General features: G+C 59.6%; 64 protein-coding genes and 1 riboswitch (2 of these 65 running past the window's edge). Of the genes, 38 read left to right on the top strand and 26 right to left on the bottom strand.

The genetic code is table 11. From position 1 onward, the window contains the following. On the top strand, positions 1 to 724 hold the 3' portion of the coding sequence (locus ACQZ45_RS05115) for a L,D-transpeptidase (protein WP_013635657.1). It extends 2 nt beyond the left edge of the window; 724 of the gene's 726 nt are visible here — the last part of the coding sequence; the start codon is cut by the window's left edge — 1 of its three bases falls inside, at position 1; it ends in the stop codon at positions 722 to 724. Positions 725 to 778: 54 nt separating this feature from the next. Here the strand turns inward: ACQZ45_RS05115 and ACQZ45_RS05110 are convergent, their stop codons facing one another. Further along, positions 779 to 1,237, bottom strand: coding sequence for a MarR family winged helix-turn-helix transcriptional regulator (locus ACQZ45_RS05110; protein ID WP_003511901.1), 459 nt, complete (start codon positions 1,235 to 1,237; stop codon positions 779 to 781). A gap of 193 nt (positions 1,238 to 1,430) precedes the next feature. Here ACQZ45_RS05110 and ACQZ45_RS05105 point away from each other — a divergent pair, with 193 nt between their 5' ends. The 3 genes from ACQZ45_RS05105 to ACQZ45_RS05095 all read left to right on the top strand — a co-directional run bounded on the left by ACQZ45_RS05105 (position 1,431) and on the right by ACQZ45_RS05095 (position 3,054). Further along, positions 1,431 to 1,853: an organic hydroperoxide resistance protein gene (locus ACQZ45_RS05105; RefSeq protein WP_003511906.1), complete on the top strand. Its 423-nt coding sequence runs from the start codon at positions 1,431 to 1,433 to the stop codon at positions 1,851 to 1,853. Positions 1,854 to 1,949: 96 nt separating this feature from the next. Beyond that, positions 1,950 to 2,333 carry an MbcA/ParS/Xre antitoxin family protein gene (locus tag ACQZ45_RS05100; protein WP_003511907.1) on the top strand — a complete coding sequence of 128 codons (384 nt, stop codon included), beginning with the start codon at positions 1,950 to 1,952 and terminating at the stop codon, positions 2,331 to 2,333. Continuing rightward, the gene (locus ACQZ45_RS05095) at positions 2,293 to 3,054 is read left to right on the top strand and encodes an RES family NAD+ phosphorylase (protein WP_026330607.1); all 762 of its coding nucleotides are present in this window, start codon (positions 2,293 to 2,295) and stop codon (positions 3,052 to 3,054) included. The genes ACQZ45_RS05100 and ACQZ45_RS05095 overlap by 41 nt, the downstream gene beginning before the upstream one ends. A 42-nt stretch (positions 3,055 to 3,096) precedes the next feature. Here ACQZ45_RS05095 and ACQZ45_RS05090 read toward each other — a convergent pair whose 3' ends face one another. From ACQZ45_RS05090 to ACQZ45_RS05075, 4 genes are all read right to left on the bottom strand, one after another. Next, positions 3,097 to 4,611, bottom strand: a complete 1,515-nt coding sequence (locus ACQZ45_RS05090; protein ID WP_113291406.1) for an ABC-F family ATP-binding cassette domain-containing protein — start codon at positions 4,609 to 4,611, stop codon at positions 3,097 to 3,099. A 159-nt stretch (positions 4,612 to 4,770) separates the two neighbouring features. Next, positions 4,771 to 4,959: a hypothetical protein gene (locus tag ACQZ45_RS05085; RefSeq protein ID WP_019564143.1), complete on the bottom strand. Its 189-nt coding sequence runs from the start codon at positions 4,957 to 4,959 to the stop codon at positions 4,771 to 4,773. A 25-nt stretch (positions 4,960 to 4,984) separates the two neighbouring features. After that, positions 4,985 to 5,407, bottom strand: coding sequence for a YciI family protein (locus tag ACQZ45_RS05080; RefSeq protein ID WP_003511914.1), 423 nt, complete (start codon positions 5,405 to 5,407; stop codon positions 4,985 to 4,987). A gap of 101 nt (positions 5,408 to 5,508) precedes the next feature. Then, positions 5,509 to 5,955: a MarR family winged helix-turn-helix transcriptional regulator gene (locus tag ACQZ45_RS05075; protein ID WP_013635660.1), complete on the bottom strand. Its 447-nt coding sequence runs from the start codon at positions 5,953 to 5,955 to the stop codon at positions 5,509 to 5,511. 150 nt (positions 5,956 to 6,105) lie between these two features. On the opposite strand from ACQZ45_RS05075, the gene ACQZ45_RS05070 reads away from it, so the two are divergent. The 3 genes from ACQZ45_RS05070 to ACQZ45_RS05060 all read left to right on the top strand — a co-directional run bounded on the left by ACQZ45_RS05070 (position 6,106) and on the right by ACQZ45_RS05060 (position 8,232). Next, positions 6,106 to 6,834 (top strand): DUF899 domain-containing protein, encoded by a 729-nt coding sequence (locus ACQZ45_RS05070; protein WP_025592728.1) that lies wholly within the window; start codon positions 6,106 to 6,108, stop codon positions 6,832 to 6,834. A 26-nt stretch (positions 6,835 to 6,860) separates the two neighbouring features. Next, positions 6,861 to 7,349, top strand: a complete 489-nt coding sequence (locus tag ACQZ45_RS05065; protein ID WP_003511919.1) for a DUF1579 domain-containing protein — start codon at positions 6,861 to 6,863, stop codon at positions 7,347 to 7,349. A gap of 100 nt (positions 7,350 to 7,449) precedes the next feature. Next, positions 7,450 to 8,232 carry a VOC family protein gene (locus ACQZ45_RS05060; protein ID WP_113291407.1) on the top strand — a complete coding sequence of 261 codons (783 nt, stop codon included), beginning with the start codon at positions 7,450 to 7,452 and terminating at the stop codon, positions 8,230 to 8,232. Between the two features lie 47 nt (positions 8,233 to 8,279). On the opposite strand, the gene ACQZ45_RS05055 is transcribed toward ACQZ45_RS05060, so the two are convergent. Beyond that, complete coding sequence (locus ACQZ45_RS05055; protein WP_113291408.1) at positions 8,280 to 9,176, bottom strand: LysR family transcriptional regulator; 897 nt, start codon at positions 9,174 to 9,176, stop codon at positions 8,280 to 8,282. Between the two features lie 122 nt (positions 9,177 to 9,298). On the opposite strand from ACQZ45_RS05055, the gene ACQZ45_RS05050 reads away from it, so the two are divergent. Together ACQZ45_RS05050 and ACQZ45_RS05045 are read left to right on the top strand one after the other, a co-directional pair. After that, on the top strand, positions 9,299 to 10,021 hold the full coding sequence (locus ACQZ45_RS05050; protein ID WP_113291409.1) for an SDR family oxidoreductase: 723 nt from the start codon (positions 9,299 to 9,301) through the stop codon (positions 10,019 to 10,021). A 14-nt stretch (positions 10,022 to 10,035) separates the two neighbouring features. Continuing rightward, positions 10,036 to 10,386, top strand: a complete 351-nt coding sequence (locus ACQZ45_RS05045) for an Atu4866 domain-containing protein (RefSeq protein ID WP_162731169.1) — start codon at positions 10,036 to 10,038, stop codon at positions 10,384 to 10,386. A 60-nt stretch (positions 10,387 to 10,446) separates the two neighbouring features. Here ACQZ45_RS05045 and ACQZ45_RS05040 read toward each other — a convergent pair whose 3' ends face one another. Beyond that, positions 10,447 to 12,009, bottom strand: a complete 1,563-nt coding sequence (locus ACQZ45_RS05040) for a helicase HerA-like C-terminal domain-containing protein (RefSeq protein ID WP_025592733.1) — start codon at positions 12,007 to 12,009, stop codon at positions 10,447 to 10,449. Between the two features lie 311 nt (positions 12,010 to 12,320). Here ACQZ45_RS05040 and ACQZ45_RS05035 point away from each other — a divergent pair, with 311 nt between their 5' ends. Continuing rightward, positions 12,321 to 12,713 carry a hypothetical protein gene (locus ACQZ45_RS05035; RefSeq protein ID WP_448742191.1) on the top strand — a complete coding sequence of 131 codons (393 nt, stop codon included), beginning with the start codon at positions 12,321 to 12,323 and terminating at the stop codon, positions 12,711 to 12,713. A gap of 9 nt (positions 12,714 to 12,722) precedes the next feature. On the opposite strand, the gene ACQZ45_RS05030 is transcribed toward ACQZ45_RS05035, so the two are convergent. Beyond that, positions 12,723 to 13,154, bottom strand: a complete 432-nt coding sequence (locus ACQZ45_RS05030) for a winged helix-turn-helix transcriptional regulator (protein ID WP_013635666.1) — start codon at positions 13,152 to 13,154, stop codon at positions 12,723 to 12,725. A 103-nt stretch (positions 13,155 to 13,257) separates the two neighbouring features. Between ACQZ45_RS05030 and ACQZ45_RS05025 the strand changes: the two genes are divergently transcribed. The 3 genes from ACQZ45_RS05025 (at position 13,258) to ACQZ45_RS05015 (ending at position 15,630) form a co-directional block, all read left to right on the top strand. Beyond that, entirely contained in the window at positions 13,258 to 14,016 is a 759-nt protein-coding gene (locus ACQZ45_RS05025; protein ID WP_013635667.1) for an SDR family oxidoreductase, read from the top strand. A 70-nt stretch (positions 14,017 to 14,086) separates the two neighbouring features. Further along, the gene (locus ACQZ45_RS05020) at positions 14,087 to 14,893 is read left to right on the top strand and encodes an AraC family transcriptional regulator (protein WP_113291410.1); all 807 of its coding nucleotides are present in this window, start codon (positions 14,087 to 14,089) and stop codon (positions 14,891 to 14,893) included. A gap of 125 nt (positions 14,894 to 15,018) precedes the next feature. Further along, positions 15,019 to 15,630, top strand: a complete 612-nt coding sequence (locus tag ACQZ45_RS05015) for a LysE family translocator (RefSeq protein WP_111798919.1) — start codon at positions 15,019 to 15,021, stop codon at positions 15,628 to 15,630. A 22-nt stretch (positions 15,631 to 15,652) separates the two neighbouring features. On the opposite strand, the gene ACQZ45_RS05010 is transcribed toward ACQZ45_RS05015, so the two are convergent. Next, positions 15,653 to 16,480, bottom strand: coding sequence for an aldo/keto reductase (locus ACQZ45_RS05010; RefSeq protein WP_013635670.1), 828 nt, complete (start codon positions 16,478 to 16,480; stop codon positions 15,653 to 15,655). 186 nt (positions 16,481 to 16,666) lie between these two features. Between ACQZ45_RS05010 and ACQZ45_RS05005 the strand changes: the two genes are divergently transcribed. Then, entirely contained in the window at positions 16,667 to 17,377 is a 711-nt protein-coding gene (locus ACQZ45_RS05005; protein ID WP_003511941.1) for a helix-turn-helix transcriptional regulator, read from the top strand. Between the two features lie 49 nt (positions 17,378 to 17,426). Further along, positions 17,427 to 17,795 (top strand): VOC family protein, encoded by a 369-nt coding sequence (locus ACQZ45_RS05000; RefSeq protein WP_113291411.1) that lies wholly within the window; start codon positions 17,427 to 17,429, stop codon positions 17,793 to 17,795. A 193-nt stretch (positions 17,796 to 17,988) separates the two neighbouring features. On the opposite strand, the gene tam is transcribed toward ACQZ45_RS05000, so the two are convergent. Then, entirely contained in the window at positions 17,989 to 18,759 is a 771-nt protein-coding gene (gene tam / locus ACQZ45_RS04995) for a trans-aconitate 2-methyltransferase (RefSeq protein WP_448742190.1), read from the bottom strand. Positions 18,760 to 19,152: 393 nt separating this feature from the next. Between tam and ACQZ45_RS04990 the strand changes: the two genes are divergently transcribed. Together ACQZ45_RS04990 and ACQZ45_RS04985 are read left to right on the top strand one after the other, a co-directional pair. Then, positions 19,153 to 20,034: a branched-chain amino acid aminotransferase gene (locus ACQZ45_RS04990; RefSeq protein WP_065688097.1), complete on the top strand. Its 882-nt coding sequence runs from the start codon at positions 19,153 to 19,155 to the stop codon at positions 20,032 to 20,034. Positions 20,035 to 20,294: 260 nt separating this feature from the next. After that, complete coding sequence (locus tag ACQZ45_RS04985; RefSeq protein ID WP_448742189.1) at positions 20,295 to 22,643, top strand: methyl-accepting chemotaxis protein; 2,349 nt, start codon at positions 20,295 to 20,297, stop codon at positions 22,641 to 22,643. 174 nt (positions 22,644 to 22,817) lie between these two features. Here the strand turns inward: ACQZ45_RS04985 and ACQZ45_RS04980 are convergent, their stop codons facing one another. Then, the gene (locus ACQZ45_RS04980) at positions 22,818 to 23,705 is read right to left on the bottom strand and encodes a LysR family transcriptional regulator (protein ID WP_080799134.1); all 888 of its coding nucleotides are present in this window, start codon (positions 23,703 to 23,705) and stop codon (positions 22,818 to 22,820) included. A gap of 95 nt (positions 23,706 to 23,800) precedes the next feature. Between ACQZ45_RS04980 and ACQZ45_RS04975 the strand changes: the two genes are divergently transcribed. After that, positions 23,801 to 24,343 (top strand): GNAT family N-acetyltransferase, encoded by a 543-nt coding sequence (locus ACQZ45_RS04975; RefSeq protein WP_003511952.1) that lies wholly within the window; start codon positions 23,801 to 23,803, stop codon positions 24,341 to 24,343. Positions 24,344 to 24,347: 4 nt separating this feature from the next. Here ACQZ45_RS04975 and ACQZ45_RS04970 read toward each other — a convergent pair whose 3' ends face one another. Then, positions 24,348 to 24,692: a hypothetical protein gene (locus ACQZ45_RS04970; RefSeq protein WP_448742188.1), complete on the bottom strand. Its 345-nt coding sequence runs from the start codon at positions 24,690 to 24,692 to the stop codon at positions 24,348 to 24,350. A 220-nt stretch (positions 24,693 to 24,912) separates the two neighbouring features. Here ACQZ45_RS04970 and ACQZ45_RS04965 point away from each other — a divergent pair, with 220 nt between their 5' ends. Further along, positions 24,913 to 25,515 carry a superoxide dismutase gene (locus tag ACQZ45_RS04965; RefSeq protein ID WP_003511955.1) on the top strand — a complete coding sequence of 201 codons (603 nt, stop codon included), beginning with the start codon at positions 24,913 to 24,915 and terminating at the stop codon, positions 25,513 to 25,515. Between the two features lie 131 nt (positions 25,516 to 25,646). Further along, a complete protein-coding gene (locus tag ACQZ45_RS04960) occupies positions 25,647 to 26,516 on the top strand; it encodes a metallophosphoesterase (RefSeq protein WP_113291413.1) in 870 nt (289 codons plus the stop codon). Between the two features lie 111 nt (positions 26,517 to 26,627). On the opposite strand, the gene ACQZ45_RS04955 is transcribed toward ACQZ45_RS04960, so the two are convergent. After that, complete coding sequence (locus ACQZ45_RS04955; protein WP_038490252.1) at positions 26,628 to 27,353, bottom strand: helix-turn-helix transcriptional regulator; 726 nt, start codon at positions 27,351 to 27,353, stop codon at positions 26,628 to 26,630. Positions 27,354 to 27,486: 133 nt separating this feature from the next. Between ACQZ45_RS04955 and ACQZ45_RS04950 the strand changes: the two genes are divergently transcribed. The 6 genes from ACQZ45_RS04950 to ACQZ45_RS04925 all read left to right on the top strand — a co-directional run bounded on the left by ACQZ45_RS04950 (position 27,487) and on the right by ACQZ45_RS04925 (position 31,384). Then, positions 27,487 to 28,116 carry a LysE family translocator gene (locus ACQZ45_RS04950; protein WP_113291414.1) on the top strand — a complete coding sequence of 210 codons (630 nt, stop codon included), beginning with the start codon at positions 27,487 to 27,489 and terminating at the stop codon, positions 28,114 to 28,116. Positions 28,117 to 28,231: 115 nt separating this feature from the next. Continuing rightward, positions 28,232 to 28,666, top strand: a complete 435-nt coding sequence (locus ACQZ45_RS04945; protein ID WP_025592760.1) for a c-type cytochrome — start codon at positions 28,232 to 28,234, stop codon at positions 28,664 to 28,666. 86 nt (positions 28,667 to 28,752) lie between these two features. Further along, positions 28,753 to 29,673 carry a c-type cytochrome gene (locus ACQZ45_RS04940; protein ID WP_003511962.1) on the top strand — a complete coding sequence of 307 codons (921 nt, stop codon included), beginning with the start codon at positions 28,753 to 28,755 and terminating at the stop codon, positions 29,671 to 29,673. A 91-nt stretch (positions 29,674 to 29,764) separates the two neighbouring features. After that, a riboswitch (cobalamin riboswitch) is annotated at positions 29,765 to 29,989 on the top strand. A 166-nt stretch (positions 29,990 to 30,155) separates the two neighbouring features. Continuing rightward, complete coding sequence (locus tag ACQZ45_RS04935; RefSeq protein WP_003494386.1) at positions 30,156 to 30,338, top strand: CbtB domain-containing protein; 183 nt, start codon at positions 30,156 to 30,158, stop codon at positions 30,336 to 30,338. Between the two features lie 10 nt (positions 30,339 to 30,348). Next, entirely contained in the window at positions 30,349 to 31,065 is a 717-nt protein-coding gene (locus tag ACQZ45_RS04930) for a CbtA family protein (protein ID WP_448742187.1), read from the top strand. Between the two features lie 4 nt (positions 31,066 to 31,069). Next, the gene (locus ACQZ45_RS04925; RefSeq protein WP_003511970.1) at positions 31,070 to 31,384 is read left to right on the top strand and encodes a hypothetical protein; all 315 of its coding nucleotides are present in this window, start codon (positions 31,070 to 31,072) and stop codon (positions 31,382 to 31,384) included. A gap of 103 nt (positions 31,385 to 31,487) precedes the next feature. On the opposite strand, the gene ACQZ45_RS04920 is transcribed toward ACQZ45_RS04925, so the two are convergent. The 4 genes from ACQZ45_RS04920 to ACQZ45_RS04905 form a co-directional block, all read right to left on the bottom strand. Beyond that, on the bottom strand, positions 31,488 to 32,054 hold the full coding sequence (locus tag ACQZ45_RS04920) for a type 1 glutamine amidotransferase family protein (RefSeq protein WP_003511972.1): 567 nt from the start codon (positions 32,052 to 32,054) through the stop codon (positions 31,488 to 31,490). A gap of 21 nt (positions 32,055 to 32,075) precedes the next feature. Continuing rightward, positions 32,076 to 32,564, bottom strand: a complete 489-nt coding sequence (locus ACQZ45_RS04915) for a GNAT family N-acetyltransferase (protein ID WP_003511975.1) — start codon at positions 32,562 to 32,564, stop codon at positions 32,076 to 32,078. Between the two features lie 205 nt (positions 32,565 to 32,769). Beyond that, positions 32,770 to 33,183: a MerR family transcriptional regulator gene (locus ACQZ45_RS04910; protein ID WP_003511977.1), complete on the bottom strand. Its 414-nt coding sequence runs from the start codon at positions 33,181 to 33,183 to the stop codon at positions 32,770 to 32,772. A gap of 96 nt (positions 33,184 to 33,279) precedes the next feature. Beyond that, complete coding sequence (locus ACQZ45_RS04905; RefSeq protein ID WP_003511979.1) at positions 33,280 to 33,633, bottom strand: hypothetical protein; 354 nt, start codon at positions 33,631 to 33,633, stop codon at positions 33,280 to 33,282. A gap of 127 nt (positions 33,634 to 33,760) precedes the next feature. Here ACQZ45_RS04905 and dmeR point away from each other — a divergent pair, with 127 nt between their 5' ends. Together dmeR and dmeF are read left to right on the top strand one after the other, a co-directional pair. Beyond that, the gene (gene dmeR, locus ACQZ45_RS04900; RefSeq protein WP_003494395.1) at positions 33,761 to 34,033 is read left to right on the top strand and encodes a Ni(II)/Co(II)-sensing transcriptional repressor DmeR; all 273 of its coding nucleotides are present in this window, start codon (positions 33,761 to 33,763) and stop codon (positions 34,031 to 34,033) included. A gap of 81 nt (positions 34,034 to 34,114) precedes the next feature. After that, a complete protein-coding gene (dmeF, locus tag ACQZ45_RS04895; RefSeq protein WP_112513406.1) occupies positions 34,115 to 35,119 on the top strand; it encodes a CDF family Co(II)/Ni(II) efflux transporter DmeF in 1,005 nt (334 codons plus the stop codon). A gap of 10 nt (positions 35,120 to 35,129) precedes the next feature. Here the strand turns inward: dmeF and ACQZ45_RS04890 are convergent, their stop codons facing one another. The 5 genes from ACQZ45_RS04890 to ACQZ45_RS04870 all read right to left on the bottom strand — a co-directional run bounded on the left by ACQZ45_RS04890 (position 35,130) and on the right by ACQZ45_RS04870 (position 41,644). After that, positions 35,130 to 35,411, bottom strand: a complete 282-nt coding sequence (locus ACQZ45_RS04890; protein WP_003511987.1) for a hypothetical protein — start codon at positions 35,409 to 35,411, stop codon at positions 35,130 to 35,132. 365 nt (positions 35,412 to 35,776) lie between these two features. Beyond that, entirely contained in the window at positions 35,777 to 36,883 is a 1,107-nt protein-coding gene (locus ACQZ45_RS04885) for a quaternary amine ABC transporter ATP-binding protein (RefSeq protein WP_003511989.1), read from the bottom strand. Beyond that, positions 36,876 to 37,784: an ABC transporter permease gene (locus tag ACQZ45_RS04880; RefSeq protein ID WP_003511991.1), complete on the bottom strand. Its 909-nt coding sequence runs from the start codon at positions 37,782 to 37,784 to the stop codon at positions 36,876 to 36,878. Before ACQZ45_RS04880 ends, ACQZ45_RS04885 begins: the two co-directional genes overlap by 8 nt. Before the next feature lie 254 nt (positions 37,785 to 38,038). Beyond that, complete coding sequence (locus ACQZ45_RS04875; RefSeq protein WP_003511993.1) at positions 38,039 to 39,049, bottom strand: ABC transporter substrate-binding protein; 1,011 nt, start codon at positions 39,047 to 39,049, stop codon at positions 38,039 to 38,041. Positions 39,050 to 39,544: 495 nt separating this feature from the next. Next, positions 39,545 to 41,644, bottom strand: a complete 2,100-nt coding sequence (locus ACQZ45_RS04870) for a S9 family peptidase (protein WP_113291520.1) — start codon at positions 41,642 to 41,644, stop codon at positions 39,545 to 39,547. Between the two features lie 223 nt (positions 41,645 to 41,867). Between ACQZ45_RS04870 and ACQZ45_RS04865 the strand changes: the two genes are divergently transcribed. The 4 genes from ACQZ45_RS04865 to ACQZ45_RS04850 all read left to right on the top strand — a co-directional run bounded on the left by ACQZ45_RS04865 (position 41,868) and on the right by ACQZ45_RS04850 (position 45,254). Next, a complete protein-coding gene (locus ACQZ45_RS04865; RefSeq protein ID WP_003511997.1) occupies positions 41,868 to 42,269 on the top strand; it encodes a DUF930 domain-containing protein in 402 nt (133 codons plus the stop codon). 105 nt (positions 42,270 to 42,374) lie between these two features. Beyond that, positions 42,375 to 43,283, top strand: a complete 909-nt coding sequence (locus ACQZ45_RS04860) for a dihydrodipicolinate synthase family protein (RefSeq protein WP_112152817.1) — start codon at positions 42,375 to 42,377, stop codon at positions 43,281 to 43,283. A gap of 52 nt (positions 43,284 to 43,335) precedes the next feature. Continuing rightward, on the top strand, positions 43,336 to 44,061 hold the full coding sequence (locus ACQZ45_RS04855) for a polysaccharide deacetylase family protein (protein WP_448742186.1): 726 nt from the start codon (positions 43,336 to 43,338) through the stop codon (positions 44,059 to 44,061). A gap of 116 nt (positions 44,062 to 44,177) precedes the next feature. Next, positions 44,178 to 45,254, top strand: coding sequence for a bifunctional transcriptional activator/DNA repair enzyme AdaA (locus ACQZ45_RS04850; protein WP_003512000.1), 1,077 nt, complete (start codon positions 44,178 to 44,180; stop codon positions 45,252 to 45,254). Between the two features lie 7 nt (positions 45,255 to 45,261). Here the strand turns inward: ACQZ45_RS04850 and ACQZ45_RS04845 are convergent, their stop codons facing one another. Next, positions 45,262 to 46,446 carry an AI-2E family transporter gene (locus tag ACQZ45_RS04845; protein ID WP_003512001.1) on the bottom strand — a complete coding sequence of 395 codons (1,185 nt, stop codon included), beginning with the start codon at positions 46,444 to 46,446 and terminating at the stop codon, positions 45,262 to 45,264. An 83-nt stretch (positions 46,447 to 46,529) separates the two neighbouring features. Continuing rightward, a complete protein-coding gene (locus ACQZ45_RS04840; RefSeq protein ID WP_065702645.1) occupies positions 46,530 to 47,390 on the bottom strand; it encodes a VOC family protein in 861 nt (286 codons plus the stop codon). On the opposite strand from ACQZ45_RS04840, the gene ACQZ45_RS04835 reads away from it, so the two are divergent. From ACQZ45_RS04835 to ACQZ45_RS04815, 5 genes are all read left to right on the top strand, one after another. After that, a complete protein-coding gene (locus ACQZ45_RS04835; protein WP_162736159.1) occupies positions 47,373 to 47,621 on the top strand; it encodes a hypothetical protein in 249 nt (82 codons plus the stop codon). The two genes, ACQZ45_RS04840 and ACQZ45_RS04835, sit on opposite strands and share 18 nt — an antisense overlap. Positions 47,622 to 47,662: 41 nt before the next feature. Next, complete coding sequence (locus ACQZ45_RS04830; RefSeq protein ID WP_025592781.1) at positions 47,663 to 48,073, top strand: universal stress protein; 411 nt, start codon at positions 47,663 to 47,665, stop codon at positions 48,071 to 48,073. A gap of 61 nt (positions 48,074 to 48,134) precedes the next feature. Next, a complete protein-coding gene (locus ACQZ45_RS04825) occupies positions 48,135 to 48,455 on the top strand; it encodes a TraR/DksA family transcriptional regulator (protein WP_003512004.1) in 321 nt (106 codons plus the stop codon). A 187-nt stretch (positions 48,456 to 48,642) separates the two neighbouring features. Next, positions 48,643 to 49,311: a PAQR family membrane homeostasis protein TrhA gene (trhA, locus tag ACQZ45_RS04820; protein ID WP_013635699.1), complete on the top strand. Its 669-nt coding sequence runs from the start codon at positions 48,643 to 48,645 to the stop codon at positions 49,309 to 49,311. A 107-nt stretch (positions 49,312 to 49,418) separates the two neighbouring features. Further along, positions 49,419 to 49,916, top strand: coding sequence for a GNAT family N-acetyltransferase (locus ACQZ45_RS04815; RefSeq protein WP_003512007.1), 498 nt, complete (start codon positions 49,419 to 49,421; stop codon positions 49,914 to 49,916). A 20-nt stretch (positions 49,917 to 49,936) separates the two neighbouring features. On the opposite strand, the gene ACQZ45_RS04810 is transcribed toward ACQZ45_RS04815, so the two are convergent. Both ACQZ45_RS04810 and msrB read right to left on the bottom strand, forming a co-directional pair. Beyond that, complete coding sequence (locus ACQZ45_RS04810; RefSeq protein ID WP_065688115.1) at positions 49,937 to 50,563, bottom strand: LysE family translocator; 627 nt, start codon at positions 50,561 to 50,563, stop codon at positions 49,937 to 49,939. 116 nt (positions 50,564 to 50,679) lie between these two features. Continuing rightward, positions 50,680 to 51,087, bottom strand: coding sequence for a peptide-methionine (R)-S-oxide reductase MsrB (gene msrB / locus ACQZ45_RS04805; protein WP_003512009.1), 408 nt, complete (start codon positions 51,085 to 51,087; stop codon positions 50,680 to 50,682). A 205-nt stretch (positions 51,088 to 51,292) separates the two neighbouring features. Between msrB and ACQZ45_RS04800 the strand changes: the two genes are divergently transcribed. Then, positions 51,293 to 52,793: the 5' portion of a putative monovalent cation/H+ antiporter subunit A gene (locus ACQZ45_RS04800; protein WP_003512011.1), read on the top strand. Its footprint extends 869 nt past the window's final position; 1,501 of the gene's 2,370 nt are visible here — the first part of the coding sequence; its start codon is at positions 51,293 to 51,295; the stop codon falls past the right edge of the window.

Raw genomic sequence — 52,793 nt, 5'->3', positions numbered from 1 at the left:
GACAAGCACCGACACAGATCTTTCCAGACGCACTTTCCTTTCCCTTCTGGGTATTTCCTCCGCTTCGTTGCTGGCGGGCTGCGCTTCTTCCGGCACGGGTGAAGCCATTCGCCAGCAGGCGAGCAGCATCGGCAGCGATTTCCGCCAGATGTTCTCGTCGGGCGTTAGCGATGCGGAACTGGCCGTCATGTACGGTTCGGTCGAGGATGGCGGTTACGTCATTCCCGCGGTTCCCTATCAGAAGATCGACCGGCGTTATTATCGTCAGCGCGTAGTCGATCCGACCGGCGAACGCCCCGGCACCGTCGTCGTGGATACGCGCTCGCGTTTCCTCTATGTCGTGGAGCAGGGCGGCAGCGCCATGCGTTACGGCGTCGGCATCGGCCGCGATGGTTTCGCCTGGTCCGGCGAAGGCGTCATCCAGTGGCGCCAGAAATGGCCGAAATGGACCCCGCCGGACGAAATGGTCGCCCGCCAGCCGGAACTGGTCAAATATTCTTCCAAGAACGGCGGCATGCCACCGGGCCTGAAAAACCCGCTCGGTGCCCGCGCGCTCTATATCTTTCAGAACGGCAAGGACACGCTTTACCGCCTGCATGGATCGCCGGAATGGAACTCCATCGGCAAGGCCGTCTCTTCCGGCTGCGTACGGCTGATGAACCAGGACGTCATCGACCTCTATGACCGCGTGCCGCAGAAGGCGCGTGTGGTTGTTTGGCAGTAAGCCAAGCCTGTTCGGATAAAAAGGCGGCCTTGTGCCGCCTTTGTTTTTTCGGGATCACGGCCGGGCGATATTTTCCTTCAGCGCATTCACCTGGTCGCGCAGCTGCACCAGTTCCTCCAGCCCGCAGCCCGTGGCGTCGCCGATTGCCGCCATGATCTTCACGCCCTCCTTTTTGAGATCGGCGCCCTTGGGCGTTACGGCCACCAGCACCTGCCGCTCGTCAACAGTTCCGCGTTTGCGGGTGATCAGCCCGGCATGTTCCAGCCTTTTCAGCAACGGCGAAAGCGTGCCCGAATCGAGGCCCAGCATTTCACCGAGTGCCTTCACGGTGGAGGTTTCCTTTTCCCACAGGGCCATCATGACCAGATATTGCGGATAGGTCAGGCCGATCGGGTCCAGCAGCGGCTTATAGGCGCGGGTGAAAGCGTGCGCCGCGCCGTAAAGGGCAAAGCATATCTGCTGGTCCAGCCTCAACAGGCTTTCCAAATTGGTGTCGTCGCTCTCTGCGCCCATTGTTCTGCTCCAAAAATCAACCGGGAAGGGAACAATCAGCCCTGCCTTTCGGTTCCTGCCACATGGATGCGCGGCGAAATTTCGTGAAATTATCGCAAAAAACAATTTTTTATTCAATGTGCAAAATTATATTGCGCACAATTGAATTGCGCATTATAAGAAACCCAATACCAACCCAACGGGAGTAAATGCCATGCCTATTCTCTACACGACCAAAGCATCCGCCACCGGTGGCCGCGCCGGCAACGCCAAGTCGGAAGACGGCGTACTCGACGTAACGCTGACCGTTCCGAAGGAACTCGGCGGCGATGGCGCCCGCGGCACCAATCCGGAGCAGCTTTTCGCAGCCGGTTATTCCGCCTGCTTCCTCGGCGCATTGAAGGCTGTCGCCGGCAAGCAGAAGGTAAAGATTCCTGAAGACACGACTGTGACGGCAACCGTTGGCATCGGTCCGCGCGAAGACGGCACCGGCTTCGGCATCGAAGTGTCGCTGAAGGTCAACATTCCCGGTCTTGAGCGCGAAAAGGCAGAAGAACTGGTAGCCGCCGCCCACATCGTGTGCCCTTACAGCCACGCCATGCGCACCTCCACGGAAGTGCCGGTCTCTGTGGCCTGACCCAGCAAGTTCCAGCAGCAAGGCCGGGTTAATCCCCGGCCTTCTTGTTTATGGAAATAAAAGTGCTATATTCTTTCTAGGGAAAGGATATATGCCATGAATATTCACGCCAAGACCGCCATGGATCCTGCTTCGCAGGGCAGGGTCGTCACCAAGGCCGTTATGACCGCTGCCGAGCGGCTGGGCCTTAATGCCGCCCGCACCGCGGATATTCTCGGTGTTTCCGCCCCGACGGTGTCGCGTATGAAGCGGCTCGATTTCCTGCTGGAGCCGGGCGCCAAGTCTTTCGAGCTTGCGGTGCTGCTGATCCGGGTTTTCCGTTCGCTGGATGCAATCGCCGGCGGCGATGAGGCGGTAGCCAAAAACTGGCTGCGCAATCACAATACGGCGCTCAACGCCGTGCCTGCCGAGAGGCTCACCACCATTACCGGATTGATCGATGTCCTCTCCTATCTGGACGCCCGACGCGCTCCTGTCTGAAAAGCGCGCCGCATCGGGAAAATACTGGCGGCTGGTGGAAGCGCAGCATCAGGTTTCCACCATGAAGCTGGTGGATACGGTGGAGGAGCAATCGCTGCTGGAAGATATTCTGGAGGCGAGCAAGCGGCCCTTTCCGCCGGAATGCGCCGGGCTCGATTATCTTCTTGCCACGCCCTTCCGGTATGGCGCGGCCTATCCACATGGCTCGCGTTTCCGCCGGGCTGGCTTTACCGAAGGCGTTTATTACGCCGCAGCCAAGGTGGAAACCGCGCTTGCCGAAATGGCCTTCTACCGGCTGCTGTTTTATGCGGAATCTCCCGGCACACCGCTGCCTGCCAATCCCGCTGACTATTCCGCCTTTGCCGCCCGTATCGCCACCGATGCGGCGCTGGACCTGACGCAACCGGAATTGAACCGGGACGAGGCGCTGTGGACCGACCTGCAGAATTACGAGCCATGCCAGGCGCTGGCCGAGCAGGCGCGTCTGGCGAAGATCGAGGCGATCCTCTACCGCTCGGTGCGTGATCCCGCAGGTGGCCTCAATATCGCGGTCCTGTCGCCGAAAGCCTTTGCCGAAAAAATGCCGGTGGAACGGATGAGCTGGCGCATCCGCCTGTCGAAGACCGGGGTGCAGGCACTGTGCGAATTTCCGATGCGCAGAACAGGGTTTGCGGTCGCGGATTTTTCCGGTGATCCACGCCTCGCCAGCCTGCTGGGCTGACGGGCGTTTCGCTTGTTTTACTCTCAGCCCGTTTGACGGGCCTCATGCCGACGCGAAAAACGCTTCGGGATCGTCGACTTCCACCAGCCTGCGCTTGTCGATCAGCCAGAAACGTGTTCCGACCGCCCGCACGAAACTCCTGTCATGCGAGACGAAGACGCAACTGGCCGAACGGTTGATGATTTCCGCCTCAAGCGCTTCCTGCCCGTCTATATCAAGATGGTTGGTGGGCTCGTCCAGCAGGTAGAAATTCGGTTCCGCCAACCGCAGCGCCAGCATGGCGAGCCGCGCCTTCTGGCCGCCGGAAAGCGTTGCGATGCGACGTTTCTGCATTTCCATGTCGATACCGGCACCCGCAAGCAGGCCGTGTATGCGCTGGTCGCCAATGTCGAATCGGCGGGTCATGAGCGCAAATGGCGTGCTGTCGTCGTCGATTTCGGCAAGCGACTGATCGACATATCCGGCCACCAGCGAAGGCGTGGCCTTTATGCCGTCCTGTATTTGGCCTTCATCCATTATCGCCGCTTTCAGAAGTGAGATCAGCCGCGTCTTGCCGACGCCGTTGCGGCCGAGAATGACGATGCGGTCGCCTTGGTGGACAAATTGCCGGCCGGTGCGAAACAGCAATGTCCCGTCCGGCGTCGAGACCGGCACATCCTCCAGAGTGACCAGAACCTTGGCATGCGTACCGCGATTGGCGAGCTGGATCTTGCCGGCGGAGCGCTCGCTATGTGCTGGGCGCGCATTCTCCTCGAGTTTCTCGGCACGCTGGCGCAATTGCTTGGTCTTGACAGTCAGAAGATCGCTGCCCGAATTGATGCCTATATTGTTGAGCTTGGCGGCCTGCCGGCGCAATTGCTGCGCGGTTTTCATGTCGCGCTGGAAACGCCGCTCATCGGCGGCATCCTCCTCTTCGAGTGCCGCACGCGCATGGCCGTAAGGCAGCCGGAACAGTGCCGAATTTTCCGGCCGCAGGAACAGCGTGGTCTTCGTGATATTGTCGAGAAAGGCGCGGTCATGGCTGACGATGACGACCGCCGTGTCGCGCGGCAATTGACCGAGCCAGCTTTCCAGCACGTTGATTTTTTCGAGGTCGAGATGGTTGGTCGGCTCATCGAGCAGGAGAACGTCAGGCTCGGTGATCCACGCCCGCGCCAGCATGGCAAGTCGCTGCCAGCCACCGCTCAGCTCTTTCAAATGGCGATGACGATAGGGTTCCGGCACCAGCATGGCATCAAGAATAATGTCGGCGCGCCAGCTCTCATTGTCGATCTCATCCGCCGGCAGGGCGGAAAGCACGGCGTCCCGCATCGTCTTTTCCAAAAGCGGGGAGGGCAGGTGCTGGTGGACGATGGACTGCGTCAGCCCGCGCAGCCGGGTGATATCACCGCTGGTAGCGTCCAGTTCACCGGCAAGGCAATTCAGTAGGGTGGATTTGCCGTGGCCATTCGCAGCGACGATGCCGATGCGGTCTCCGGCATTCACGGTGAGGCCAAGATTGGAAAAAAGCGGCTTTCCCAGAATGATTCCGAGGTTTCGAAGCGTGATAAGGGTCATGAAATTGTCTCTGGCAAAACGGATCTGTGACGAACCGTGGTCTGCGACAATGCAGTACGGGATATCGGTTCGAGGTGATCCGTCGTGAAAACATGCGCAACGGCAGACAAGCTGCATTCTGCGCGGCCTTTCGGGCAAACCAGAGTTTTGGTGTTCCGGTCAGCCCTGCAAACGCGTCTGCAGGGCAAAAAGGTGGCAGATCTGGCGGTTGCGCCAGAAGCAGGAAATATCCATGCGAAGCCTCCTTTCTTGATACGTGTTCAACCATCCAACAATTAACAGCGGCAGGGGTTCGAGGCAATGGCTTTTGAAGAGGAGGGTGGTGCCGGAGAATATGGCGACCCGCATTCTCCAGCCCTCAAGCGCGGCGTCCTTACTGTTTTGCCACGCGCTCGCGCAGTTTTTCCACATGTTCGGCCATTTCAGGTGTCACCGCGTCGCCGAAATCCTCCATTTCGAACATCGGGCGGATTTCGATTTCGCTGCGCTCCAGCATCGGGTTGGGGCAACGCTTCACCCACTCCACGGCCTCATCCATGTCCTTCACCTTCCAGAGCCAAAAGCCGGCAACCAGCTCGTTGGTGTGCGGGAAGGGGCCGTCGATCACGCTACGGCTGTCACCGTCGAAAACAACTCTCTTGCCTTTGGAGGAAGGGTGGAGGCCATCACCGGAAAGCATGATGCCGGCATTGACCAGTTCCTCGTTGAACTTGCCCATGGCTTCCATCAGTTCGGTGGTCGGCATTATGCCATCCTCGCTGCTGCGGGTGGCCTTTACAAAAACGATAACACGCATGGTTTCCTCCCTTGTTGCGTCTTCCTCGTTAGTTTCACCGTCCGGCACGACGGGTAGATGACATTTTCACGGGTAAAAGTGGCAATATGCCGCTTTTCCCGTCAGCCGAGATCAATGAGGTCGCGGCGCAGCCGGTCGGGGTCGCCGCTGCCGATGCGGGCCTCGATTTCGGCGTGGGTCTGTTGCCAGATGGGGAAGGCGGCGGTGAGTACGGCCATGCCTTCCACCGTCAGCCGCAGCCGCTTGCCGCGCTTGTCCTTTGGGTCCTGCTCGATACTGACCAGCCCACGCCGCTCCAGTGGCTTCAGCGCTGCCGTCAGCGTCGTGCGGTCCATGGCCAGAAGATTGGCAACCGGCCCCATCGGCGGCGGCTCCGGCCGGTTGAGCGACATCAGCAGGGAAAATTGGCCGTTGTTGATGCCCACGGGCTTCAATGCGTTATCGAACAGCCGCGCCAGCGCCCGCGCTGCACGTTGCGCATGCAGGCAAAGACAGGAGTCCCGCACTAAAAGAGTTGCCGAAAAAGGAATCACGCTGGCGTTTGACATGGACTATATATGTTGATATCAACGTAATTAGTCAAGCGGAACCTGTCGCCTTGCTGCTGGTTTTCCTGGCTTTCAATGCAGACACAGGCGGCGCCCACCATGGAAGCGGAGCGGTGCCGTGGTGAAAGACGGATCCAAGGAGGAAAGATCATGTCTCATCCCGTCGTTTCTAATGAGGAGTGGCTTGCGGCCCGCCGCGATCTGCTGGTGAAGGAAAAGGAATTGACCCGCGCGCGCGACAGGCTGAACGAGGCGCGCCGCGCATTGCCATGGGAAGAGGTGACGAAAGATTATATTTTCGACGCGCCTTCAGGCCCGAAATCGCTGAAGGAACTCTTCGGCAATTGCAGCCAGCTCATCGTATACCACTTCATGCTGGCACCCGACTGGGAGGAGGGCTGCACCGGCTGTTCCTTTTTCGCCGACCATGTCGATGGTGCGATGGTTCACCTGAAGCACGGCGATGCGGGTTTCGTTGCGGTCTCGCGCGCACCGCTCGAAAAGATCGAGGCCTATAAAAAACGCATGGGCTGGAAATTCCCTTGGGTCTCGGCCAACGGCAGCGACTTCAACTATGATTATCAGGCCTCCTTCCGTGATGAGGATATCGAGAGCGGGGCGATCACCTACAATTACCGTGAGATCGAGCCGATGGGCGACCTGAAGGACCTGCACGGCGTCAGCATTTTCGCCAAGGGCGAGGACGGCAGGATTTACCATAGCTATTCCGCCTATGCCCGCGGCATGGAAGAGACGCTCGGTACATTGATGCTGCTCGATCTGGTGCCAAAAGGCCGTAATGAAGACGGTGTAATGGATTGGGTGCGCCGGCACGACCAGTACGAGGACGAGCCCAAGGCCGCGTCTTGCTGCCACTGAAATAGGACGAGGAGGAGGAGACGACAATGGAAAATGCCAAGCCGCAGAAGGAACACGCGTTCCTGGGCAGGATCGTTGGCGACTGGGTCATGACCGCCAGTTCCGGCCATGAGGGATACGATCCCGATGATCCCGCCCAGCGGTTCACCGAAACCGTCAGCTCCATCGGCGGGCTGTGGATCATCGGGCACGGCACCGGCAAGATGCCTGACGGGACGGAGATGACGGCTGTCATCACCGTGGGTTTCGACCCTGCCAAGGGCCATTTCGTCGGCACCTGGGTGGGGTCGATGATGACCAATCTCTGGGTCTACAAGGGCTGGCTGGAAGACGACGGCAAGACCCTGACACTCGAAGCGGAAGGACCGGCCTTTGATGGTTCCGGCCGCATCGATACCTATCGCGACGTGCTGGTGCTGCACGACGACAATAACCGCAGCTTTTCCGGCAGCGTCCGGCAGCCGGATGGCAGTTTCAAGACCTTCATGACATCGGAGTTCCAGCGCAAGGCGTGACGCCCCGCCGGAATTTGCCCGATCACGCCGAATAATGCGCCGCCGCGTCCTGCGGCGGCCGATCGCCAGAGAAATGACGCCATAACCCCGGAGAGATTCAATGTCCGATACACACGGAAAATTCATATGGGTTGAACTGATGACGCCTGACATGGAGCAGGGTGCCCGCTTCTATGGTCATGTCGCCGGCTGGCAGACCAAGGATTTCGGTTCGCCGGAAATGCCCTATCTGGTGCTGGAAGCCGATGGCAAAGGCATGGGCGGCATCATGGAACTGACCGAAGAACACAAGGGCCAGGGCATTCCTCCCAACTGGACCGGTTATGTCGGCGTTGACGATGTGGACGCCACGGCAAAACTTTTCGCGGAAAAGGGCGGTTCGGTCAGGCGTCCGCCGCAGGATATCCCGGAGATCGGTCGTTTCGCCGTGGTGGCTGATCCTTCCGGTGCGGTTCTGTGCATCATGACGCCGCTGCCGATGGAAACCGGCGGTTTTCCGCAGGAGACGCAGAACCTGCCGGGTCACGTCGGCTGGTACGAACTCGCCACCAACAATGTCGACGACGCCATAGCCTTTTACGGTGAGGTCTTCGGCTGGACCAAGGACCATGATTTTGACATGGGCGCAGAAATGGGCCCGTATCGCATCTTCGCCCATAACGGCAAGGTCGTCGGCGGCATGATGAAATGCATGGCGGGTGCGCCCACCTGTTATTGGGGTTATTATTTCAACGTCGACGGCATCGATGAAGCCATCACCCGGGTCAGCACCGGTGGCGGCAAGGTCGTCAACGGCCCGATGGAGGTTCCCGGCGAGAGCTGGATCGTCAATTGCCAGGACCCGCAGGGCGCATTCTTCTCGCTCCTGTCGCAGAAGAAGTAAACCTTCTTGGGCTGATATACCGATCTGCCGGAGGCTACTCCGGCAGACTACCGGTTTCTCGGTAGCCGAACGTGATCGATAAAGGCGCGGAGCTTCGGCGCAAGATGACGTCGATTCGGATAATAGAGATAAAAACCCGCAAAAGTCGGAGAATGGTCCTCCAGCATGGAAACAAGCTGGCCGCTCTCCAGGTAGGGACGGAAGGTCTCTTCCATGCCGAATGTGATGCCGGCGCCGGCACAGGCCAGCTTTATCATCAACTGCATGTCGTTGGTGGTGAAGTCCGGCTGCACCGCGACCGCGAATTCCCGGCCGTTTTCGGCAAATTCCCACCGATATGGCGCAACGTCCGGACGAGGGCGCCAGCCGATACATTTGTGATGGATCAGTTCGCGCGGCTGCGTCGGTAAGGTGACGCGATCTCGATATTGCGGGGAACAGACAGCGAGCTGCCGCTGCGGCCCGGAAACCGGAACGGCAATCATATCCTGCGCGATCAGCTCCCCCAGACGCACGCCGGCATCGTAGTGTTCGGCGACGATATCGAATTCCTCGTCCGTCACGACAATATCGAGTTGCACTTCCGGATGGATTTCAGCAAAGCGCGCCAGCAATGGCCCGGACAAGAAGCGCTCCGCTATCGAGGAAACGGCAAGCCGCAATTGCCCCCGAGGCATTCCACTCAGGGAAGAGGCGGCCTGTGTCGCTTGCATGAGGTTGCCGATAGATGGCGAAACATCGGCGTAAAGCTGTTTCCCCGCTTCCGTCAGGCTGACGCTGCGCGTTGTGCGCTGAACGAGCGCTATCCCCATCGTTTCTTCAAGCCTGCGGATGGTCTGGCTGACGGCTGACCGTGTTACGCCGAGCCTGTCCGCCGTAGCCCGAAAATTGCGTTCCTCGGCAACCATGCAGAAGGTGGAAAGCGCGTTGAGATCAACATTCATTGGTTAGTAAATCTATCCATGGAGGTTATCATTGAGGTAATTATCACGACAATGGCAAAGCTTTATCTTTCCTGCAACGGCCTCCTCTCGAAAAAGCGGGCCGTAAAGCCAAGGAGAAAGCCATGACATTGAAAAAAGTTATTCTCATAACAGGTGCGTCGAGCGGGATAGGTGAGGGTATCGCCAGAGAACTTGCCGCTGCAGGCGCGAAACTGGTTCTGGGTGCGCGCCGCATGGACCGTTTGCAGGCTTTGGCCGACGAACTGCGCCAAACGGGCGCTGAGGTTGTCGTCCATCCCCTTAATGTCACGGAAAGGCAGAGTGTCGAGGATTTTGCCGAGGCGGGACGCAAGGCGTTCGGACGGATCGACGTCATCGTCAACAATGCCGGCATCATGCCGCTTTCGTTGATGTCGTCCCTCAAAGTCGATGAATGGGACCGCATGATCGACGTCAACATCAAGGGCGTGCTTTATGGCGTCGCCGCCGTTCTGCCTGAGATGACCGCCCGCGCATCCGGCCACATCATCAACATCGCTTCCATCGGCGCACTGGCCGTTTCGCCCACGGCTGCCGTTTATTGCGCGACGAAATTTGCGGTGCGGGCGATTTCGGACGGGCTGCGACAGGAAAACCGCGACCTGCGTGTCACCTGCATTCACCCCGGCGTGGTGGAAAGCGAACTCGCCCACACCATCACCGATCCGGCCGCTGCGGAGCTGATGCAAAGCTACCGGGCCATAGCATTGAAGCCGGACGCCATTGGCCGCGCAGTCCGCTATGCCATCGAACAACCCGACGACGTGGACGTCAATGAAATCGTCGTCCGCCCGACCGCCGCATAGGGAGGATCGGGCCAATGAAGATTGTTTCGACATCGCTTGCCCTTGTACTCGCAACGGCCGCCGCCGATACCGGCCACCATCAGGAGGAGCGTGCCGTGAAAGGGAATATGGACAAGATGGCCCAGACCGAAAGCCACCCCTATATCGGCATGTGGGTCACCGGCGACGGCCATATCCGTCAGGAGCTTTTGCCTGATGGCCGCTACGACGAGGCGCGCGGCCAACGCAAAAGCGCCTATCAGGGGCGTTACGAGGTGAGGGGCAACCATATCGACTATTGGGATGATACTGGCTTTACCGCCGATGGCGAGTTCATCGATGATGTGCTCTACCACGGCGGCATGATTTTCTATCGCGAGCCGTGAACCGTCACGCTAACAGGAAAAAATCCGTCCGGCTGATCGAGGCCGGGCGGATTATCTGTTTTAACGCTTCAGGCTTCCCAGTATGCCGCGCACGATGGCGCGGCCCACGGATGTGGCAACCGAGCGGGCGGCACTTTTCATTGCCGCCTCGATCACGGTTTCGCGCTGATAACCGCTCGTCTTGCGGGCGCCGGTGGTGGAGGCCTTTGTGGGTTCCTCGTCGCCGAAACCGGGCAGGCGCCAGCGTCCCGAGGCACTGTCGGACTGGCTGGAGGCATTTTCCTCTTCCGCGCGCTTGGCGGCTTCGGCTTCCGCAGCCTTCTGGGCGCGTGCGTTGAGGATTTCAAAGGCCGATTCCCGGTCCACATCCCTGTCGTATTGACCGGCAAGCGGGCCGGTATCCATCAGCAATTTGCGCTCGGCATCGGTGAGCGGCCCGACGCGGCCCGAGGGCGGCCGCACAAGGGTGCGCTCGACGATGGAGGGCGCGCCCTTGTCATGCAGGGTCGAAATCAGAGCCTCGCCCGTACCGAGCGTGGTGATGATGTCGGCTGTGTTGAAGGCGGGGTTCTGGCGGAACGTATCGGCTGCGGTGCGCACAGCCTTCTGCTCGCGCGGCGTATAGGCGCGAAGCGCATGCTGCACGCGGTTGCCCAGCTGGGCAAGAACGGTTTCCGGCACGTCCAGCGGGTTCTGCGTCACGAAGTAGACGCCCACACCCTTGGAGCGGATAAGCCGCACCACCTGCTCCACGCGCTCGACGAGCACCCTTGGCGCATCGTTAAACAGCAGATGCGCCTCATCGAAAAAGAACACCAGACGCGGCTTTTCCGGGTCGCCCACTTCCGGCAGTTCCTCGAAGAGCTCCGAGAGCATCCACAACAGGAAGGTGGCGTAAAGGCGCGGGTTCATCATCAGCTTGTCGGCGGCGAGAACCGAAACCGTGCCACGCCCGTCCGTGCCGACGCGCATGATGTCGGCAATATTCAGCGCCGGCTCGCCGAAGAAGTTTGCGGCACCCTGCTGTTCGAGAACCAGCAGCCCGCGTTGCAGCGAACCGACAGAGGTCTTGGAAATCAGGCCGAACTGGCTGGACAGCGCACTTGCATTCTCGCCCATGTAGTTCAGCAGCGATTGCAGGTCTTTGAGATCGAGCAGCGGCAACCCGCCCTGATCGGCGATCTTGAAGGCAATGTTGAGCACGCCTTCCTGGGCTTCTGAAGCATCCATCAGTCGCGCCAGCAGCAGCGGGCCCATTTCGGCAATGGTGGCGCGCACGCGATGGCCTTTTTCACCGTAGAGATCCCAGAAGATCACCGGCGATTTGCCATAGGAAAAATCCGTGAAACCGATCTGTTCGGCACGTTTCTGTACCCAGTCCTTGGCTTCGCCCTGCGCGGCGATGCCGGAAAGGTCGCCCTTGATATCGGCGCAGAAAACGGGAACGCCGGCTTGCGAGAAACCTTCGGCAAGAACCTGCAGGGTTACGGTCTTGCCCGTGCCCGTTGCGCCGGTGATCAGGCCGTGGCGGTTGCCGAATTTCAGCTCCAGATATTCACCCTTGTTCAGGCTGTCGTCCGGATTGCGGCTGGTCCCGATATAGATCTGTCCGTCCTGCAACATCGACCATTTTCTCCTGCGACTGATGCATGCCCCTTAAATCGCGATCGATTTGAAGATGGTCATGTCCGAATTGAACTTTTACGGCACCCTCTGGCCGCTACTGCCAAAGCGGCCTTTTCATAGTATGGTTGTGATGATCTTATAAGGACAGTTTCAAGGCGCAACAACTGCTTGATGGCGATGAAGAAAAACCGCTTCATGAAAGTTGTCGCACCCGCCCGCCGCCCGCTTGAATGCGGCATGAGATTGTTTTACGTTGACGTTAACGTCAGTTATTCGGTGTTGGCGTCGTTTTTCAACAGGAGGCAAGAATGAACGAAGTCGTTGACCAGATCGCCGCAAAGGCGGGCATAGACCCTGCGCTGGCCGAAAAGGCTGTTGGCATGATTCTGGGTTTTCTCCAGCGCGAGGCGGCAGATGGTCCGATCGCCCGCATGATCGAAGCCATTCCGGGTGCCAGCGATCTCGTGGCACAGTATAATAGCGAGGGCGCTGGTGGCGGCGGTCTGCTGGGCGGATTGATGAGCGCGATCGGCGGCGGCGGCATCATGGGTCTCGGCCAGCAACTGATGAGCCAGGGCATCGGCATGAGCGAAATCACCACGCTCGCCAAGGAAACCATCGCCGTTGCTCGCCAGCACGCGGGCGATGAGACTGTCGATCAGGTGATCGCTTCGGTTCCGGGCCTCAGCCAGTTCGCGTAAGGCGACATTTTATTCGATAGCGGGGCGCGGCGGCTGTTCATTGAACCGGCGCCGCGCCTCTTCTATTTCCGCATGGTGGGTTTCCGCCCATATCCACACGCCGCAAAAGGCGCTGCCAAGGGTCTCTCCGAGAGACGTGAGGCCATAATCCACATGCGGTGGAATGACGGGGTGCACGGTGCGGCGCACCAGTCCGTCGCTTTCCATCTGCCTCAGCGTTTTCGTCAGCATCTTCTGGCTTATGGTGCCGACCAGCCTGCCGATCTGCGTAAAGCGAAGCGTGCCATGCTCTTCCAGCACCTCAAGGATCAGCATCGTCCATTTGTCCGCCACTTTCGCGATGATATCCTCAACCAGCGCCTCGATGACCGGATCGGTTTCCGTGGGCGGCGGAGACTTGCGCCTGTTCTCGATCATGGGATCGGCGGCATACCGTTTCATCTTACACTCTCCTTTGGGTAAGTATAATTCTTTTGGGTGCCTACTTACGAATGGAGAGTATAGCCGCTAATTTCCCGTCATCCAACAGGCAAAGGATTTTTCGATGAAAACGACAGGCAACACCATTCTCATCACCGGTGGCGGCTCCGGCATCGGCCGGGCGCTGGCGGAAGCGTTTCACCGGCTGGGCAACAAGGTCGTCATTTCCGGCCGCCGCCAGAATGTGCTGGATGAGGTAACGGCCGCCAATCCCGGCATGGCCGCGATGGTCATGGACGCGACCGACGCCGAAGGCATCCGCTCTTTCGCCGACAATCTCATCAAGACACATCCGACGCTCAACGCCGTCATCAACAATGCCGGCATCATGCGGCCGGAGGACATCGCCTCGGCCCCGGACTATCTGGACACGGCGGAGGAAACCATCGCCACCAACCTTCTGGCGCCCATTCGCCTGACGGCGGCGTTGCTGCCGCATTTCCTCAAGCAGCCTGAAGCGACAGTGCTGACGGTATCCTCCGGCTTGGCCTTCGTGCCCATGGTGGTCACCCCAACCTACAGCGCCACCAAATCGGCCATCCATGCCTACTCGGTCGCACTTCGCGAACAACTGAAAGAAACCTCGGTTGAGGTTATCGAAATCGTGCCGCCCTATGTGCAGACGACGCTGATGGGGGAAGGCCAGGCAAGCGACGAAAGAGCCATGCCGCTCGAGGCCTTCATTTCGGAAGTGATGGACATTCTCGGCGGTCGCCCGGATGAGAAAGAAGTGGTTGTGGAACGCTGCAAGCCGCTGCGTTTCGCCGCGCAGAACGGCAATTTCGATCAGGTGTTTTCGATGGTCAACGGCATGCATCCGTAAAGGCCCGGCCCTGTCTCGGACGCATCGCGTGTGATAGCGTGGCGCTCTTTAAAGGGAGCGCCAGCTTTTCATGGGCAGCCGTCAATTCCTCATGCCGAAAACCGCCATGCCCGGTATTGCTGCCGTGGTTGCGGATAGCGACCGCTCTTTTCCACGTCACATGCACGACCAGTTCGGCATCGGCCTTGTGGAGCGCGGCGCGCAGAAATCGCTGAGCGGGCGCGGCATGGTGGAGGCTGAAGCCGGCCATGTCATCACCGTCAATCCGGGTGAGGTTCATGACGGTATTCCGCTGGGAGAGGGCGGGCGCGCCTGGCGGATGATCTATCTCGACATCGATATCGTGCAGGCCGCCATTGCCGATATCATCGAAAAGGATCACGGCTTTTTCGAATTCGCCTATCCGGTCGACACCAGGCCTCTGGCGGACCGGTTCCGTGCGCTTTTTTCAGCCGTGACGGCAACTGATCGCCCGGGTGACACCCTTCGCTGCGACGAGACCCTCCTTATGCTGCTCGTGGGTGCAATGGAAACGGTGGCAACACCACGCGAGACGGCAGCGCCCGATAGCATAAGACGGGCGAAAAGCAGGATCGATGACGATCCTGCCCGGCCATTGCGCCTAACCGATCTGGCGCAGGAGGCCGGCATGAGCCAGTTCCGCTTCCTGCGATCCTTCAGCAAGACCACGGGGCTGACGCCGCACAGCTACCTTTTGCAGCGACGCCTGCATCTGGCACGGGGTGCACTGGCCAAAGGCGCACCGCCCGCCGAGGTGGCGTTTTTCGCCGGTTTCTCCGACCAGAGCCATTTGAACAGGTTTTTCGTGCGACAGTTCGGAGTGACGCCTGCGGCGTATAGGGCGGCGGTTTCGTAGCGCAGGTTGGGGTAATAGGGCTACAGACGCGAGCCTCCAAGCCTCAACGCTGCAATTTCATCCAAGACCCCCGCGCCGGACACAGTCATGCTCCTGTCCTCCGTTCAACAGGACTTGCAGAATCCATGACGCCCGAATTCCTCATCACATCCCTGATCATCGCCGCTTCTCCCGGAACAGGCGTGGTTTACACGCTGGCCGCCGGCCTGTCCCAAGGGTCGAAGGCGAGCGTCGTCGCGGCTTTCGGCTGCACGCTCGGCATCGTGCCGCATCTGCTGGCCGCCATCACCGGACTTGCCGCCATTCTGCACGCGAGCGCCCTTGCCTTCGGCGTGATCAAATATCTGGGTGTCGCCTACCTGCTCTACATGGCGTGGAACACGCTTCGGGAAGATGGGGCGCTGAAGATCGACGACAAGCAGGAGCACCGCAAGGCAGGGCGGGTCATCGGTGAGGCTATCCTCATCAATCTCCTGAACCCGAAACTGTCGATCTTCTTTTTTGCTTTCCTGCCGCAATTCATCGCGCCGGAGGAGGTTTCTCCGACGTGGCGCATGGTCGATCTCGGGCTGATCTTCATGGTCATGACGTTTCTGGTCTTTGCGCTTTACGGCTGTTTTGCCGCCTCGGTCAGGCGGCAGGTTGTGGCACGCCCGGCCGTGCTCAACTGGCTGAGACGCAGTTTCGCCGCCGCGTTTGTGGCGCTCGGGGCGAAACTGGCGTTGACGCAGCGGTGAGACCGGACCGGGCTCAACGCAGTCAATCGTCCCAGTCGGGCGCGAGGTGACCGGGGTTGACGATGCGGCCATCGGGTTTGGCAAGCGCGTGGATCGCCTGCATTTCCTCTTCCGAGAGCGCAAAATCGAAAATGTCGAAATTCTCCTTGAGGCGGCTTTCGGTTGCGGTCTTGGAAAGCGCCACGACATCCGGCTGCTGCACCGCCCAGCGCAGCGCCACCTGTGCGGCCGTCTTGCCGTGCCTCGCACCAATATCCTTCAGAACCGAATCGTCGGGCACCTTGCCATCCGCCATCAGATAATAGGCAGTGACCGAAAGCCCGTGTTTGCGCGCGGCCGCAATCACCTTCGTCTGGTCCAGATAGGGATGGTATTCGATCTGGTTGGTGGCAAGCGGAGTGTCGGAGAGTTTGACCGCCTCTTCCGTCAGCGCCACGTTGAAGTTGGAAATGCCGATATTGCGCACCTTTCCGGCCTTGCGCACGTCGTTCAGCGCGCCGATCCTTTCCGCCAGCGGCACATCGCTTTTCGGCCAGTGCAGCAGCAGGAGATCGACATAATCCGTCTTCAGCTTTTGCAGGCTTTCATCGACGGAGGCGAGAAAATCAGCGTGGCGGTAGCGGTCCACCCAGACCTTTGTGGTCAGAAAAATATCGTGCCGGGAAATGCCGGACTTTGCGATCACTTCGCCAACCGCACCTTCATTCTTGTAGATCTGGGCCGTATCGACATGGCGGAAACCGAGTTTCAGCGCCTCCGGCAAAATGCGCCTGATATCCTCTTCCGGAATGCGGAAGGTGCCGAAACCGAGGGCGGGAATGTTCGCGCCATTCGCGTTGACGTCATACATGCATGTCTCTCCTGTTTATTGCAAACATGGCCGGCAAGGACTGCCGGATGGGGAAGCGGTCTTTTATTAACTGGTGTCCGCGCCATTGGTTTCAAGCGTCTCGCCATTGCGAGGCGCTGTGCGCGAGGCTACCAGTCGATGGTGAAACGTCGTAGATGGCATGATCGGAATGTGGAGGAACCACGCGTGTCGCGCTCACAACGGCTTCTTGATCTGTTGCAGATCCTGCGCGCCCACCGCATGCCGGTCAGCGGTACGGCGCTGGCCGCGCAAACCGGCGTCAGCCTGCGCACGCTTTACCGCGATATAGCAACGCTTCAGGCGCAGGGTGCTGACATCGAGGGTGAGGCGGGTGTGGGTTATGTGCTGCGTCCCGGTTTTTTGCTGCCGCCGCTGATGTTTTCGCAGCAGGAGATCGAGGCGCTTGTGCTCGGGTCGCGATGGGTCGCGGGCCGTGCCGATGAGGGGTTGGCGCAGGCCGCCCGCGCAGCACTCGTCAAGATCGCCGCCGTTTTGCCCGATGCCCTGCGTGAGGAGCTCGATAATTCCACCCTGCTTGTCGGCCCCGGGCAGGCCATGGCCACCATCCACGTCGATCTCGCCGCCATTCGGGATATTATTCGCAAGGAGAGCAAGGTCGTGATGACCTATCGCGACGAGAAGGGAGAATTGACGGAGCGGGTGATCTGGCCCTTCGCGCTCGCTTTTTTCGATCTGGTGCGGGTGGTGCTGGCATGGTGCGAGACGCGGCAGGATTTCCGCAGTTTCCGGGCCGACCGCATCGAGAGCTTCAACCCTCTAGACAAGCGTTATCCCCGCCGCCGCCAGTCCCTGCTGAAGGAGTGGCGCGAGCGGGAAAAAAAGCGACGGCAACAAAATCATGCTGACAAAAACTGACAGCACGGGAGGCTAGAACCTGTTCATCCGCAACTCAAGGAGAACAGCCATGACCCACCCCGATTTCACCATTATCTACGTCGACAACCCGCCGGCCAGCACGGAATTTTATAAAGCCCTGCTCGGCGCAGAGCCGGTCGAAGCCTCTCCGACATTCTCCCTCTTCGTGCTTCAAAACGGCATGAAGCTCGGCCTCTGGTCGAGGCATACGGTGGAGCCGAAGGCATCGTTAACGGGCGGTGGCGGCGAGCTTGCCTTCCGCGTCGAAAGTGATGCGCAGGTGGATGAAGCCTTCGCCGACTGGAAGACAAAGGGCATCGCCATTTTGCAGCAGCCCGGCACGATGGACTTCGGCTACACATTCACTGCGGCCGACCCCGACGGCCATCGTCTGAGGGTCTACGCCTTCGCGGGTTAGAGATAATGCGTTGAGGCCGATTGGCTAAATAGTGTCGTAGCCATGTCGTACTCTAAGCTCTCCTCATCCCTGTGCTGGTCACAGGAATCCAGCCGCCGCGCGTCTGCGCGGCGAGAGAGCCTTTTCAGCCCAAGGACTTGGGCTGGCTGGATTCCTGTGACAGGCACAGGAATGAGGGGAGGCGAAAACTACGCTACTTCTTCACCGCCACCACGAACAGGCGCGGAAAACGCAACAGCAGCCGGCCGTCTGCCATGGGCGGATAGGCGGCTGCGATGCGCCTGGTATAGTCGTTGAGGAAGGCCTCGCGGTGTTCCGCGCCGGCGGCGGCAAGATAGGGGCGCAGACCCGTGCCCTTCACCCATTCCACAATGCTTTCCGCATCCTTCATGGGGTGGTTGTAGATGGTGTGCCACACATCCACCCGCGCGAATTTCGGTGTCAGCGCATCGAAATAGGCTGATGGCGCGGGCAGGGGTTTGCGGCGTAATTTGCCATCCGCAAACTTGTCCTTCCAGGGGCCGTCTGCTCCCGTTTCCTCCATGGCGCGATGTGTCGGCTCCTGCAGATTGTCAGGCATCTGCACGGCAAGAACGCCGCCGCTTTCCAGCTGGTCCATCAGCTGCGAAAGAACGGCAAGATGATCCGGCACCCATTGGAACACCGCATTTGCATAAAGCAGGTCCGCCTTCTGGCTGGGCCGCCAGTTGCCGAGATCGGCCTTGCCGAAACGGGTGTTGGGCAGCCGGTCCGCCGCCTTTTCCAGCATGTCGTCGTCGCTGTCGATGCCGGTGATGACGTTAACGCCGTAACGATCGGTCAAAAGCTCGGTGGAATTGCCCGGGCCGCAGCCCAGATCGTAACCGTTCAGCACGCGCTCCAGCGGCACCTGCGCCAGAAGATCCCTTGCCGGGCGTGTCCGCTCGTCTTCAAATTTCAGATATTGCTGGGCGGACCATGCCATGATTTTCTCCTGCTGACGTGTTGCATTCGGATCGGCGAACAAGAATGGTAAGGGGCGTTGCAAGCGCCGTCAGACTGCCAGCATCGCATGGGCGAAATCCCCCCGCCATCATCCAATGCATGAATTATTGTGATGGATCTATTCATCAACCTTTTGTTTCGCCTCACAAAACGTCTTTGTCAGGGCATGCATTTGTTATTTTCCATCAAAATAAGACATGGTGGCAATTAAAACTTGACCTCACCCGGTCAGAGGCATTCACTCCCGCCGATTTCAGAGCATTGCCAGCAAAAGTGCGAAGCGGTTTTGCGTGCGGCAATGTGGCAGGACGAAAAAGATGGAGCTCTTTCGCTTTTTGCAGAAAGGCGGAGATGCTCAAGACAGGAGACAGTCATGACCGTCGATACCGCACCCCGATCAACCACCTGGACCTATGTTGATGGTCAATGGCTGCCCGGCAATCCGCCGCTCATCGGCCCGACCTCGCATGCCATGTGGCTGGCCTCCACGGTGTTTGACGGCGCGCGCTGGTTCGATGGCGTGGCTCCCGATCTCGATCTGCATTGCCAGCGCGTCAACCGCTCGGCCATTAACATGGGCATGAAGCCGACCATGACGGCGGAAGAGATCGAGGCATTGGCGCTGGAAGGCGTCAATAAATTCGACGGCAAGACTGAAATCTACATCAAGCCGATGTATTGGGCAGAACACGGTTCGCCGGGCAGCGTCGTCGCGCCCGATGCCAATTCCACCCGTTTTGCGCTGTGCCTTTTCGAAGCGCCGATGAATGCCGGCGCATCGCTGACACTCACCGTCTCACCGCTGCGCCGTCCTTCACCGGAAACCGCGATGACGGATGCCAAGGCCGGTAGCCTTTACCCCAATAGCGGCCGCGCCATTCTGGAAGCCCGTGCACGCGGTTTCGACAACGCCCTGATGTGCGACATGAACGGCAATGTCGCTGAATCGGCATCGTCCAACGTCTTCATGGTCAAGGACGGCGTCGTCTTCACCCCGGTTCCGAACCGCACCTTCCTTGCCGGCATCACCCGTTCGCGGGTGATGGGCCTTCTGCGCCAGGCCGGTTTCGAAGTGCGCGAAGCGACCCTGTCGGTCGAGGATTTCCGCGGGGCCGATGAAATCTTCTGCTCGGGCAATTATTCCAAGGTTTCCCCTGTTGTGAAACTGGATGACCGCGCATTGCAGGCAGGCCCGGTCGCCCGCAAGGCGCTCGATCTTTACATGGATTGGGCACGTCTCGGCGCAGACGTCTAGAGCGCCGTGCGTCCTGCCGGACGCTCCGACTCTCTTTAATCTGCGCATCGTTACGGACGAAAATCGAATGTGATTTTCTGTCTGGTGGGCAAAGCTGACAGGTATTTCGATCAGGGCCATGGCAGGCGTTCGACTTGCCGTGGCCTTTTGTTTTTGCAGTGCAGTATTTTCCCGCGAAAACTGAGGGGAATTTAATCCAATTTTAGACAAACCACACGTAGTTTGCAGCATCTTCCCTTCCGGCTAACGAGGGCCGCCAGATGTCTTTCAGCATTCGTAATGTACTTGTAGGATTTTTTCTTACCATCAGCCTCGCGCTGGCCGGTTTGGTCGGAAACGAGTTGTGGCGGTCGGCCAATCGCGCCGGCACCTTTTCAGAGGTTGCGCAACTCGTCTCGCTCGACAAGCTTCTTTTCAACGCTCTTTTGAATTTCCGCAGTGAACGCGGCGACAGCGCCACGGCACTGACGCTCGATCCGTCGAAATCGACGGGCAGCGTCGCCAGCGTGCAGGCCGCACGCCAGAAGGTGGATGCTGCCATGACGGCATTCCTCACGCAGTCTTCGTCGCTTGAAGACACGCAGCTTCAGGCACCGCTGAAGCGCGTTAAAGATGTCTACGCGCAGTTCGTCGAATTGCGAAAGAAGGTTGACGCCAACGTTTCGCTGCCGCTTGACCGGCGCGAAGGCGGGCTCGACAAGACGGTCATGGCGCTCGGCGGCGATTTCCTCGCCTCGCTCGAGGCGGGCTCGACGGCGCTTGAAGGCACTGTTCGCTCTCTAGATCAGGGTCAGACCGGTTTGATCCAGTTGCGCTCCTACGGCTGGTCTGCCCGTGCCCTTGGCGGCAGCGCCACCGTCATTCTCAACGCTGCCGTTGCCCAGAACCGTCCACTGACGGCGCAGGAGATGCAGCAGCTCGGCGCATTCGATGCCGGTGCGGCTTTCGCCTGGAAAGCGACCGGCGATCTGGTTACGCATGAATCGACGCCGCAATCGCTCAAGGATATCTACGCCACGGCGGACAAGACTTACTTCAAGGGCGATTTCAGCACGCATCGCGCCAAGCTCATCGACGATCTCATGAATGGTCGCACGCCTGCCTTCACCATGGACAGCTGGCGCACCACCGTCACCGAAAACCTCGGCACGATCGCGAAAATCGCTTCTGCCGCCATGGATGTTCTGGACGCAAATGCCGCACAGGCCAAACAGGACGCCTTCATCGATGCGATGATCTATCTCGTCGTCTTCATCGCGACGCTGGCGCTCTGTATCCTCTCGCTTGCCGTCATCGTCGGCCGCGTCACCCGGCCGATTAGCCGCCTGACCAACGCGATGATGGAGCTTTCGGGCGGCAATCTTTCGATCGATGTCGCCGGCGCAAAACGCGGCGACGAGATCGGCGAGATGGCCCGCGCGGTGGAAATCTTCCGCGAGGCGGCAATCCGCAACAGGCAGCTGGAATCCGAAGCCCTGGCCAACCGCGAGCGGGCCGAGCGGGACCGTATCGAGTTGCAGCAGCGCGCCGAGGCCGAGGCCGAAGAACGGCTCAATCAGGCCACGGGTTCGCTGGCGGGCGGTCTTCGCCGTCTCGCTTCCGGCGATATGGTCTGCGAGATCGCCACGCCGTTCGCACCGCAATTCGAGGCGCTGCGGCACGATTTCAACAGCTCCGTCGTTCAACTGCGCGAAGCGCTGACAAGTGTCGGCCAGTCCGTGCAGACGGTAAATGGCGGCGCTCACGAGGTTTCGTCGGCATCGGACGATCTTTCCCGCCGCACGGAGCAGCAGGCTGCCTCTCTGGAAGAGACCGCTGCCGCGCTGGAAGAGATCACCGCCAATGTTTCGGCCACCTCCAAGCGGGCAAGCGATGCGCGCGACACGGTGCGTGAGGCAAGGGCAAAGGCCGATCTTTCCGGCAAGGTGGTGCGCGATGCCGTTTCCGCCATGGAACGCATCGAGCATTCCTCGCGCCAGATCGGCCAGATCATCGGTGTTATTGACGAAATCGCCTTCCAGACCAACCTTCTGGCGCTGAATGCGGGCGTCGAGGCGGCGCGGGCTGGCGATGCGGGCAAGGGTTTTGCAGTCGTTGCACAGGAAGTGCGCGAACTGGCCCAGCGTTCCGCCAAGGCCGCCAAGGAAATCAAGCAGCTCATCAACACGTCAGCCGTTGCGGTGGGTGAGGGCGTGAAGCTTGTCGCCGATACTGGCGTCGGACTTTCCGAGATCGAGCAGCTCGTACTGTCCGTCAACACCCATATGGACGCCATCGCCACCGCGGCGCAGGAACAGTCCGCCGGTCTCTCCGAGGTCAACACCGCCGTCAACCACATGGATCAGGCTACGCAGCAGAACGCCGCGATGGTTGAGGAAATGAATGCGGCCGGTGCGGGTCTTGCGCAGGAATGTGCCAATCTCCAGGCTTTGTTGGCGCAATTCCAGCTCGGTCAGCAGACTTCCGCATTGCGCGAGACGGCAAGGCACATGCGTGAGGCAAGCCCCGCACGTGCACCCGTCTCCCAGCCGTCCAGATCCCGCCCGGTCACTGCTTCGCGTGGCAATGCCGCGCTGGCCGTGAAGGGTGATGACTGGACCGAGTTCTGAGGACGAGATTGCCTTTGGCTCCGGGGTCCAGCGCGATCAAGTCTCTGATCGCGTACGACTCTTCTCACGGCGCAGAGGCGCCGTGGCTGGATGCCGGATCCAATCCGGCATGACGATATAAAAAAGTCGCAAGCATCAACAGATCGAAGCCCGCGTCCGAAACCGACGCGGGCTTCATCGTTTCTGCAGGTTTGGCAATGCAGCAGCGAGCGCCCTTAGTGGCGCGGTCATGTGCTTGTCGCGTCTGAGGGCAAGGGCGATCCACCGTTCGAGCGGCGGCTCGAGCGAGCGCCATTCAAGGCCCGATGGAGCATCTTCATGCTCCATCGCCATGCGTGGCACGATGGCAAGGCCAAGGCCTGCGCCCGCCAGTTTCTTGATGGCCTCGACGCTGCCCAGTTCCATGGCGGGTTGCACGGTGCGGCCGCTTGCCGAAAACCATTGATCCACGAGCTTGCGCGTATTGCCGCCCTCGTAAAGCAGCAATGGCTGTGTCGAAAGCGTCTCGGCATTCAGGATTGTTGCGTCGCTGATGGTGCCATGCGGGAAAACCGCAACCAGTTCATCGAGATGGATGTCGCTGATATCGAGGCTGCGGCCGCTGGCCGGCAGGGCCACCACCGCCGCATCGATCGTATTGGCTTCGAGAAGCCTCAGTATATCGTGGGTATTGCCGGTCTGCACGACGATGTCTATCCCCGGCATCACCTGGCGGATTTTGCCCAGCACTGGCGGCAGAAGATAGATGCAGGCGGTGGCGCCCGTGCCGATGCGCAGGCGTCCCGTCACGCCGCTGCGATGAGGGGCTACGGTATCGATGGCATGCGCCACTTCTTCCGCAATCCGTCTTGCATGGATGAGAAAGTCCCGGCCCGCCGCCGTCGGCTGCGCGCGCCTGCCGACCCGTTCGATCAGACGCACACCGAGCTGCTTTTCCAGCAGCCGGATGTGCAGGCTGATGGCCGGCTGCGTCAGCCCCGCCTTGTCGGCTGCGGCGGAAAAGCTGCCGAGATCGGCGACATCCATGAAGCTGCGGACCTGCCGCAGATCGAGGTCCATCATCAAAGAAAACCTTATCGTTTGTATAAGACAGATAATCTTTATTTTGACTGAGCCGCAATGCACAATAATGCCGTGAATGACCACAGGACACGAGAATGACCCTTCCCACAATTTCCAGCCTTACCATCCGCCCTTGCGAGGAGGCGGATATTCCAGCCATTACCGAAATCTACCGGGATGCCGTGCTGCATGGCCGCGCCAGCTTCGAGATCGATCCGCCAAGCGTGGATATGATGCTTGAGCGCCGCCGACTGCTGGTAGAAGGCAACTACTCCTATCTCGTCGCCGAAATCGACGGAAAGGTAGCCGGATATGCCTATGCCGGCGCCTATCGTCCGCGCCCGGCCTATGGTGCTGCTGTGGAGAATTCCGTTTATATCGATCCGGCCATGAAGGGCATGGGAATTGGCCGCAAGCTGCTCGATGCGCTGATCGAGGATGCGACTTCGCGCGGCTTCCGGCAAATGATTGCGGTCATCGGCGATAGCGCCAACGCCGCCTCCATCGGTGTGCACCGCGCCGCCGGTTTCGAGCATGTAGGCACATTCAAGTCCATCGGCTGGAAACACGGCCAGTGGCTGGACACGGTGCTGATGCAGCGCGCGCTGGGCGATGGCGACACCACGCCCCGTTTCTGAAACCTCAGGGCTTGGTGGAACCAGGGATTTCAACCTTCAGCGTATCGCCGGCAAGCTCGCTGCCGAGTTCGACGGCCTTGGTCTTCTTGTCGTAAACGCAGATATGGCTGATCGTCGCATCCGCGCCCTTGGCCTTGCCGGTGAGGACGGCGAGACCATAATTCTCGCTGCCCACCGGATCGACCACCACCTTGGCGTCCTCGATCATGTCTTTGCCGGCGCCAAGGCACGCCGTCTGCACATCCGCCAAGAATTCCTTCCAGGCATCGTCAGACGATGCGACGGCGGGTAGCGCCAGCGAGGAGAAGGCGGCGAAAAGCAACGCGCGATGGATAATGGGGCGGGTCATGGAATTTCCTTCCTGCAATTTCATCAAAAGCGAACCGATAGGGTGGAAAACAGTACGCCAGGGTTGTGAAACAAATGTGGTGGCGGCTGGCTTGAGAGGAATTTTCTCTTTTGTCGGAACATTTTGATATTTCACAGGTTGCCCAAACAGAGGTTCGCTCCTATGGTCCGCTCACACGGTTTCTAGGAGCGGTAACCCGCTGCAAAAAGGAGTAAAAACCATGGCCTTCGAACTTCCTGAACTCCCCTACGACTACGACGCGCTTGCACCATACATGTCGCGCGAGACGCTCGAGTTCCATCACGACAAGCACCACAAGGCATATGTCGACAACGGCAACAAGCTGGCGGCGGAAGCCGGTCTTTCCGACCTTTCGCTTGAGGAAGTCGTGAAGAAGTCCTTTGGCACCAATGCTGGTCTCTTCAACAATGCTGCCCAGCATTACAACCACGTCCATTTCTGGAAGTGGCTGAAGAAGGACGGCGGCGGCAACAAGCTGCCGGGCAAGCTGGAACAGGCATTCGCCTCCGATCTCGGCGGTTACGACAAGTTCAAGGCTGATTTCATCGCTGCCGGCACCACGCAGTTCGGCTCGGGCTGGGCATGGGTTTCCGTCAAGAACGGCAAGCTCGAAATCTCCAAGACCCCGAACGGCGAAAATCCGCTGGTTCATGGCGCAGAACCGATCCTCGGCGTCGACGTATGGGAACACTCCTACTACATCGACTACCGCAACCTGCGTCCGAAGTACCTCGAAGCCTTCGTCGACAACCTCATCAACTGGGACTACGTCCTGGAGCGTTACGAAGCCGCTTCCAAGTAAGTTTTGCGGATTGTAATTTTTTGAACACCCGGCCCCCAAAGGCCGGGTGTTCTGCTTTTGAGGTCGACAATCCAGCGTGTCGCTCCCATTTGTCACAAGCCTGTCATCCGCCCGGTTTATCGCGGCGCATCATGACTGAAAAAACCACACCGCTCTTCTCATTCGGCATCGTTGCCGATCCCCAATATGCCGATGCCGAACCCCGCCCGGATATGGGCCGGTATTATGCCGAAAGCCCGAAAAAGCTTGGCGAAGCGATCGACGCCTTCAATCGCGAGGAACTGGCCTTCGTGGTAACGCTGGGCGATATCATCGATCGCGGTTTTGAAAATTTCGATGCGATCCTTGGCGTCTACGAGCAGCTTCGCCACCCTTCGGTGATGCTGCCGGGAAATCACGATTTCGCCGTTGCCGCCGAACACTTGTCCGCCATCCATGCCCGCCTCGGAATGGCGTCGCCCTGGCACGATTTCACCATCGGCGAAATACGTTTCGTGGTGCTTGACGGCAACGAGGTCAGCCTGTTTGCCCCGCCGCCCGGCGATCCGCGCCGCACGCTGGCGCAAGAGCGTCTGAAGCGCCTGCAAGAGGTGGGTGCGATCAATGCGCAGGACTGGAATGCGTCGCTCAGCGACGAACAGTTCGAATGGCTGCGGACCGTTCTGCAAAAGGCGGATGCGGCGGGTGAAAAAGTGGTCATTCTCTGCCACTATCCGGTCTATCCGAACAACGCCCATAATATGTGGGACGCGCCTCGAATCCTCGATCTTCTGGATGTACACCCTTCGGTCGTCGCATGGTTCAGCGGCCATAATCATGAGGGCAATTACGGGGTGCAGGGCAACACTCACTTCGTCAACTTTAAGGGCATGGTGGATACGCCCGACCAGAACACCTTCGCCATTGCCGATGTGTTTGCCGACCGAATCGTCATCCGCGGTTTCGGGCGGGAGGAGGATAGGGTGCTTGAGCATTTGCGGCATAACGCTGCCGTGCTTTGAAGTCAGCACCACCCTCTCAACCGTCATTACTGTCCCTGTCACAGGAATGACGGTTGAGACGGGGGCCCCGACACAGAACGAAGGTTGAAAGACGCGCTAAATCAGTTGCTTTTACGCGCCGGCTTGATTCGTCGTTCGTTCCGAAGTCCCAAGCTGATTGCTCTGCCAGCCGCTCATCCACAATTGCCGCAACCTTTCGCCTTCCATCTTGAAAAAGCTGCCGGTTGTCTTGCAGGTCAGAACGCGGTCGGAGCGGAAATTGCGGATCGCTTGCCTGAGTTCGCACCAGGCGACGATATTGGTCGTCTCCGAATAATAGATCGTGGCGATGGGCCGGATCTGTCGCCGGGTCTCGGTGCCGGTTTCATCGCCATAGGTTATGTCCAACCGCTCCTCGTCGCGCACCGCCCGCCTGACCATGGCAAGATCGACGCCGGCGGGTGAGGGCGCGATGCTGCCCCAGGCGTGCAGGGCATTGGCCGACAGGGTTTTCGACAGGGGTTCGGGCAGGGATGCGGCAATCTTGTCGCTGACCTTTTTGGCCGCCTGCCGCAATTCGGTATCGCCCGTGCGCGCGACCATGGCGAGCGCAAGCACGATCGCCTCCGTCTCCTCGATGGAGAACATCAGCGGCGGCAGGTTGAAGCCGGGACGCAGGATGTAACCGACGCCGCGTTCGCCTTCGATCGGTACGCGCATGGTCTGAAGGGCCGAAATATCGCGATAGACCGAGCGCACCGTGACCTCCAGTGCCTCGGCAATGGTCTGCGCGGTGATCGGCCTGCGCGCCACCCGCAGGATCTGGATGATCTCGAACAGTCTCGATGCCTTGCGCATTGCCGTTTTTCCCGGTGGTTTCCCAACGCAACTGACACAACGCTGTCAGTTGGATTTTCCTATAAGCAGCAAAACACATTGAGAAACATGAGTTTTCCCGAATGTGTCGCAAACTGTTTTGGGAGATACTGACATGAGTTACGCCGAAAATCTCTGGCTTTTCTTTCTGGTCCTGTTCGGCATCATCATCCTGCCGGGCATGGATATGCTGTTCGTGCTGGCAAGTGCGTTGACGGGTGGCAAAAGAACCGGGCTTTCCGCCGCAAGCGGCATGAGCGCCGGCGGCATGGTGCATTCACTTTACGGTGCGTTGGGCGTCGGCATGCTTGCCGCCTGGATGCCGTCGCTGTTCCTGCCGCTGCTGGTCGCCGGCGCCGCTTACATGGTCTGGATCGGCGTCGGCCTGATGCGCAGCGCTATCACCGTCAATGGCGATGAGGCGCAGGCGAGCGCCTCTGTCAGAAAGGCGTTCTGGCGGGCCGTGCTCACCTGCCTTTCCAATCCGAAAGCCTATCTCTTCATGATGGCGATCTATCCGCAATTCCTCAAACCCGACTATGGTCCAATCTGGATGCAGGGGCTGGTAATGGGCGCGATGGTGGCCATCACGCAGTTCACGGTCTATGGCGCTCTGGCGCTGACGGCGGATAAAAGCCGGGTATGGCTCGTTTCCTCGCCTGCCGCGACGATTTTCATCGGCCGCGCCGCCGGTTTCATGCTGATTGCCGCAGCCCTGGTTACGCTTTGGGAAGCACTCTCCTAGACTTCTGTTTTCTTGGGGAAATTCACTGCAATGTGACTTCTTTTCGCCATGCGGAAAGGGCATCCTCGCGCCGTTATCGCGCGTTCGGCATCTGCCGGAATCAAGGAGAGAGTGTATGAAACTGAAAACCATCGCGGCGGCCATGCTTTTCGGCTGTCTTTGCGCCGGAGCGGTCTACGCTGCCGGCGAAGTCGAAAAACGTGAAGGCATGATGAAGCAGATCGGCGGCTCCATGGGGGCGCTTGCTGCCATCTCCAAGGGCCAGAAGCCTTATGACGCCGAAGCCGTAAAGGCTGCCGTGACGACCATCAGCACCAACGCCAAGGCTTTCCCCGACCAGTTTCCCCCGGGCAGCGAGACCGGCAGTGCTGCGGCACCCGCGATCTGGGAAAATTTCGATGACTTCAAGTCCAAGGCCGCCAAGCTCGGTGCCGATGCGGACAAGGTCCTCGCCAGCCTTCCCGCCGATCAGGCAGGCGTCACCGCCGCCATGCAGACCCTCGGTGCCGATTGTGGTGCGTGCCACCAGACCTACCGTCTGAAGAAGTGATCCTAATAAGAACGCCGCTTCCCGGCGGCGTTTTTTTCAGCGGGAATGACGCCTGATCTCATCAGGTGATAATGGGGAGAGGGGTCATGGCCTCCATTTGGACGAAGCTCGCGGGCGGGATCGCGGTGGCGGCCATTGCCGGTTTCGGCATTTTCGCCTGGGTGACCGCGCCTGTGCGTCAGGCACCCAGCCACTGGGTGAGCCTTGGCGAGCCGGACCTTGCCAATGGCGAAACGCTGTTCTGGGCGGGTGGCTGCGCAAGTTGCCATGCGGCACCAGATGCCAAGGGCGATGCGCTTTTGACGCTTTCGGGCGGGCAAGCGTTGAAAAGCCCCTTCGGCACCTTCCATGTGCCTAATATTTCCTCCGATCCGCAGCATGGCATTGGCGGCTGGACGCTTTCGGAATTCGGCGATGCGATGACGCGCGGCGTCGGCAAGAACGGCGAACATCTCTACCCGTCCTTCCCTTACGCCTCCTATGCCCGCATGACGCAGAAGGACATCAACGACCTCTTCGGTTATCTGCGGGTTCTGCCCGCCAGCCAGAATGACGCGCCGGATCACGAACTGCCGTTCCCCTTCAACATGCGCATGGCATTGGGCGGCTGGAAATTCCTCTATTTCGATACATCCGCGCCACCCCGCGTCGAGCTTGCCGATGCCAATGCCGAATTGCTGCGCGGCCAATATCTGGTGGAAGGCCCGGGCCATTGTGGCGAATGTCACACGCCGCGCAATGCGCTTGGCGGTTTTCTCGATGGTAAATGGCTGGCCGGTGGTCCCAATCCCGAAGGCGAGGGCCGCATTCCCGATATCACCCCCGGCTCGCAGAGCGTCGGAAGCTGGGAGGCGGCCGATATTGCCAACTATCTGGAAACCGGCTTCACCCCGGAATTCGACAGCGTCGGCGGCTCCATGGTCAAGGTGCAGCAGAACATGGCGCATCTGACGGCCGAAGACCGCAATGCGATCGCCGCCTATCTGAAGGCCATCCCGGCACGGTAGCCCTTTGCCGTCATGCCGGACTTGATCCGGCATCCAGCCGCGGCGCGCAATTCTCACGCCGGCCTGCCATTGACTCCCACCCACACCCATCGGATAACGATCCTGTGATGGTTCCTTCCGGGCGTTCCGGAAGGTGAAAAGGGAACACGATAGGGAGACATCCTCATTCGTGGCTGCCCCCGCAACTGTGAGCGGAGAGCCTGAAACGAAATGCCACTGGTAAGCATCTCGCCGGATATGGGCGAGGGCAATGCCGGGAAGGTGTTTCAGGTTTTGACCCGTAAGCCAGGAGACCTGCCATCACGGAAATGTCCATGCCGGCGGGGTGTCCGGAAGAGCGGAATTTCAGGGTGGTGGTGCTTGAACGTGCCGCCCTGTGTCAGTCTCGTATCCCCGTGGTGAAGTGTATCGCATGCGGCTGCACGGCGTTTGCCGTTCCGCCGCGTCTAAAGGCGCGGGGTCGCGCCGTAAGAGGGGTCACCATGTCCATCAACCAGAATACGGCAAATGCCGCCGTTTCAGCAAAAACGGGCAGCTTCGCGCAATCGCTGACGGCGATCGTGCTTGGCCTGTTCGTCGTCGGTTTTGTCGGCTTTTCGCATGTGGAAGCCGTTCACAACGCCGCGCATGACACACGTCATGCCAATGCTTTCCCTTGCCATTGAGGGGGGAAGCATGTCGTTCTTTCGCAATATCGTTTTTACCGCCGTCCTCGTCGGCATCGTTGGCGGCTTCGCCGTTTCGGCCATGCAGGCTTTCGGCACCACGCCGCTGATCCTGAAGGCGGAAGCCTATGAAAATGCCGGTGGCGAAGCGCCCCACAGCCACGATGCTCCGGCCACGACCGGCGCTGCCGTTCCCGCGCACGAACATAACGAGGAAGCCTGGTCTCCGGCCGACGGCTTCGAGCGCACCGCCTATACGGTCGCCGCCAACGTGCTGACTGCCATCGGTTATGCGCTGGTGCTGACCGGCCTCATCTCGCTGCGCGGCACCGATGCCGGCTGGCGCGAAGGCCTTTTGTGGGGTGTGGCCGGTTTTGCCGCCGTCATGCTTGCGCCGATGATCGGCCTGCCGCCGGAACTGCCGGGCAGCCCGGCGGCCGCGCTTGAGGCGCGTCAAATCTGGTGGCTTTCGACGGTTGCGGCGACCGCAGGCGGCATTGCGCTGATCGCATTCCGCCGCGAACCCTGGGCAATCGTGCTCGCACTGGTGTTGATCGTTGCTCCACATGTGGTGGGCGCGCCCCTGCCGCCGGAAGGTGAACATGCGCTGGCACCGCTGCCGCTGGAACGACAGTTCATCGTCGCCGCCACCGTGACCAGCTTTGTCTTCTGGGCCTTGCTCGGAACATTGAGCGCGTTTTTCCTGAAGCGCTTCCAGCAGGCTTGAAACCATGCAGGGCGCAGCCGAATGGAGTGAGGAACTCGATGCGCTGCGTTTTGCCGTTCCCGGTCACGGCGCTTTCTGCGCCGTGCATCGCCTTGCTTTCAAGGCAGTCCTTGGCGTCAGCCCGGAACGGGAAGCGGCGCTCGCCTATTTTCATGAGAATGAGGCTGCCTTTACGGCCGCAGCCCTTGCCAAGATAAAACGCTCGGCTTTGCCGGCCGGTCGCAGTCTGCATCTCAACAGCCGCGATATCCGCCGTGCGATTGCGGGGGAGGGCGGGGATGTCGCGCTCCGTGTCTGCCGGGTGCTTGATCAGGGGTGATTTGTGATGGTCTCGCGGCTTAACTTCCCCACCACCTCATTCCTGTGACAAGCACAGGAATGAGGTGGGAGGATCAGCAAAACTCTCGACACCAAGGTGAGCCTCACCGGTGCTCCGCCGCGAAAACCTGAAGTTCCGCCTCGGCTTCCGGACCAAAGAGGCCGAGGTGTTTCAGAATTTCCACCGCGAAACTGACGGGTGCACTGCCGGCTGCGGTTACGATGCCGCCATCGCTGACCGCCTTCGGCTGGTCGCGATAGAGCGCTTCGCCGCGATAGGACGGATAGGTCTTGTGAGAGGCGAGCGAATTTCCGGTATGGGCGACGTCATCAAGGGCGCCCGTGCCTGCAAGCGCGCTGGCAGCCGCGCAGATGCCGGCAACCAGTCGGCCCTTCTCGCGAAACCGCTGTACCAGCCCGCCAAGATCGACAGCCGTTCCCTTTTCCCAGCTGAGGCCGCCGGGAATGACGAGCGCATCGATGTTAGCAGGATCAAGCGCGTCATAGGATGTGTCGGGCGTAACGTTGAGCCCGCCCATTGAAACCACGGGCCGGCCGTCCGGGGTTGCGTAAACGATCTCGACGCCGAGATAGCCGCGCGCGGCGGCGGCAAGCAGCGCCGGTTCCCAGTCCGCAAAATCCTGCGCAAGCGCAATGGCAATCCGTGTCATGGCCGTCTCCAAAGGTTGCAATCAGGCGATAGACTGCATGTAGCGCATGCCGGTGACCGGGCGCGGCGCGAAATCCATGCTTTCGTAGAAACGATGCGCGGCGACATTGCCGGTCGTGGCGCTGACGGAAAGATAGTCGCAACCGAGGCGCTTGGCGATATCGCGGGCGCGGGAAACCAGGTGCTGGCCGGTGCCATGGCCGCGGTGACCGTCACGCACGAAAAGATGGTGCAGCTCAAGCCCGCGGCGGCCTTCCTGCGCCCTGTAGAGCGGCAGCATCAGGGCGTAACCGATCAATGCGCCGTCGGCTTCCGCCACCAGCCCATGCACCCAGGGAAGCGGGCCGAACAGGTCGCGTTCCAGTTTCGCCGGCGTAATCGCCGCCGCATCGCCATGAAAGGTGGCAAGCAGGGTGATCATCTCATTGAGCTCAGGCAAATCGGTCTTGCGTGCGCCACGAATGATGACGACGGGCGGTCTTTCCAGTGTAAGGGAACTATCTTCGGTCATTTTTCTGGTCCTTCGGTTTTATCGGTGCCGTCAGGACGCTTGAAAAACAACAAAGCCGCCTGACGGCGGCTTGTTGACAAAATGATCTGTCGAGCCGCCCTTTACAGGTAGGCCCAAAAGTACGAGCAGGAGATGGGTGCGCGTTCGTTGATCATGTCCATGCAATGCGCTCGAATCTGAAATCTGTCAAGCCTGCTGTTTAGCCTCAATGCTCCCCTTCGCACATGCCATGGTCGGAAAGTGCGCGGATGACATAACAATCCTCGATCGAATGACCATGGCAATGGGAGACGATACGTTCCAGCTCATGCTCGAGCTTTTTGAGGCTGGTGATTTTTTCGCGCACATGGGCGAGGTGTTCGGCGGCAATGCGATCCGCACCCTCGCACGGCATTTGCCGGTGCTGGCTGAGCGCGATCAATTCTCTGATGGCGTCTATATTGAGCCCGATATCGCGGGCATGGCGGATGAAAGCCAGCCTTTCGAGATCGGATTTTTCGTAACGGCGCTGGTTGCCTTCCGAGCGGTCTGCCTCGCGGATGAGGCCCATCTGCTCATAATAGCGGATCGTCGGAACCTTCACGCCGGTACGTTTGGACAATTCACCGATGGACAGCATTGCCTTCTCCATATCCTCAAGAGCAGCCGGGACAAGAACGAACCGGATGCTCTAGTCTCTAGAGATATAGCTTTTCAGCCTGCCGTTCAATGGGTGTCAGGCGGCGGCATCCACGCCGAGTGCCTGCGCCAGGGCTTTGAGAACTTCTGTCTCGATGCTGGAGGCGGCGTCAGGCTGCGCTGATGCGGCGATATCTACCGCCGGTTCGGTTCTGGCCTGTGCGCCGCTGTCCAGGTTCCAAAGTGCTGCGGCAAGTCCGGCGGAAACGCTGGCGGCGGCAGGTGCGGCGGAAACGGCAACGCTCTCGGCGCTGGAAATCGCGCGGTGTGCCGCCCGTGTCAGTTCCAGCAGGGCCTCGGTGGTTGCATTTGTTTCCCTAGTCTTTGTCGGCTCAAGGGTCCGGACCGGAGTTGCGTAATAGCTGCTGGTTGTTGCTGCGATAGTCGTCATGACTGAGTCCCCTAAGTTTCATGGGGTATTTTTAGGGGTCGAAACATTCGCGAAGATTGCGTCGCGCAGGGCTTGAACCAAAAAACATCGCAATATAGTATACCCCCCTATAGTATATGAGGTACTCATGTCCCATACGATCCGCAACAAGGAGAAGCTTCTCGCTCGCATCCGTCGCCTCAAGGGGCAGATGGAGGCGGTGGAGCGTGCCCTGGACGATTCCAAGCCCTGCGGCGAGGTGCTGCAATTGCTGGCCTCGGTGCGCGGTGCGCTTTCCGGCCTGACGGGGGAGGTGATGCAGGAACATCTGCATGAGCACGTCGTGCACGCCGAAAATGAAGACGAGCGGGCGCGTGCGGCGGAAGAGCTGGCCCAGGTGCTGAAGACCTACATCCGCTAACCTCTCTCCCAAAAGTGTCCGCGGCTTTGGGAAAAGACATGCGTGAAACAGAATATTCCAGGATCGAACAGGATTAGCGACATGACGACGACATCCGAATTTTCCGCAGCGTCCGGCCACGACCATGTTTTCCTAGGCCGGAACCATGAGCGCAATGAAAAGCGCGTGTGGATGGTGATTGCGCTGACCACAGTCATGATGGTGGCGGAGATCGTCGCCGGCCACTGGTTCGGTTCCATGGCGCTGACGGCGGATGGCTGGCACATGTCCACCCATGCGGGCGCAATGCTCATCTCGGCGCTGGCCTATCTCTATGCCCGGCGTGAGGCGCGCAATCCGCGCTTCACCTTCGGCACCGGCAAGTTCGGTGATCTCGCCGGTTTTGCCAGCGCCATCGTTCTGGCGGTGGTGGCGCTGCTCATCGCCGTCGAAAGTGCGATGCGGCTTTTCAATCCTGTTCAGATCGACTTCAATCAGGCGATCCTCGTCGCCGTCATCGGTCTTGCCGTCAATCTCGTCAGCGCCGTGCTGTTGAAGGATGACCACGATCACGGCCATGGCCATGGCCATGGTTCGCATGCCCATCACGGCCATGGCAGCCACGCCCATCACGATCACGGCTCGCACGCGCATCACGGCGAGCACGGTGCGAAGGGCGGCAGGGACAATAATCTGCGCGCAGCCTATCTGCATGTACTCGCCGATGCGCTGACTTCCGTTCTCGCCATTGTCGCGCTGCTGCTCGGCAAGTGGAACGGCTGGTCCTTCCTCGATCCGTTGATGGGTATTGTCGGCGGTGTGGTGATTGCCCGCTGGTCATGGGGACTCATTCGCTCCACGGCAACGACGCTGGTGGATGCGGTTCCGCTGACGGAGGACTTGCCGCAGGAAATCCGTGAAAGCGTGGAAACGGAAGAAGATCGCATCACCGACCTGCACGTCTGGCAGGTGGGGCCGGGGCATCACGCCGCCATTGTCGCCATCCACTCGCAGGTGCCGAAGGCACCGGCTTTCTACAAGCAGAAGCTTGCAGCCATACATGAACTCTCACATGTAACGGTGGAGGTCAGCCCGGCAAGGGCCTGATCGGAATCACCTATTCGTATTCGGAATAGGCGCTGCGCACCCATTCGGCCTGCGCTTCTGCCTTGTCTTCGGCGGAGGTCGCAGCCTGCGTGTGGGCCGGCGCGCTGCCATTGCCGACGGCCCACAGCACGTTTGCCAGCGAACGGGAAAGAACGGTGCTGGAAACGGTAGGGTTGCCGGGGCCGCGTTTAACGGCCTGTTCCTCGGGCGCGCTCTGCGCGCTGCCGGGTTTTTCGATGTCGCGGACACGAGCCTGATAATTGTATCCGCCAATATTGCTTTCGATCTGCATGCCAGTGATTCCGCGTTCAAAAGTTAACAAATCGTTAACGGCGGCGGCTTGCCCGAAGCTTGCGCTTGCTGCATTGCAATGTCGTTCCCGGCTTGACACGTGGCAAAGGGGTGCTTCGTTTTTGCATGGTTGGATGGGAAGGCGGGCATTGCCGGCCTTGCCCACACTTCGCGTCGTGCTCGCCATGGCGACCCTGTTGTGCCGCTCAAACTCTGGCGCCAAACACCCCAACTCCCGTCATGCCGGCTCTAGGCCGGTATGACGAAAGAGTTTGGACGCGGCCAGGCAACTCCGATGTCTTTTGCGCAGCGGGGCTGGGGCTTTTTCGGTCCTCTGAAAGAAAGGCAAATCCTGTTGGTGCCGGATTACGCGGTTTCCTTCTCCACAGGCGCCGCCGGTTCCGGGATTTTTTCCGCTTCCTCCACGACTGCCAACCTGAGATCTGCCTCCTGAGGTGCCGGCGTGACCATCGCCGCCACCAGCGTGTCGAGGCCGATGGCGCCGACTGGCTTGCCGTCTTCATCCACCACATGGGCGCTGGTTTCGTTCGCCTCCGACATATCGCGGGCGATGGTTTCCAGAGTCGCGTTTTCCGGCACCGACATGCCCTCGGGTTTCGCCGTCAGCGGTTCCATCACGGTGGTCGCCTGAAGCACGCGGCTGCGGTTGACGTCGCGCACGAAGTCGGTGACGTAACCATCCGCAGGAGAAAGGATGATGCTCTGGCCGTCGCCCTGCTGCACCACTTCGCCGTCTTTCAGGATGGCAATGTGGTCGCCGAGCCGCAAAGCCTCATCCAGATCGTGAGTGATGAACACCACGGTCTTTTTCAGCTCCTGCTGAAGGTCGAGCAGCATCGTCTGCATATCGACACGGATCAGCGGATCGAGAGCCGAATAGGCCTCGTCCATCAGGAGAATATCGGCATCGTTGGCAAGCGCGCGGGCAAGGCCGACGCGCTGCTGCATGCCGCCGGAAAGCTGGTTCGGATAATAATCCTCATAGCCGGCAAGACCGACACGCTCCAGCCAGTAACGGCCTTTCTCTTCGCTGTCCTTTCGTGGCATGCCCTGAATATCGAGGCCGTAGACGCTGTTTTCCAGCACGGTGCGATGCGGCAGGAGGCCGAATTTTTGGAACACCATCGCCGTTTTGTGACGGCGGAATTTCCGCAGCGCCGAAGTGCTCATGCCGCAAATGTCCTCGCCGTCGTAGAGAACCTCACCTGCGGTCGGGTCGATCAGCCGGTTGATGTGGCGGATCAGCGTCGACTTGCCGGAACCGGAAAGCCCCATGACCACGGTGATCTTGCCGCCCGGCATGGTGATGTTGATGTTGTTGAGACCGAGCACATGGTTGTGTTTGTCGTTCAGCTCGACCTTGTCCATGCCTGATCGCACCGCTTCGAGGTACTTCTCGGGATGCTTGCCGAAGATCTTGTAAAGATTCCTGATTTCGATGCTTTTAGCCATGGGAGACCTCGCGGTATTTCTGCAGGCGCTTGCCGAAAGCCTGGCTTGCCCGGTCGAACATGATGGCGATGGCGACCAGAGCGAAACCGTTCAGGAAGCCCACCGTGAAAAACTGGTTGTTGATGGCCTGCAGCACATTCTTGCCGAGCCCGCCGACACCGACCATGGAGGCGACGACAACCATGGCGAGCGCCATCATGATGGTCTGGTTGATGCCGGTCATGATGGTGGGCAACGCCAGCGGCAGCTGCACATTGAACAGCTTCTGGCCGTTGGAGGAGCCGAAGGCATCGGCGGCTTCCAGCACTTCCCGGTCTACCAGGCGGATGCCGAGGCTGGTCAGGCGGATGACGGGTGGAATGGCGTAGATCACCACTGCGATCAGGCCCGGTACCTTGCCGATGCCGAAAATCACCACCACGGGGATGAGATAAACGAAGCTTGGCAGGGTCTGCATCACGTCGAGCACGGGATTGATGATACGCTGCAACCGTTCGGAGCGTCCCATCAAAATGCCGAGCGGCAGGCCGATGACGATGGCGATCAGCGTGGCGATGGCGACGATGGAAAGCGTCGTCATGGCGTCGCGCCAGAGGCCGACTGCGCCGATCATGAGCAGGGAGATGGCCGTGCCACCGGTGATCTTGAAGCTGCGCCCGGCCAGATGCACGATCGCCAGAATGACCAGCATGGTGACGATCCACGGGGTCTGGATGAACAGCCGCTCCGAGGAGTTGAGAAAGAGCTGCAGCGGATGCACGATCACATCGATCGCATCGCCGTAATTGCGCACGATATCGCGAAAACCGTCATCGATGGTCTTGCGTGCCACACGCATCGTGCCGTTATCGATGGCCGGAAACTTGCACAGCATATCCGGCAGATAGTTACAGAGGGCCATTATTGTTGTTTTCCCTTTGGGTTTTGGGGGATGGGTGGTCGAGGCTGGAGCGCGGGGCACCCCTCCGTCCTGCCGGACATCTCCCCCTCAAGGGGGGAGATCGGCAAGACGCGCCACATCGCTTCATCCGCTAGGTTGGAGTGGAGCGAGGCCTTGCCGCAGGTCGATCTCCCCCCTTGAGGGGGAGATGCCCGGCAGGGCAGAGGGGGGTAAGCTACGGATACAAACCCAAGCTTTTCCCTCCTGCGGATGCGTTACATCGAAGCCTTGATCTTCTCCGCCACCTCGGGCGAAACCCACTTCGTCCAGATATCCTCGTTGTTCTCGAGGAAATATTCCGCGCCGTCTTCGTTGGTGCCCTGGTTTTCATCCATCCAGGCAAGAACCTTGGCGACGGTCTCGTTGTCCCACTGCCGCTTGCGGATGTAGTCGATGGAAGGACCGGCCTTCTCGGCGAAGTCCTTGGTGACAACAGTGAATACCTCTGCCACCGGATAGGCGTTTGGCTTGGGATCGGCGCAATCAGGCTTGGCGATGCAATTGTCGTAGGCCTCGCGGTCGAGTGCCACGCCATCGTCCAGTTTCACCATGTCGTACTTGCCAAGAATGGCCGTCGGGGACCAGTAATAGCCGAGCCAGCCCTGCTTTTTCTCATAGGCATTGGAGATCGAGCCATCGAGGCCTGCTGCGGAGCCGGTATCGATCAGGGCGAAGCCCTTCTCGTCGGCCTTGCGTGCCTTGAACAGGTTGGCGGTCGTTGGCTGGCAGCCCCAGCCCGGCGGGCAGCCAAACACGGCACCCTTGCTGGCGTCTTCCGGCGCCGGGAAAAGCTCGGGATGCTTGAGTGCGTCTTCAACTGTCTTGATATCGGGGTGTTCGTTGGCGAGATATTTGGGAATCCACCAGCCTTCAACGCCACCTTCACTCAGGATTTTGCTTTCCTGGATCAGGTTGCCCTTCTTGACGGCGTCCTCATAGGGGGCGCCAAGGGTATTCACCCACATTTCGGGCGCCATATCCGGCTGGCCCTTTTCATTCATGGAGGTGAATGTGGGAGTGGTGTCGCCGCTGATGACGTTGACCGTGCAATCATAGCCGTTTTCCATGATGAACTTGTCGACGTAAGCCGCAACACCGGCGGATGCCCAGTTCATTTCGGCGATGGTGACGCTGCCGCATGTTTCTGCGGCGTTGGCGGAATTTGCTGCACCGGCAGCGATGGTAAAGCCCGTTACGAGAATGGTCGAGGCTAGGAGTTTCTTCATGGGAGACCTCCAAGTCTGATGCAGTGTTTTCAGTTGGCAAAGCGGGAGCACTGCAAAGCCCGGATTGCCAAGGGCGAACTGACATGGCGCATGAAAAAGCCGAAAAAATCCGGCGATAAGATTATCCGCAAGACGTGCTGCAGGATTGCCGCGAGAAAGGCGGCGAAAAGGCGCATGAATATGTCAACGGCCCGGATAATACGGCCGAAAAGTGATATTGCAATGCGAAATGGCGCAACGCAGCCATGCGTTCGATTTCCGGAACATTTTTTCCGGTGACGTAATACATGGGAATTATTTGCGTTTGCGGAATATATATTATGAGTTGCAGCAACTGGAAATAAAAATTCAATGTCTATAAAGATGTTATTTAAATAAAAGATGGGTATGATAATTTGTGGAAAAAATATTCAATAACGAGATTTTTGCAGGTATTTTCGTCCAAAATAAGATCGGGCGACGATTGGATCGCCGCCCGTTTCTGCATTCAGCGTGTCAGACGGTGTCCTTGCCCGCGACCTTCAGTGCGAAGGCATATTCGAAGGCAATTTCTTCCAGCCGCTGGAAACGGCCCGACTTGCCTCCATGGCCAGCCGCCATGTTGGTCTTGAGCAGGATCGGGGCTTCCCCCGTCGTCTTTTCGCGCAGTTTCGCCACCCATTTGGTCGGTTCCCAATAGGTCACGCGCGGGTCGGTGAGGCCGGAAAGCGCAAGCAGCGGCGGATAGGGCTTTTCCCCGACATTGTCATAGGGGCTGTAGGCGGCGATCCACTGATATTCCTCTTCCGATTCCAGCGGATTGCCCCATTCCGGCCATTCCGGCGGGGTTAGCGGCAGCGTGTCATCAAGCATGGTCGTCAGCACGTCCACGAAGGGAACCGCAGCGATGATGCCGGCAAATTTTTCCGGGGCCATGTTGGCGACGGCGCCCATCAGCATTCCCCCTGCCGAACCGCCTTCCGCGATGATGCGGTCGTAGGAGGTAAAGCCTTCCTTGACCAGATGATCGGCAGCCGCGATGAAATCCTTAAACGTGTTCTGTTTGTCTTTCATCTTGCCGGTTTCATACCACTCGAAACCCTTGTCCTTGCCGCCGCGAATGTGGGCGATGGCATAGATGAAGCCACGGTCTGCCAAAGACAGCGTTGTGGTGGAGAAGGAAGCGGGGATGGTGATGCCATAGGCGCCGTAGCCATAAAGCAGGCAGGGGGCCGAACCGTCGAGTACTACATCCTTGCGGTAAAGCAGCGAGACCGGCACCAACTCGCCGTCATGGGCAGGCGCCATGATGCGGCGGGTAATGTAATCGTCGGGATTGTGGCCGGAAGGCACTTCCTGCGTTTTCAGCAGCGTGCGGTCGCGCGTCACCATATTGTAGTCGAACAACTGGCTCGGCGTCGTCATCGAGGAGTAGGAGAAGCGGATGACATCGGTGTCGTATTCTGCAGCGCCATGCAGGCCAAGCGAATAGGCTTCCTCGGCAAAGGCGATGGAATGCTCCTGGCCCGTGCGGCGATCGCGGATAACGATGCGCGGCAGGCCGTCGCGGCGCTCCAGCCAGATCAGATGGCGGGCATAGGCATCGACGGAGAGAATGAGGCGACCCGGCTCGTGCGGCACGACCTCCTTCCAGTTTTCCTTGCCCGGCGCGGTCACCGGCGCTTCCATGATGCGGAAATCCTTGGCATCGCCGTCATTGGTGAGGATGTAGAAGACATCGCCGCCTTCGCACATCGAATATTCGATACCTTCCTCGCGCTCCGCAACCACGACAGGCTCGGCCATCAGGTCCTTGGTGGAAAGAATGCGGTATTCGCTGGTCTCATGGTCGTGAATGTCGATGAAGATGAAGTCGTCGAGCACGGACGCGCCAACGCCCATGAAGAAGCCGGGGTCCTTTTCCTCATAGACCAGCCGGTCGGCCGACTGCGGCTCGCCGATGATGTGGTGGAAGACCTTCGAGGGGCGGTGGTTTTCGTCCTGTAGCGTATAGAAGAAGCTCTTGCCGTCAGGCGCCCATGCCCCGTCGCCGCCGGTATTTTCCACGACATCGGCAAGGTCTTCACCGGTTTCGAGATTACGGATGCGCAGCGTGAAATATTCCGAACCCTTGTCGTCATAACCCCAGATGCCGTGACTGTGATCGGAAGACTGGTCGAGGCCGGCAAGACGGAAATAATCCTTGCCTTGCGCTTCCCTGTCGCCATCAAGCAGCACGTGCTTTTCGCCGCCATCACGCGGGGTGCGGAAATAATGCGGCTGCTCGCCGCCGGTCACGAACAGCGTGCCATAGGCATAAGGTCCATCATTGACCGGAACAGAGGAATCGTCCTGCTTGATACGGCCTTTCATCTCCTCGAACAGCTTTTCCTGAAGCGCCTTGGTGTCGCCCATTGCGGCTTCCATATAGGCGTTCTCGGCCTCCAGATGGGCGCGGATGGCTGGGTCGAGCAGGGTAGGGTCCTTGAACATGGCCTGCCAGTTATCGGCCCGGAACCATGCGTAGTCATCGGTGCGGGTGATGCCGTGATGCGTATCTTGGACGGGCCGTTTTTCGGCGGTCGGGGCGGCGGGCAGGTTCTTGAAAATCGGCAAGGGAAACTCGCTTTCGTATGAAAAATGCGTGGGCGGCACCCAAGATGTAGAGTGCCCCTCACCACCGATCAAGTTTCAAATCTCCACAGGTGAAATGAGGCTTGGGCACAATTTCGTCAGTTTTCGATCACATTTTGGCAATATCCGGCAAATCAGCGATGATACGCGCCTGCCACCGGCCTGCCGTGCATCAATAAGAACAAACGAAAACTGACAGGATCCCATGCGAAAGTTTCTTCCCGCTGCTCTTTCTGCGTTTTTCCTTGCCTTGCAGGCATCTACACCCGCTTTTGCAATAGACGCCAACGTCATGCGGCAGCTGAACGTGCTCGCCCCCGAGGAGCGTCTGGAGCAGCGTTGCGACATAGAGGCGATGGAGCGGATCGCCACCGAGCAGAAGGGCATGAAGCCGGATAAGGTCATTGCCTATACCTTCGGTGATCCCGAGGTTGGCAAGAATTCAATCAAGGCGTCGGGTGCAGTCTTCAGAAGCGCCGGTGAATGGTACAAGCTCAAATACAAGTGCCAGCTGAAAAGCGACAGCCTCTCCATCCAGTCCTTCGATTACCGTGTCGGCGACAAGATTCCCGAAGAGCAGTGGAAGAAGTTGTATCTTTATGACTGATCGGAGAATTCTTCGTCCGCGGTCGCCGGTTTAAACCCCGCTTTTCTTGCCGCCCTGCCAATGGGTCTGTAACGCTGTCCTTCGATCGAATTGAGGGGCGAGAACATGGCGAAGCAATTCAAGGGACTTTCGGCTTTTCCGATCACGCCCGCTGACGAGGCCGGGCAGGTGGATAGCCAAGCCTTTTCCGCCCTCGTCGAGCGGCTGGATGCGGCGGAGGTCGATTCCATCGGTATTCTCGGCAGCACCGGAACCTATATGTATCTGTCGCGTGCCGAGAGGCGGCGCGCGGTCGAGGCAGCCCATGCCGTCCTCAAGGGCAGGCGCACGCTGATGGCAGGCGTCGGCGCGTTGCGTACCGATGAGGCCGTGGCGCTGGCGAAGGATGCCGAAGCTGCCGGTGCCGATGCGCTGCTTCTGGCACCCGTTTCCTATACGCCGCTGACTCAGGAAGAGGCCTATCACCATTTCGCCGCCGTCGCCGGCGCAACCGATTTGCCGCTCGCCATCTACAACAACCCGACGACGACGCGATTCTCCTTCAGCGATGAGCTTCTGGTCAGGCTCGCCTATATCCCGAATATCCGCGCCATAAAGATGCCGCTGCCGGCCGATTTCGATTATGCGGGAGAGCTTGCGCGGCTGCGGCCGAAACTGACGGATGATTTCGCCATCGGTTACAGCGGCGACTGGGGATGTGCGGAAGCAACGCTTGCCGGTGGCGATGCCTGGTACAGCGTCGTTGCGGGCCTGCTGCCGGTTCCGGCATTGCGGTTGATGCGCGCCGCTCAGGCCGGGGATGCGGAGGAGACGCGCAGGCTCGATCTGGCCTTCCAGCCGCTCTGGGCGCTCTTCAAGGAATTCGGCAGTATCCGCGTGATCTACGCCGCCGCCAATGCTTTGTCGGTAACGGCATGTGAGCCGCCCCGGCCAATCCTGTCGCTGACCAGCGCAGAGCGCCAGCGGGTGGAAGAGGTGCTGAACGCTCTGTCAACGCTGGAAGCCGCGCCATAATTCGGGCGTTTTGCAGGCGGATTGCCACATCTTACCCTTCGGAAACTGAAAAATGCTGCGTAGCCTGCCCTTTGCCGCTCTCTTCCTGTCGCTCTCCACTGCCGCCTTCGCGGGGACGGGTCTCGTCGAGCCGACGCTGAAAATGACGCCGAGGCATGACGGCAGGGTGCGGGTGGCGATGACTCTGGACGCCTGCATGGGCAAGACCGACCATCGCATTCTCGATACGCTGGTGCAGGAAAAGATACCGGCGACGATCTTCGTCACTGCCCGCTGGCTGAAGCACAATAGCGAAGCGCTTGCCGTAATGATGGCGCATCCGGATTTGTTCGAGATTGAAAACCACGGCGAAAACCATGTGCCAGCGGTGGACAAGCCCGTTGCCATCTACGGCATTGCCGCTGCCGGTTCGGAAGCGGCAGTCGAGCAGGAGGTCGAGGGCGGCAGGCAGGCAATTGTCGCCATGACCGGTTTTCAACCGCAATGGTTTCGCGGTGCGACGGCGAAATATACCGCCTCGTCCATGGCCACCATCAACAGGCTCGGCATGCGGGTGGCGGGTTATTCCGTCAATGGCGATGGCGGCTCGCTTCTGGGCGCGGCCGCCACGGCAAAGCACATCGCTTCGGCCAAGGACGGCGACGTCATCATCTCCCACATCAACCAGCCTACCCACGAAGCGGGTGAGGGCGTGGTGGGGGGCCTTCTGGCGCTGAAGGCGCGCGGCGTTGTGTTCACAAGGCTGGACGACCCGTCGTTTACGCCGCCGGGTAATTGAGCGCGGCGGCTCTCTCCTCATTCCTGTAACAAGCACGGGAACGAGGGAAATGAGCATCCCACATCCACGCCCGTTTTTCGGCGGCATACCGCGCAAATTTGCGCTAGCATCCTCCCATGCTGTTCAAACGCCCCGACACCGAAACCCTATATTCCGCCCTTGTGAACAAGGACCCCGCCTATGAGGGCGTGGCCTATGTGTGCGTGACCTCGACGAAGATTTTCTGTCGCTTTACCTGTACCGCGCGAAAGCCGAAGATCGAAAACTGCCGGTTTCGCGAAACCATTGCCGAATGTCTGGAAGCTGGCTTCCGCCCCTGCAAGCGCTGCAAGCCGATGCTTTCCTATGGCACGGCGGATGAAACCGTCACCACCCTTCTGACGGCGCTGGAAAGCGAACCGGCGCGGCGCTGGCGTGAGGAGGATGTGGTGGCGATGGGCCATGACCCTTCCACCGTGCGCCGCACCTTCAAACGCCGTTTCGGCATGAGTTTTCTGGAAATCGCAAGGCTGCGGCGGCTGGGAGATGCGGCGACAAGCCTCGCATCAGGAGAAGCCGTGATCGGCGCGCAGATCGATGCCGGATATGAATCCGGCAGCGGTTTCCGCTCGGCCATCAACCAGTTCTTCGGCACCTCTCCCGCCGCCATGAAGGGCAAGGGGTTCCTGAAGGGCGACTGGATCGACACGCCGATCGGTCCGATGCTGGTGGTTGCCGATGATCACGCCCTGCATCTTCTAGAATTTGCCGACCGTCCAGCGCTTCCGGCCGAATTGAAGCGGCTGAAGGCCCGCACCGGCGCGGATATGGTGCTGGGCAGGACGCCGGTCACCGGCCAGATCGCAGCAGAACTCGCGGCCTATTTCGCCGGGCACTCGGCTGACTTCGAAACCCGGCTTGCCGGACACGGCACACCCTTCGAGCGCGATGTCTGGCACGCATTGCGGGAGATACCGGCGGGAGAGATCGTCAGCTATTCTTCGCTTGCGACGTCGATGCAACGGCCATCCGCCGTGCGTGCCGTCGCCCGCGCCAATGGCGCCAACCAGATCGCCATCGTCGTTCCCTGCCACCGGGTGCTGGGCGCAGATGGCAGCCTGACCGGGTATGGCGGTGGGCTGTGGCGCAAGAAATGGCTGATCGAGCACGAGCGGCGCATGGCCGATAAGCTCCGCATCCCTCTCGCCTCCTGACCGGCCTTCAGGCCGGCAGGTTTGGAACGATGCGGCGTGAAGGAAACAGCTCGCGCGTTACTGTCATGGCGATCAGCGACAGCGGCAGTGCCAGCATGGCGCCCGCAGCACCCCACATCCACGTCCAGAAGATGATCATCACGAAGACGAGGAAGGGGTTGATCTCCATGTTGCGGCCCACCACTGCCGGAAAGGCCAGGTTTTCCATCAACAGGTGAATGGTGAAGAAGATCGCGGATGGCAGTAATGCCAGCACCATGTTGTCATGCGTGATGATGCCTGCCACCGCCAGCGACACCGTCATGGCGGTGATGCCGAGAAATGGCACGAAGCTGGAGAGAAAGGCGAAAAGCCCCCACAGAAGCGGCATGGCCAGCCCGCCGAAATAGGCGATCGCCACCATCGTCACGCCCAGCGCCGCATAGATCAGCGCTGCCGTGGCAAAATAGGTGCCGAGCACTTCTTCCACCGAAGCGATGATGCGAATGGCCCTCAGCCGCTGGTGCCGGGCCGGAAAGGCCATGATGATCGCCTTGCGCAGCCGCAGGCGGCTGTAGAGGAACATCAAAAGCGCGGCGAGGAAGATCATGCCCTGAACGACTGCGGGGGTGACGTTGGAACCGAGCAGGGAAATTATCTCGCCGCTGCGCGAAATCAGCGACTCCATCGAAATCGACCCCATGCTGAACGTCGCTGCCGAAATGTTCAGCCATCGAATGCTTTGAAGATAGGGCAGGAAGCGGTCCATACTGCGTTCGATCAGCGCTGGTCCTTCGGAGGCGAGCTGCGACAAAGGGTCGATCAGCGAATTGATCACGAAAAACATCACGGCCGCGACAAGGCCGGAGAGAATGACCGCCACACCGGCACCGGGAATGCCATAGGAACTAAGCTTTTCCGCCGCGATGCCGAGGATCATGCCCACCACAATCGCCAGCACCACCGGTATGAGGATCAGAGACAATTCATGAATGACCGCCATCATGACGACGAGAAAAATGCCGATAACCGACCATGCAACGGCCACATCGAGCGCTTCTCGGCCGAGCGGCTGCTGGCTGCGCGCGTCGTCACGGTGCGACCCGGACGCCAGACCCTCGAAAGGGTCGGCCTTCGTCGACGGAGCGTTTGCGGCGCGCCGCCCGATATTGCCCAATATGCCGGTTTTTTCCGGCCTGGCATTCTCATTCATCGAACTGTCCCCCAATAAGACATCAAACGTTCGAAAAATGAGGCGGTTCCGGAGCGGCAAAAATTTCTGCCGCCCCGTGGTCTTTACGCGGAAAGCTTCAGGCCTATGCCCCAAGGATCTTTGAGAACAATACCGTCGCTCTGCCGTTCCGTAGCTATTTCCAGCCGGTCGAGAGCGGCCATTGCAGTATCGAGCGCCGCACTATCGTTGAACTTCAGCGAGTAGCCCGAAAGGCCCGTCATGTTGTCCTTGCGGGCCGTGGCGCCGCGGCTGTTCCAGATATTGGCGGCCACATGGTGATGATAAGCGCCCGAGCCGAAGAAGCTGGCACCCGGATAACGCGCCATGATCTTCAACCCCAGTACATCCTGATAAAACTCATCCGCCTGCGGAATATTGCCGACCTGCAGATGCATGTGGCCGATGGCCGTTCCATCGGCGGCGCCCTCGAACGCCGTTTTCGGCGCACTGTCATACAGCGCCTGTAGGTCGAGGCGGAGCGTGGCCATCTCCACCGTGCCGTCCTGCTGGTAGGTCCATTCCGAGGGCGACCGGTCGCGATAGACCTCGATGCCGTTGCCTTCGGGGTCGGCCAGATAGATTGCTTCACTCACCAGATGGTCGGATGCGCCCTGAAGCTGGATATTATTGTGGGCTGCATGGGCCAGCCAATGGGCCAGATCCTCGCGGCGCGGCATCAGGAAGGCGGTGTGGAACAGGCCTGCGGCATTGCGCGGCGCGCGTTCAACCGTGCCGGAGGTGGAAAGTGTGAGCAGCGGCTGGCCGTTGACACCAAGAACCTCGCCGCTCGGGCTTTTCTCGATGACGGAGAGGCCGATGATTTTCTGGTAGAATTCCGAAATGCGCGGCAGATCGTGAACGACAAGATGAGCCTGACCGACATAAGCCGGCCGCGTCAGGGCGAATTGTTTGATTTCACTCATCATAATCTCCATATTGAATCCGGCGTGCTGACGACGCGGGTTTGCGCGTCTGCATCAGCCGACGCCGCTTTGCGGCGTTCATTTGTGGTGAATATGGGCGGGTTTTGTCGTTCAGCAAAGATCGCCATCTGGCGATTGACCGTCCACTATTCGTTGACAATGGCCCTGTTGCTGCTCCGACGCGGCTTTGACTTCAATCAAGGCGAAGAGCGCATCGGCAGGGAAATATGAGCCCGACACGTGAACGGCAGATTACGCCAAAGGAGATAGCCATGTACAAGAAAATCATCGTACCGGTAGACCTCAGCGCCATCGACAAGGGAGAGAAGATTCTCGCCAAGGCCAAGGCGCTGCTGGATGTCGATGGCGAGATCGTCCTCATCAATGTGGTTGAGGAACTGCCCGGCTATATGGCGATCGACCTGCCGGTAGACCTCATCGAAAATGCCATCAAGGATGCCAAGACGAAACTTGCGGATATTCAGGCGAAGGCCGGCTTCAAGGGCAAGCACGAAATCAGAAGCGGCGCGCCGGCACGTGAAATCATAGCCGCTGCCGAAGAGCACAAGGCCGATCTCATCATCATCGCATCGCATATGCCTGACTTTACCAATTATTTCATCGGAGCCACCGCCGACCGCGTGGTGCGCCATGCCAAGTGCTCGGTGCTGATTGACAGGTAAAGTGAGCTGAAATCTTGGGGTTGCGGGCGATTTTCGCCCGCACCGGCTGGAGGAGAAGACCATGAATGTCGAAAGTTACGAGAAAATCCTGCGCGACCGCCAGCGCGAGCTTTACAGCCGCCTGCACAAAATCGAGGCGGATTTCGAAGAACCGCGCAACCCCGATGACGACGATCGCGCCGCTGAACGCAGCAATGACGAGGTGCTGGATGAAATTGGGCAGGTGGGCCAGGACGAGTTGCGCGCCATCGACGCCGCACTGGACCGCATCGCGAACGGTACCTACGGCACCTGCGTCAAATGCGGCAAGAAAATTTCGGAAGACCGCCTGAAAGCCGTGCCCTATACGCCGTTCTGCCAGGAATGCGCTGCGGCCTTGTGAGGGCGCTCCTTTTCCCTCCTCATTCCTGTGACAAGCGCAGGAATGAGGGAAACGGCGAGGCCGCCACGCAACCTCTCCTTTCGCAACAGCCCGGAACGCAATTTGATCGCCGTTAACCGGCTGCTGTCTTGTTCCTGTCTAATATTGCCGTCATGCTTGGCCACAAGCAGGCAAACGGGAATGGACTATGAGTAACGTGTGGCGGTTTGGTCGCCAGTATGATTTTCACGAGATTGTCGCCGATGGTATCGTCCACGGCGTGGGTATCGTTTTTGCGCTGGTGGGCGCCACGGCGCTGATTTTTTACGCGACCGTCTGGGGCAGCCTCAGCGCCATCGCGGCCGCCTGGATTTACGGACTCGGCCTTGTCGCCTGCCTTTCCGTGTCCTTCACCTATAATATCTGGCCGCATTCCAACGTAAAATGGTTCCTGCGCCGGCTGGATCACTCGGCGATCTTCATCCTGATCGCCGCCACCTACACGCCGTTCCTGATGCGCGGTATCCACGAGCCGCTGATTGCCACCATGCTGGGGCTGATCTGGCTTGCCGCCATCTGTGGCATATTGCTCAAATGCGTTTTTCCCGGCCGTTACGACCGGGTCGCCATAGGCCTTTATCTCGCCATGGGCTGGAGCGGCATCATGGTGGTGCAGCCGCTCTCAACGCATCTGGCCCCCGTCACGCTCTGGCTGATTGTCGCTGGCGGTGTCATCTATTCGCTCGGCGTGGTCTTCCATGTCTGGGAAAAGCTGCGATTCCAGAACGCCATCTGGCACGGTTTCGTCGTTGCCGCCGCCGTTGTCCACTATTTTGCCGTGGTCACTTCCTTCAGCCTCGTTCCCATGTCTTCCTGAGCTAGAGAGCACTGGACAGCCATCCGCGTCATCGCCTAATGCTCGCCTGAAGGTCGTGTCGCGGAACTTTGGGCGCGCGATGCAGACAAGAATGAGGGCGAACGATAATGAGTTTGGAACTGCGCGATGCCACCGTGGACGATCTTTCCGGCATCATGGAGATTTACAACGACGCGGTCCTGAACACGACGGCGATCTGGAACGAAGTGCTGGTCGATCTGGAAAACCGCAAGGAATGGTTTTCCGCCCGCAAGTCACGCGGCTTTCCTGTGATAGTCGCGATTCTTGACGGCAAGGTTGCCGGCTACGCTTCCTATGGCGACTGGCGCGCCTTCGACGGCTATCGCCACACCCGCGAACATTCGGTTTATGTCCACAAGGACGCGCGCGGCCACGGCATCGGCAAGCGGCTGATGCAGGCGCTCATCGACCACGCCTCCGGCAACGATGTGCATGTGCTGATCGCCGCGATCGAATCGGAAAACGCCGCCTCCATCCGCCTGCACGAAAGCCTCGGTTTCACCGTTGCCGGCCGGTTTTCGGAAGTGGGCACCAAGTTTGGCCGCTGGCTGGACCTGACCTGCATGGAGCTTAAACTGAACTAGTACGCGGGCCGGGATTTCTCTCAGGCGGGGCGCCGGGCGAAGGCCAGCATGACACCGAAAGCCATCATCATCGAGCCGCTGATCCGGTTGACGCGCTTCAGGGCGCGCGCATTGCGCATAAGACCGGACAGTCGCGAACCGACAAAGGCATAAACGGTGATCGCCACCACCTCGAGCAGCAGGAAAATTGCCCCGAGCGTGGCGAAGCTCTGCCAATAGGCGTCCTGCTGGATGAATTGCGGGAAAAAGGCCGTGAAGATCAGGATGGCCTTCGGATTGCCGGAGGCGACAAAAAACTCCTGCCGCAGATAGGTCTTGAGAATATTTCCGTTGTCCGAGGAGATATCGGGAGCGGTGACATCCGCCCTTGAGCGGATGAGCTTGAAGCCGATCCACAGCAGGTAGAGAACGCCGATCCATTTGATCAGCGAAAACATCATTTCGGAAGCCATCAAAAGTGCGCCGAGGCCCAAAGCGGCGATCGCGATCATGCCCGCAAACGCAACCAGCCGGCCGCTCGCGGCCATCACTGCCGTTGCCATGCCATATCGCGCACCAACCGTCATCGACAGGAGATTGTTGGGCCCGAACGCCATGTTCAGGGCAAAGCAGGCGGGAATGAATATGAGGATGGTTTCGAGCGCCATGATGGTGATCCGGAAGGAGTGAGATCGCGATAATCTCACTCTCCGGTCCGGCTGTCGAGACGGTCATTTTGTTCGCAAAAACGGCCGGCAGGCAACCGGCCGTTACCTGTCTCTCATCAGATCGGTTCGAACACCATCGAATGGCCGTTGATGCAATAACGCAGGCCGGTGGGCGGTGGGCCGTCCGGGAAGACGTGGCCGAGGTGGCCGCCGCAATTGGCGCAGCGGATTTCGGTGCGCACCATGCCAAGCGTCGCATCGCGATGTTCCGTCACCGCACCTGGTTTCACCGGTTCGAAATAGCTCGGCCAGCCGCAACCTGCATCGAATTTGGTATCGGACAGGAACAGCGGTTCGTCGCAGGCGGCGCAGCGATAGAGGCCTTTCTGGAACGTGTCCCAGTAGGGACCGGTAAATGGGCGCTCGGTGCCGTGTTCACGCAGGATGCGATATTGCTCCGGCGTCAGCTGCTCGCGCCAGTCGGCATCGCTCTTGTTCACTTTCGGGGATGTCAGATCGCTCATGGAATGATCCTTTCTGTTCCTGCCAGAAATAGGCATCGGCGCTGCAGATTGAAAGAGGGCAGCTGTCATAACGAGTACGTTATGGGCAGGTATGAGAGTCGATTTGGGTTGAGATGGCGGTGTCTATGCCTTAACTGAAAAATACGATTTGAAAAGAACGCCATTCATGGGCGTACAGGGGTAGGGGAAGCCCTGGGAGATGTGAATGACATCAGATGTCACGCAGCTGACATTCCTGTCGCTGTTTTTGCCGTTTCTGGCAGCGCTTGCCGCACCGATGCTGGTGAAAAGATTAGGTCACAATGCCGTCTGGATATTGGCGATCGCGCCCGCGCTGGCTTTTGTACACTTCGCACTGATGCTGCCGCAGGTGGCGGCTGGCGGCGTGGTCACGGGCGGTTACGTCTGGGTTCCAAGTTTCAACCTCAGCTTTTCGTGGTTCATCGACGGCCTGTCGCTGACCTTTGCACTTCTGATCACCGGTATCGGTCTGCTGATCGTGCTCTATGCCGGCGGTTACATGAAGGGGCATCCGCAGCAGGGCCGCTTCCTGTCTTTCCTGCTTCTGTTCATGGGCGCGATGCTGGGCGTCGTGGTTTCGGACAGCCTGTTGATGCTGTTCGTCTACTGGGAACTGACCTCGATAACCTCGTTCCTGCTGATCGGCTTCGATCATGCGCGCCCGGCCGCACGCCGAGCCGCCTTACAGGCGCTGGTGGTAACGGGCGGCGGCGGTCTGCTGCTGCTCGCCGGGTTGATCTTCATCTGGGACATGAGCGGCATGACGCAATTGTCCATGCTGGTGCGTGGCGGCGATATATTGCGCGACAGCCCGTTCTATCTGGCTGCACTACTGCTGGTTCTCGGCGGCGCGTTCACCAAATCGGCGCAGTTTCCGTTCCATTTCTGGCTGCCCAACGCGATGGAGGCACCGACACCGGTTTCGGCCTATCTGCACTCGGCAACCATGGTGAAGGCCGGCGTCTATCTTCTGATGCGCCTCAACCCCGTTCTCGGCGATACCGCTGCCTGGCAGATCCTGCTGCCGTTCTTCGGCGGGTTGACCATGCTGACCGGCGCGCTGCTCGCCGTGCGCCAGACCGACCTGAAGCTGATGCTGGCCTATACCACCATGTCCTCGCTCGGTCTGCTGGTGATGCTGACCGGCTTCGGCTCGGACCACGCGATAGAGGCGGCTGTGCTTTATCTGGTGGCGCATTCGCTGTTCAAGGGCGCACTGTTCATGGTTGCCGGCATCATCGATCACGAGACCGGAACCCGCGATGTGACGAAGCTCGGCGGCTTGCGAAAAGCCATGCCGATCACCTTTGCGGCAGCACTTGCCGCGGCCATCTCCATGGCCGGCCTGCCGCCCTTCTTCGGCTTTCTCGCCAAGGAGGAGATTTATTATGCGCTGGCGCATGGCAATCCGCGTGCCGTGCTGTTCACCGGCATCGCCATTCTCGGCAATGCGCTGATGTTTGCCGTCGCTTTTGCCGTGGCGCTGAAACCTTTCCTCGGCAAGCCCGTGAAAACCCCGAAACACGCGCATGAGGGACCACTGCTGCTGTGGCTCGGCCCGGCGCTGCTGGCGATAAAGGGGCTGACCATCGCTCTCTTCGCTGGCCTTTCGCATTTTTACATTTCGACGCCGATGGCAAGCGCGATCGCGGGTGAGGCGCGCCCGGTGGAAATCTCGCTCATTC

It is taken from the genome of Agrobacterium sp. 16-2014-1-2a, from assembly GCF_053522705.1.
This window is presented reverse-complemented; position numbering and strand designations above follow the sequence as displayed.

Coding starts and splice junctions, on each gene's coding strand:
- ACQZ45_RS05055 (WP_113291408.1), bottom strand. CDS start 9,176: ATGAATGTTGATCTCAACGCGCTTTCCACCTTCTGCATGGTTGCCGAG.
- ACQZ45_RS04830 (WP_025592781.1), top strand. CDS start 47,663: ATGTACAAGAAAATCATCGTACCGGTAGACCTCAGCGCCATCGACAAG.
- ACQZ45_RS05060 (WP_113291407.1), top strand. CDS start 7,450: ATGTCCGATACACACGGAAAATTCATATGGGTTGAACTGATGACGCCT.
- ACQZ45_RS05075 (WP_013635660.1), bottom strand. CDS start 5,955: ATGTCAAACGCCAGCGTGATTCCTTTTTCGGCAACTCTTTTAGTGCGG.
- ACQZ45_RS04845 (WP_003512001.1), bottom strand. CDS start 46,446: ATGAATGAGAATGCCAGGCCGGAAAAAACCGGCATATTGGGCAATATC.
- ACQZ45_RS05000 (WP_113291411.1), top strand. CDS start 17,427: ATGACCCACCCCGATTTCACCATTATCTACGTCGACAACCCGCCGGCC.
- ACQZ45_RS04960 (WP_113291413.1), top strand. CDS start 25,647: ATGACTGAAAAAACCACACCGCTCTTCTCATTCGGCATCGTTGCCGAT.
- ACQZ45_RS04915 (WP_003511975.1), bottom strand. CDS start 32,564: ATGACCGAAGATAGTTCCCTTACACTGGAAAGACCGCCCGTCGTCATC.
- ACQZ45_RS04935 (WP_003494386.1), top strand. CDS start 30,156: ATGTCCATCAACCAGAATACGGCAAATGCCGCCGTTTCAGCAAAAACG.
- ACQZ45_RS05035 (WP_448742191.1), top strand. CDS start 12,321: ATGAACGAAGTCGTTGACCAGATCGCCGCAAAGGCGGGCATAGACCCT.
- trhA (WP_013635699.1), top strand. CDS start 48,643: ATGAGTAACGTGTGGCGGTTTGGTCGCCAGTATGATTTTCACGAGATT.
- ACQZ45_RS05080 (WP_003511914.1), bottom strand. CDS start 5,407: ATGCGTGTTATCGTTTTTGTAAAGGCCACCCGCAGCAGCGAGGATGGC.
- ACQZ45_RS05070 (WP_025592728.1), top strand. CDS start 6,106: ATGTCTCATCCCGTCGTTTCTAATGAGGAGTGGCTTGCGGCCCGCCGC.
- ACQZ45_RS04985 (WP_448742189.1), top strand. CDS start 20,295: ATGTCTTTCAGCATTCGTAATGTACTTGTAGGATTTTTTCTTACCATC.
- ACQZ45_RS04910 (WP_003511977.1), bottom strand. CDS start 33,183: ATGCTGTCCATCGGTGAATTGTCCAAACGTACCGGCGTGAAGGTTCCG.
- ACQZ45_RS05085 (WP_019564143.1), bottom strand. CDS start 4,959: ATGCGGGTCGCCATATTCTCCGGCACCACCCTCCTCTTCAAAAGCCAT.
- ACQZ45_RS04840 (WP_065702645.1), bottom strand. CDS start 47,390: ATGAGTGAAATCAAACAATTCGCCCTGACGCGGCCGGCTTATGTCGGT.
- dmeR (WP_003494395.1), top strand. CDS start 33,761: ATGTCCCATACGATCCGCAACAAGGAGAAGCTTCTCGCTCGCATCCGT.
- ACQZ45_RS05105 (WP_003511906.1), top strand. CDS start 1,431: ATGCCTATTCTCTACACGACCAAAGCATCCGCCACCGGTGGCCGCGCC.
- ACQZ45_RS05025 (WP_013635667.1), top strand. CDS start 13,258: ATGAAAACGACAGGCAACACCATTCTCATCACCGGTGGCGGCTCCGGC.
- ACQZ45_RS04975 (WP_003511952.1), top strand. CDS start 23,801: ATGACCCTTCCCACAATTTCCAGCCTTACCATCCGCCCTTGCGAGGAG.
- ACQZ45_RS05015 (WP_111798919.1), top strand. CDS start 15,019: ATGACGCCCGAATTCCTCATCACATCCCTGATCATCGCCGCTTCTCCC.
- ACQZ45_RS04955 (WP_038490252.1), bottom strand. CDS start 27,353: ATGCGCAAGGCATCGAGACTGTTCGAGATCATCCAGATCCTGCGGGTG.
- ACQZ45_RS04945 (WP_025592760.1), top strand. CDS start 28,232: ATGAAACTGAAAACCATCGCGGCGGCCATGCTTTTCGGCTGTCTTTGC.
- ACQZ45_RS04890 (WP_003511987.1), bottom strand. CDS start 35,411: ATGCAGATCGAAAGCAATATTGGCGGATACAATTATCAGGCTCGTGTC.
- ACQZ45_RS04865 (WP_003511997.1), top strand. CDS start 41,868: ATGCGAAAGTTTCTTCCCGCTGCTCTTTCTGCGTTTTTCCTTGCCTTG.
- msrB (WP_003512009.1), bottom strand. CDS start 51,087: ATGAGCGATCTGACATCCCCGAAAGTGAACAAGAGCGATGCCGACTGG.
- dmeF (WP_112513406.1), top strand. CDS start 34,115: ATGACGACGACATCCGAATTTTCCGCAGCGTCCGGCCACGACCATGTT.
- ACQZ45_RS04850 (WP_003512000.1), top strand. CDS start 44,178: ATGCTGTTCAAACGCCCCGACACCGAAACCCTATATTCCGCCCTTGTG.
- ACQZ45_RS04920 (WP_003511972.1), bottom strand. CDS start 32,054: ATGACACGGATTGCCATTGCGCTTGCGCAGGATTTTGCGGACTGGGAA.
- ACQZ45_RS04880 (WP_003511991.1), bottom strand. CDS start 37,784: ATGGCCCTCTGTAACTATCTGCCGGATATGCTGTGCAAGTTTCCGGCC.
- ACQZ45_RS05095 (WP_026330607.1), top strand. CDS start 2,293: ATGTCCTCTCCTATCTGGACGCCCGACGCGCTCCTGTCTGAAAAGCGC.
- ACQZ45_RS04810 (WP_065688115.1), bottom strand. CDS start 50,563: ATGGCGCTCGAAACCATCCTCATATTCATTCCCGCCTGCTTTGCCCTG.
- ACQZ45_RS04875 (WP_003511993.1), bottom strand. CDS start 39,049: ATGAAGAAACTCCTAGCCTCGACCATTCTCGTAACGGGCTTTACCATC.
- ACQZ45_RS05020 (WP_113291410.1), top strand. CDS start 14,087: ATGGGCAGCCGTCAATTCCTCATGCCGAAAACCGCCATGCCCGGTATT.
- ACQZ45_RS04980 (WP_080799134.1), bottom strand. CDS start 23,705: ATGATGGACCTCGATCTGCGGCAGGTCCGCAGCTTCATGGATGTCGCC.
- ACQZ45_RS04885 (WP_003511989.1), bottom strand. CDS start 36,883: ATGGCTAAAAGCATCGAAATCAGGAATCTTTACAAGATCTTCGGCAAG.
- ACQZ45_RS04940 (WP_003511962.1), top strand. CDS start 28,753: ATGGCCTCCATTTGGACGAAGCTCGCGGGCGGGATCGCGGTGGCGGCC.
- ACQZ45_RS04925 (WP_003511970.1), top strand. CDS start 31,070: ATGCAGGGCGCAGCCGAATGGAGTGAGGAACTCGATGCGCTGCGTTTT.
- ACQZ45_RS04855 (WP_448742186.1), top strand. CDS start 43,336: ATGCTGCGTAGCCTGCCCTTTGCCGCTCTCTTCCTGTCGCTCTCCACT.
- ACQZ45_RS05065 (WP_003511919.1), top strand. CDS start 6,861: ATGGAAAATGCCAAGCCGCAGAAGGAACACGCGTTCCTGGGCAGGATC.
- ACQZ45_RS05040 (WP_025592733.1), bottom strand. CDS start 12,009: ATGTTGCAGGACGGACAGATCTATATCGGGACCAGCCGCAATCCGGAC.
- ACQZ45_RS04990 (WP_065688097.1), top strand. CDS start 19,153: ATGACCGTCGATACCGCACCCCGATCAACCACCTGGACCTATGTTGAT.
- ACQZ45_RS05030 (WP_013635666.1), bottom strand. CDS start 13,154: ATGAAACGGTATGCCGCCGATCCCATGATCGAGAACAGGCGCAAGTCT.
- ACQZ45_RS04930 (WP_448742187.1), top strand. CDS start 30,349: ATGTCGTTCTTTCGCAATATCGTTTTTACCGCCGTCCTCGTCGGCATC.
- ACQZ45_RS05110 (WP_003511901.1), bottom strand. CDS start 1,237: ATGGGCGCAGAGAGCGACGACACCAATTTGGAAAGCCTGTTGAGGCTG.
- ACQZ45_RS04970 (WP_448742188.1), bottom strand. CDS start 24,692: ATGACCCGCCCCATTATCCATCGCGCGTTGCTTTTCGCCGCCTTCTCC.
- ACQZ45_RS05010 (WP_013635670.1), bottom strand. CDS start 16,480: ATGTATGACGTCAACGCGAATGGCGCGAACATTCCCGCCCTCGGTTTC.
- ACQZ45_RS04825 (WP_003512004.1), top strand. CDS start 48,135: ATGAATGTCGAAAGTTACGAGAAAATCCTGCGCGACCGCCAGCGCGAG.
- ACQZ45_RS04905 (WP_003511979.1), bottom strand. CDS start 33,633: ATGACGACTATCGCAGCAACAACCAGCAGCTATTACGCAACTCCGGTC.
- tam (WP_448742190.1), bottom strand. CDS start 18,759: ATGGCATGGTCCGCCCAGCAATATCTGAAATTTGAAGACGAGCGGACA.
- ACQZ45_RS05050 (WP_113291409.1), top strand. CDS start 9,299: ATGACATTGAAAAAAGTTATTCTCATAACAGGTGCGTCGAGCGGGATA.
- ACQZ45_RS05045 (WP_162731169.1), top strand. CDS start 10,036: ATGAAGATTGTTTCGACATCGCTTGCCCTTGTACTCGCAACGGCCGCC.
- ACQZ45_RS04965 (WP_003511955.1), top strand. CDS start 24,913: ATGGCCTTCGAACTTCCTGAACTCCCCTACGACTACGACGCGCTTGCA.
- ACQZ45_RS04860 (WP_112152817.1), top strand. CDS start 42,375: ATGGCGAAGCAATTCAAGGGACTTTCGGCTTTTCCGATCACGCCCGCT.
- ACQZ45_RS05090 (WP_113291406.1), bottom strand. CDS start 4,611: ATGACCCTTATCACGCTTCGAAACCTCGGAATCATTCTGGGAAAGCCG.
- ACQZ45_RS04815 (WP_003512007.1), top strand. CDS start 49,419: ATGAGTTTGGAACTGCGCGATGCCACCGTGGACGATCTTTCCGGCATC.
- ACQZ45_RS05100 (WP_003511907.1), top strand. CDS start 1,950: ATGAATATTCACGCCAAGACCGCCATGGATCCTGCTTCGCAGGGCAGG.
- ACQZ45_RS04950 (WP_113291414.1), top strand. CDS start 27,487: ATGAGTTACGCCGAAAATCTCTGGCTTTTCTTTCTGGTCCTGTTCGGC.